This is a genomic window from Amorphus coralli DSM 19760, assembly GCF_000374525.1.
GTDB lineage: Bacteria > Pseudomonadota > Alphaproteobacteria > Rhizobiales > Amorphaceae > Amorphus > Amorphus coralli.
The window spans coordinates 343,864-401,267 of sequence record NZ_KB894572.1 but is presented as its reverse complement, the minus strand read 5'-3'; the positions used below and the strand labels follow the sequence as shown (position 1 = coordinate 401,267).

Annotated in this window: 50 protein-coding genes (2 of these 50 only partly in view); 22 read left to right on the top strand and 28 right to left on the bottom strand. The window is 67.8% G+C overall.

From position 1 onward, the window contains the following. Together C507_RS0109780 and C507_RS0109775 are read left to right on the top strand one after the other, a co-directional pair. On the top strand, positions 1-267 hold the end of the coding sequence (locus tag C507_RS0109780) for a branched-chain amino acid ABC transporter permease (RefSeq protein ID WP_018699511.1). 795 nt of this gene lie to the left of the window's left edge; the window shows 267 of its 1,062 coding nt (coding positions 796-1,062); its start codon lies beyond the left edge, outside the window; the stop codon is at positions 265-267. Next, positions 264-1,070 (top strand): alpha/beta fold hydrolase, encoded by an 807-nt coding sequence (locus C507_RS0109775; protein ID WP_051089737.1) that lies wholly within the window; start codon positions 264-266, stop codon positions 1,068-1,070. Before C507_RS0109780 ends, C507_RS0109775 begins: the two co-directional genes overlap by 4 nt. Positions 1,071-1,074: 4 nt before the next feature. On the opposite strand, the gene C507_RS0109770 is transcribed toward C507_RS0109775, so the two are convergent. Genes C507_RS0109770 through C507_RS0109750 form a run of 5 tightly spaced genes read right to left on the bottom strand, consistent with a single transcriptional unit; the run spans position 1,075 to position 4,748 of the window. Then, positions 1,075-1,440, bottom strand: coding sequence for a hotdog family protein (locus C507_RS0109770; RefSeq protein ID WP_018699509.1), 366 nt, complete (start codon positions 1,438-1,440; stop codon positions 1,075-1,077). Continuing rightward, positions 1,437-1,820, bottom strand: coding sequence for a MaoC family dehydratase (locus tag C507_RS0109765; protein ID WP_018699508.1), 384 nt, complete (start codon positions 1,818-1,820; stop codon positions 1,437-1,439). The genes C507_RS0109770 and C507_RS0109765 overlap by 4 nt, the downstream gene beginning before the upstream one ends. Further along, on the bottom strand, positions 1,817-3,334 hold the full coding sequence (locus tag C507_RS0109760) for an AMP-binding protein (RefSeq protein ID WP_018699507.1): 1,518 nt from the start codon (positions 3,332-3,334) through the stop codon (positions 1,817-1,819). Before C507_RS0109760 ends, C507_RS0109765 begins: the two co-directional genes overlap by 4 nt. Before the next feature lie 27 nt (positions 3,335-3,361). Next, positions 3,362-4,153 (bottom strand): enoyl-CoA hydratase/isomerase family protein, encoded by a 792-nt coding sequence (locus tag C507_RS0109755; protein WP_018699506.1) that lies wholly within the window; start codon positions 4,151-4,153, stop codon positions 3,362-3,364. A 1-nt stretch (position 4,154) separates the two neighbouring features. After that, positions 4,155-4,748, bottom strand: coding sequence for a TetR/AcrR family transcriptional regulator (locus C507_RS0109750; RefSeq protein WP_018699505.1), 594 nt, complete (start codon positions 4,746-4,748; stop codon positions 4,155-4,157). A gap of 210 nt (positions 4,749-4,958) precedes the next feature. Between C507_RS0109750 and C507_RS22365 the strand changes: the two genes are divergently transcribed. Then, positions 4,959-6,335, top strand: coding sequence for a serine/threonine-protein kinase (locus C507_RS22365; RefSeq protein WP_018699504.1), 1,377 nt, complete (start codon positions 4,959-4,961; stop codon positions 6,333-6,335). Between the two features lie 17 nt (positions 6,336-6,352). Here the strand turns inward: C507_RS22365 and C507_RS0109740 are convergent, their stop codons facing one another. The 17 genes from C507_RS0109740 to C507_RS0109660 all read right to left on the bottom strand — a co-directional run bounded on the left by C507_RS0109740 (position 6,353) and on the right by C507_RS0109660 (position 26,860). Next, the gene (locus tag C507_RS0109740; protein ID WP_018699503.1) at positions 6,353-7,150 is read right to left on the bottom strand and encodes a MinD/ParA family ATP-binding protein; all 798 of its coding nucleotides are present in this window, start codon (positions 7,148-7,150) and stop codon (positions 6,353-6,355) included. A gap of 92 nt (positions 7,151-7,242) precedes the next feature. Next, positions 7,243-7,653 carry a hypothetical protein gene (locus C507_RS20940; RefSeq protein ID WP_018699502.1) on the bottom strand — a complete coding sequence of 137 codons (411 nt, stop codon included), beginning with the start codon at positions 7,651-7,653 and terminating at the stop codon, positions 7,243-7,245. Between the two features lie 97 nt (positions 7,654-7,750). Beyond that, a complete protein-coding gene (locus C507_RS20935; protein WP_018699501.1) occupies positions 7,751-8,662 on the bottom strand; it encodes a serine/threonine-protein kinase in 912 nt (303 codons plus the stop codon). Between the two features lie 122 nt (positions 8,663-8,784). Beyond that, positions 8,785-9,504 (bottom strand): PP2C family protein-serine/threonine phosphatase, encoded by a 720-nt coding sequence (locus C507_RS0109725; RefSeq protein ID WP_018699500.1) that lies wholly within the window; start codon positions 9,502-9,504, stop codon positions 8,785-8,787. After that, on the bottom strand, positions 9,488-10,201 hold the full coding sequence (tagF, locus tag C507_RS22360) for a type VI secretion system-associated protein TagF (protein WP_018699499.1): 714 nt from the start codon (positions 10,199-10,201) through the stop codon (positions 9,488-9,490). The genes C507_RS0109725 and tagF overlap by 17 nt, the downstream gene beginning before the upstream one ends. Next, entirely contained in the window at positions 10,198-13,884 is a 3,687-nt protein-coding gene (gene tssM / locus C507_RS0109715) for a type VI secretion system membrane subunit TssM (protein ID WP_018699498.1), read from the bottom strand. Before tssM ends, tagF begins: the two co-directional genes overlap by 4 nt. A 3-nt stretch (positions 13,885-13,887) precedes the next feature. Next, entirely contained in the window at positions 13,888-14,832 is a 945-nt protein-coding gene (gene icmH / locus C507_RS20925; protein WP_018699497.1) for a type IVB secretion system protein IcmH/DotU, read from the bottom strand. A gap of 71 nt (positions 14,833-14,903) precedes the next feature. After that, positions 14,904-16,235, bottom strand: coding sequence for a type VI secretion system baseplate subunit TssK (gene tssK, locus C507_RS0109705; protein WP_083923442.1), 1,332 nt, complete (start codon positions 16,233-16,235; stop codon positions 14,904-14,906). A 59-nt stretch (positions 16,236-16,294) separates the two neighbouring features. Next, positions 16,295-16,807: a type VI secretion system lipoprotein TssJ gene (gene tssJ / locus C507_RS20920; RefSeq protein ID WP_018699495.1), complete on the bottom strand. Its 513-nt coding sequence runs from the start codon at positions 16,805-16,807 to the stop codon at positions 16,295-16,297. Further along, positions 16,804-18,801: a type VI secretion system-associated FHA domain protein TagH gene (tagH, locus tag C507_RS0109695; RefSeq protein ID WP_018699494.1), complete on the bottom strand. Its 1,998-nt coding sequence runs from the start codon at positions 18,799-18,801 to the stop codon at positions 16,804-16,806. Before tagH ends, tssJ begins: the two co-directional genes overlap by 4 nt. Next, positions 18,798-19,826 (bottom strand): type VI secretion system baseplate subunit TssG, encoded by a 1,029-nt coding sequence (tssG, locus tag C507_RS20915; protein WP_018699493.1) that lies wholly within the window; start codon positions 19,824-19,826, stop codon positions 18,798-18,800. The genes tagH and tssG overlap by 4 nt, the downstream gene beginning before the upstream one ends. Further along, entirely contained in the window at positions 19,823-21,580 is a 1,758-nt protein-coding gene (gene tssF, locus C507_RS0109685; RefSeq protein WP_018699492.1) for a type VI secretion system baseplate subunit TssF, read from the bottom strand. Before tssF ends, tssG begins: the two co-directional genes overlap by 4 nt. After that, on the bottom strand, positions 21,577-21,996 hold the full coding sequence (tssE, locus tag C507_RS0109680) for a type VI secretion system baseplate subunit TssE (protein ID WP_026318981.1): 420 nt from the start codon (positions 21,994-21,996) through the stop codon (positions 21,577-21,579). The genes tssF and tssE overlap by 4 nt, the downstream gene beginning before the upstream one ends. 125 nt (positions 21,997-22,121) lie before the next feature. After that, the gene (gene tssC, locus C507_RS0109675; RefSeq protein WP_018699490.1) at positions 22,122-23,609 is read right to left on the bottom strand and encodes a type VI secretion system contractile sheath large subunit; all 1,488 of its coding nucleotides are present in this window, start codon (positions 23,607-23,609) and stop codon (positions 22,122-22,124) included. A gap of 131 nt (positions 23,610-23,740) precedes the next feature. After that, a complete protein-coding gene (gene tssB / locus C507_RS0109670; protein ID WP_018699489.1) occupies positions 23,741-24,274 on the bottom strand; it encodes a type VI secretion system contractile sheath small subunit in 534 nt (177 codons plus the stop codon). A gap of 78 nt (positions 24,275-24,352) precedes the next feature. Continuing rightward, entirely contained in the window at positions 24,353-26,086 is a 1,734-nt protein-coding gene (locus tag C507_RS0109665) for a TssA family type VI secretion system protein (RefSeq protein WP_083923439.1), read from the bottom strand. Positions 26,087-26,236: 150 nt separating this feature from the next. After that, a complete protein-coding gene (locus C507_RS0109660) occupies positions 26,237-26,860 on the bottom strand; it encodes a hypothetical protein (protein WP_018699487.1) in 624 nt (207 codons plus the stop codon). 323 nt (positions 26,861-27,183) lie between these two features. On the opposite strand from C507_RS0109660, the gene C507_RS22355 reads away from it, so the two are divergent. From C507_RS22355 to C507_RS0109595, 13 genes are all read left to right on the top strand, one after another. After that, complete coding sequence (locus C507_RS22355) at positions 27,184-30,336, top strand: DUF2169 family type VI secretion system accessory protein (RefSeq protein WP_018699486.1); 3,153 nt, start codon at positions 27,184-27,186, stop codon at positions 30,334-30,336. Positions 30,337-30,379: 43 nt separating this feature from the next. Further along, positions 30,380-31,189 (top strand): hypothetical protein, encoded by an 810-nt coding sequence (locus C507_RS0109650; RefSeq protein WP_018699485.1) that lies wholly within the window; start codon positions 30,380-30,382, stop codon positions 31,187-31,189. A 41-nt stretch (positions 31,190-31,230) separates the two neighbouring features. After that, positions 31,231-32,145 (top strand): hypothetical protein, encoded by a 915-nt coding sequence (locus tag C507_RS0109645; protein WP_018699484.1) that lies wholly within the window; start codon positions 31,231-31,233, stop codon positions 32,143-32,145. A 66-nt stretch (positions 32,146-32,211) separates the two neighbouring features. Further along, positions 32,212-33,063 (top strand): hypothetical protein, encoded by an 852-nt coding sequence (locus C507_RS0109640; RefSeq protein WP_018699483.1) that lies wholly within the window; start codon positions 32,212-32,214, stop codon positions 33,061-33,063. Between the two features lie 129 nt (positions 33,064-33,192). Beyond that, positions 33,193-33,915 carry a copper chaperone PCu(A)C gene (locus tag C507_RS0109635; protein ID WP_018699482.1) on the top strand — a complete coding sequence of 241 codons (723 nt, stop codon included), beginning with the start codon at positions 33,193-33,195 and terminating at the stop codon, positions 33,913-33,915. Positions 33,916-34,075: 160 nt separating this feature from the next. Beyond that, on the top strand, positions 34,076-37,228 hold the full coding sequence (locus tag C507_RS0109630) for a DUF2169 family type VI secretion system accessory protein (RefSeq protein ID WP_018699481.1): 3,153 nt from the start codon (positions 34,076-34,078) through the stop codon (positions 37,226-37,228). Beyond that, on the top strand, positions 37,176-38,285 hold the full coding sequence (locus tag C507_RS0109625) for a pentapeptide repeat-containing protein (protein WP_083923437.1): 1,110 nt from the start codon (positions 37,176-37,178) through the stop codon (positions 38,283-38,285). The genes C507_RS0109630 and C507_RS0109625 overlap by 53 nt, the downstream gene beginning before the upstream one ends. 29 nt (positions 38,286-38,314) lie before the next feature. Next, a complete protein-coding gene (locus C507_RS0109620) occupies positions 38,315-38,701 on the top strand; it encodes a hypothetical protein (protein ID WP_018699479.1) in 387 nt (128 codons plus the stop codon). A 54-nt stretch (positions 38,702-38,755) separates the two neighbouring features. Beyond that, positions 38,756-39,583, top strand: a complete 828-nt coding sequence (locus C507_RS0109615; RefSeq protein WP_018699478.1) for a hypothetical protein — start codon at positions 38,756-38,758, stop codon at positions 39,581-39,583. Between the two features lie 37 nt (positions 39,584-39,620). Continuing rightward, a complete protein-coding gene (locus C507_RS0109610) occupies positions 39,621-40,484 on the top strand; it encodes a hypothetical protein (protein WP_018699477.1) in 864 nt (287 codons plus the stop codon). 40 nt (positions 40,485-40,524) lie between these two features. Next, on the top strand, positions 40,525-41,385 hold the full coding sequence (locus tag C507_RS0109605) for a hypothetical protein (RefSeq protein WP_018699476.1): 861 nt from the start codon (positions 40,525-40,527) through the stop codon (positions 41,383-41,385). A gap of 32 nt (positions 41,386-41,417) precedes the next feature. After that, complete coding sequence (locus C507_RS22350) at positions 41,418-42,098, top strand: DUF3540 domain-containing protein (RefSeq protein ID WP_018699475.1); 681 nt, start codon at positions 41,418-41,420, stop codon at positions 42,096-42,098. 51 nt (positions 42,099-42,149) lie between these two features. Further along, complete coding sequence (locus C507_RS0109595; protein WP_018699474.1) at positions 42,150-44,027, top strand: tetratricopeptide repeat protein; 1,878 nt, start codon at positions 42,150-42,152, stop codon at positions 44,025-44,027. Between the two features lie 42 nt (positions 44,028-44,069). Here C507_RS0109595 and C507_RS0109590 read toward each other — a convergent pair whose 3' ends face one another. Further along, the gene (locus C507_RS0109590; RefSeq protein WP_018699473.1) at positions 44,070-44,432 is read right to left on the bottom strand and encodes a hypothetical protein; all 363 of its coding nucleotides are present in this window, start codon (positions 44,430-44,432) and stop codon (positions 44,070-44,072) included. 167 nt (positions 44,433-44,599) lie between these two features. Beyond that, positions 44,600-46,153: a type VI secretion system Vgr family protein gene (locus tag C507_RS0109585; protein ID WP_018699472.1), complete on the bottom strand. Its 1,554-nt coding sequence runs from the start codon at positions 46,151-46,153 to the stop codon at positions 44,600-44,602. Positions 46,154-46,414: 261 nt separating this feature from the next. Between C507_RS0109585 and C507_RS0109580 the strand changes: the two genes are divergently transcribed. Together C507_RS0109580 and tssH are read left to right on the top strand one after the other, a co-directional pair. After that, entirely contained in the window at positions 46,415-46,951 is a 537-nt protein-coding gene (locus C507_RS0109580) for an Hcp family type VI secretion system effector (RefSeq protein WP_018699471.1), read from the top strand. Positions 46,952-47,081: 130 nt separating this feature from the next. Beyond that, positions 47,082-49,979 carry a type VI secretion system ATPase TssH gene (tssH, locus tag C507_RS0109575; RefSeq protein WP_018699470.1) on the top strand — a complete coding sequence of 966 codons (2,898 nt, stop codon included), beginning with the start codon at positions 47,082-47,084 and terminating at the stop codon, positions 49,977-49,979. A 113-nt stretch (positions 49,980-50,092) separates the two neighbouring features. On the opposite strand, the gene C507_RS0109570 is transcribed toward tssH, so the two are convergent. The 3 genes from C507_RS0109570 to C507_RS0109560 all read right to left on the bottom strand — a co-directional run bounded on the left by C507_RS0109570 (position 50,093) and on the right by C507_RS0109560 (position 52,859). Next, positions 50,093-51,121 (bottom strand): ABC transporter substrate-binding protein, encoded by a 1,029-nt coding sequence (locus C507_RS0109570; protein ID WP_018699469.1) that lies wholly within the window; start codon positions 51,119-51,121, stop codon positions 50,093-50,095. A gap of 77 nt (positions 51,122-51,198) precedes the next feature. Beyond that, positions 51,199-52,065: an ABC transporter permease gene (locus tag C507_RS0109565; RefSeq protein WP_018699468.1), complete on the bottom strand. Its 867-nt coding sequence runs from the start codon at positions 52,063-52,065 to the stop codon at positions 51,199-51,201. After that, the gene (locus C507_RS0109560) at positions 52,062-52,859 is read right to left on the bottom strand and encodes an ABC transporter ATP-binding protein (RefSeq protein ID WP_051089735.1); all 798 of its coding nucleotides are present in this window, start codon (positions 52,857-52,859) and stop codon (positions 52,062-52,064) included. Before C507_RS0109560 ends, C507_RS0109565 begins: the two co-directional genes overlap by 4 nt. 469 nt (positions 52,860-53,328) lie before the next feature. On the opposite strand from C507_RS0109560, the gene arfB reads away from it, so the two are divergent. Then, positions 53,329-53,751: an alternative ribosome rescue aminoacyl-tRNA hydrolase ArfB gene (gene arfB / locus C507_RS0109555; protein WP_018699466.1), complete on the top strand. Its 423-nt coding sequence runs from the start codon at positions 53,329-53,331 to the stop codon at positions 53,749-53,751. A gap of 38 nt (positions 53,752-53,789) precedes the next feature. Here the strand turns inward: arfB and C507_RS0109550 are convergent, their stop codons facing one another. Next, on the bottom strand, positions 53,790-55,421 hold the full coding sequence (locus C507_RS0109550) for an alkaline phosphatase family protein (RefSeq protein ID WP_018699465.1): 1,632 nt from the start codon (positions 55,419-55,421) through the stop codon (positions 53,790-53,792). Between the two features lie 115 nt (positions 55,422-55,536). Between C507_RS0109550 and C507_RS22345 the strand changes: the two genes are divergently transcribed. The 3 genes in view from C507_RS22345 to C507_RS0109535 are tightly spaced (at most 23 nt apart) and all read left to right on the top strand, a layout consistent with a single transcriptional unit that may run on beyond the window. Next, complete coding sequence (locus tag C507_RS22345) at positions 55,537-56,091, top strand: MarR family winged helix-turn-helix transcriptional regulator (RefSeq protein WP_018699464.1); 555 nt, start codon at positions 55,537-55,539, stop codon at positions 56,089-56,091. 23 nt (positions 56,092-56,114) lie between these two features. Next, on the top strand, positions 56,115-57,059 hold the full coding sequence (locus tag C507_RS0109540; protein ID WP_018699463.1) for a Bug family tripartite tricarboxylate transporter substrate binding protein: 945 nt from the start codon (positions 56,115-56,117) through the stop codon (positions 57,057-57,059). A gap of 13 nt (positions 57,060-57,072) precedes the next feature. Further along, positions 57,073-57,404, top strand: the 5' portion of a protein-coding gene (locus C507_RS0109535; protein ID WP_018699462.1) for a tripartite tricarboxylate transporter TctB family protein. It continues 187 nt past the right edge of the window; the window shows 332 of its 519 coding nt (coding positions 1-332); it begins with the start codon at positions 57,073-57,075; its stop codon lies beyond the right edge, outside the window.

Here is a 57,404-nt window from a genome sequence, read left to right as displayed (position 1 = left end):
ATCATGATCGACATCCTGCTGATGGTTGTGATCGGCGGCATGGGCACCATGTACGGGGCCGTGATCGGCGCGACCCTCTTCATCCTAGCGCAGACCTACCTGCAGAACCTGATGGGGGCGGCGTCCGACGCAACATCCGCGATCCCGTTGCTGCCGGATCTTCTCGATCCCGGCCGCTGGCTCCTCTGGCTCGGCGTGCTCTTCATCCTCTCCGTCTACTTCTTCCCCACCGGCATCGTCGGACGCCTGCGCGGGCGCGCCGCGTGAGCGCAGCCTACGGCATGCTGCACGTGCGCGAGGCCGGATCGGGCCGACCGGTCGTGTTCCTGCACGGCTGGAGCTGCCATGGCGGCTTCTTCGACCGGCAGATGGCCGCGCTTGCCGACGGCTTCCACTGCCTCGCTCCCGACCTGCCGGGCCATGGCGAAACCGGCCGCACCGGCCCGGACCTCACCATCGAGGCAGCGGCGGACGCGTGCGCCGGACTGATGCGCTCCCGCGATCTCTCCAACGCCATCGTGGTCGGCTGGTCGATGGGCGCTCACGTCGCCTTCTCGATGATCGAGCGCCATGGCGCGGACCGCATCGGCGGCCTCGTCGTCCTCGACATGACGGCGAAGATCCTCAACGACGAGACCTGGGACTGCGGCATCTTTGGTGGCTTCGATGCCGGCAAGAACGGTCTCGCCCTGCGGCTGATGGCGATGGACTGGCCGACCTATGCCGGCACGCTGACCCAGAACATGTTCGCCGACGGCGTGGCGCCGAAGGACGGCGAGACGGCCGCGCTCCTCGCCGACGTCCGCGCCAACGATCCGGCCATGATGGCCGCCATGTGGGCCTCGCTCGCCGAGCAGGACTTCCGGTCGCTGCTGCCGAACCTCGCCGTGCCGACGCTGCTGGCCCATGGCGCGAAAAGCCGGATCTACGCGCCCGAGGTGGCTGAGCGCCTCGCCGGCATGATCCCGGACGCCCGCATCGAGACATTCGAGAACTCCGGCCACTCGCCGAATCTGGAAGAGCCCGAGCGCTTCGCGGCCGTGCTGCGGGCGTTTTCCGCGACCGTTTAAGCGCTCACATACCGACGTCCTTCACCAGCACCAGCGCCCGGCCGCGGCAGATCTCCTCGCCGCTCTCCGTCCGGCAGACGGTGGCCAGATCGACCAGGTGCTTGTCGGCCCGTACCCGCGTCACCTCCACCGACGCCGTGAGCGTCTCGTCGAACGGGGCCGGCTTCAGGAAGGTCATCTCCTGCTTCAGGTAGTTGGTGCCGAAGCCCGGCAGCTTCACCCCCAGGAGATAGGAAAACAGCGCCCCGATCAGCGGCTCCGGCACCGCCTCGATGGCAAGCCCCGCCTCGCCCAAAAGCCTTGCAAAGGTCTCCGCGTCGGCGCGGCCATAGGCCCGGCTCGTCTCCGCCGTCTCACCGATCTCGATCATGCCGTCCTCCCGAGCGTGCAGGCACCCTGCAGCACGATCTCCCCGTCCGCTTCCCGGCTCACAGCAACGGCGAGCGTGCCGCCCTCCTCCGGCGCGATCCGGATCACCAGCGGCTCGTCGGCGAAGGCGGGGTTGGGAAACATCAGCGTCTGCCCGGCATGGTCGGCCCCAGGCCAGCGCGCGCGCACCAGCGCCCAGACCCGGCTGTAGATCAGCATGCCGTGCGAGACGGTGCGGCCGAAGCGGGTGCGGGCGGAAAAGGTTGGGTTCACGTGGATCGGGTTGTCATCGCCGGACAGCTCGGCGAACAGGTCGAACTCCGCCTGGCTCGGCGTCCAGCGCGCCTCCACGGCGCCTGCGGTCGTGGTGGGGGCGCTCATGCCCGCTCCTTCCTGAGGACGTGCTTCTGGACCTTGCCGGCGGCGGTGCGCGGGAAGTCGTCGACGATGCTGACGTGTTTCGGAACCTTGTAGGCGGCGAGGCGCTCGCGGCACCAGGCGCGCAGCGCATCCGGATCGATGGAGCAGCCGGGCCGGGGCAGCAGGAAGGCGTGGCCGACCTCGCCCCAGGTCTCGTCGTCGACGCCGACGACGATGGCCTCGAGCACCGCTTCGTGGGCCAACAGCACCCGCTCCACCTCGGCCGGATAGACGTTCTCGCCGCCGGAGATGTACATGTCCTTGATCCGGTCGACGATGAAAACGTAGCCGTCGTCGTCGCGCCGCGCGACATCGCCGGTCCGAAGCCAGCCGTCCTCGGTGAAGGCGGCCCGCGTCGCCGCGTCGTTCTCGAAGTAGCCGGGCGTGACATTGGGACCGCGCACCTGCAACTCGCCTTCCCCCTCGCCCTCGATTGCCGTCTCGTCGGGACCGACGATGCGGACCTCCGACAGGATCTGCGCCTTTCCCACCGAGCCGATCTTGGCGGCGGCATGCGCCGGATCCATGAGGAACAGCGTCGGGCCGGTCTCTGTCATGCCCATGCCGTTGCAGACGGCAACGCCCCGGTCGGCGAAGCGCCGGATCAGGGCTGCCGACAGGGGCGCCCCACCACATCCCCAGAAGCGCACGCCGTCGAAGGAGAGCGTCTCGAAGCGCTCCGACAGCGAGATCGCCTGGTAGATGGCCGGCACCCCGAAGAAGTGGGTCAACGCGCCGGCGTCGATGAGATCGAGCACCGCGTCCGGCTCGAATTTCGGCAGCACGTGGCTCATCCCGCCGGAAAGGAACAGCGGCAGGGTCGGCAGGTTGATCCCGGCGGTGTGGAACAGCGGCAGGAAATTGATGGAGATATCGGCGGCGGCGAGGTCGGAGGGCTGGCTGTAGTTGATGGCGTTCGCCCACGCCATGCCGAAGGTGTAGATCACCGCCTTCGGCTCGCCTGTGGTGCCCGACGTGAACAGGAGATACCAGACGTCGCTCGAACGCCGGCGGCCGGGGCCGTACGGACGCCCCGATGCCGAGGCCTGCAGGGCGGCCATGGCGTGGTCGGCTTCCATGCCCTTGTCCATCGCAACGCGCGCCAGCCCCTGGTCCGCGGCCACCGCATTCGCCGTGTCGGCATTGGCGGCATCGTGAAACAGCAGCCGCGCGCCGGAGCGCGCGAGGATCGGACCGATCTCCGCCGGCGGCTGGCGCCAATTGAGCGGCACAAGCACCAGCTCCGCCTTCATGCAGGCGAACAGGAGCACGAAGAAATCCGCCCGGTTGTGGCACAGAACGGCGATCCGCTCGCCCGCCGTCAGCCCGAGACCGGCCAGCGCCTCGGCCAGCCGGTTGGCCCGGCAGTCGACGCCGGCGAAGCTCATCGCACCGCCATTGGCGGCATCGAGGAAGGCGAAGCGATCGGGCGTCAGCTCCGCGCGCTTGGCCGAAAAGTCGGTAACGAAGTCCAAGGGCTCCTCCCCCTCAGTCTGCCCTGATCATGGCGTTCCGGCGGCCGCTCTCCGGCGGCTTGTGAAGGTCCGCATGCGCTCGATCGTCTCCGGCCGGCCGACCAGGGCGCGGAACGCGCGCTCCTCGGCTTCGAGCCGTTTCGCCACGCCGGCAAGCCGCGCCTCGTCCCACACCAGGCGGCGGGTGGCGGCCAGCGTCTCGGCGGATTTCGACGCGAGCGCGTCGAGCCAGCCGTCGATGACTGGATCGATCCCGTCGCTTGCCACCGCCGTCGTCGCAAGTCCCAGGCGGACGGCCTCTGCCGCGTCGATGCGCCGGTTCAGCGCCTGGATCGCCATCGCCGCCGCCGCACCGACCCGGTCCGGCAGGAGCGCCGTCCAGCCGCCGTCGGGCGCAAACCCGACCTCGGAATAATAGGGCTGGATGAACGCCTCCGGCGCCATCGCCACCAGGTCGGCGGCGAGCACCAGCCCGACCGAGCCGCCCGTCACCGGCCCGTGCAGACGCGCGATTACCGGGGCCGGGAAAGCCAGCAGCGCGAGAATCGCGGTATTGAGCGTGCCGACGGTGCGCGCCGCGTAGGCGTCGAGCGTCTCGGCGCGGTCGGCATGATCCAGGAACGCGCCGACATCGCCGCCGGTGGAGAAGCTTCGCCCGGCGCCGGCCAGCACCAGCGCCCGCGCCCCTTCAACCCGCGCGGCGCCGATACCGGCCACCAGGTCATCAAGAAGATCCGGCACCAGCGCGTTGTGACGCCCCTGCCGGTCGAGGGTCAGCGTTGCGACCCGGTCCCGCCAGGAAAGCCGGACGTGGTCCATCTCAGCCCCGCCCCAGCCCGTTGACGATAAGGTCGTGCGCGGCCTCCACCACCTCGTCGATGGGCCGCTTGTCGCCCCAGACCACCGCCCGCTCGCCGAGCGACTTGGCCATGCCCATCAGCGCCCAGGCGCGCACCTCGGTATCGCCGGGCCGGATCTCGCCGGCCGCCTCGGCCGCCTCGAGACCGTCGCGGTAGGCGTCGGCGAAAGTCTGGAAGTAGGTCCGGTAGGCGTCGGGATCGACGAACAGCGCCTCCTGCACGATCCGGTAGAGTTCCGGATGCGCCGAGACGAAGGTGAGAAAGGTGCGCAGGCCCTCGCGCTCCGCCGCCACCCGGTTCGGGCTTGCCTCGATGGCGTCGCTGAGCGCGCCGCGCAACCGCCGGCCCATCTCCAGCACGAGGGCGCGGAAAATCTCCTCCTTGCCCTTGAAGTAGATATAGAATGTGCCCTGGGCGACGCCCGCCAGCCGTGTGATCTCGGCGATCGAGGCCTCATTGTAGCCGGCCGTGCCGATGACGGACTCGGCCGCCTCGAGGATGGCGCGCCGGGTGGCTTCACCGCGCGCGGTCTTGGGTTTCGGCCTGGCCACCATGGTCGCTCACGCTGCCCACATGAAACATGAATCAGCCGTCATGTTAGCCGCATCGTTGCCGCTCTGGCAAGGCGTCACGCCGCCATGCCACACCCGGAGCAGCCGCCTGGCGCAAATCGCGCACGGCCAATGGGCCTGCGCTGCTGGACATGGCGGGCGCGGAGACACATGATCACCGCGGACAGGGTGCGAACGGAACGTGGGTCGGACATGAGTGAGGCCGGACAGGGAGCGCATCGCGCGCAGCTCGACGCCTTCCTCGCGGGCCGGCTGCCCTTTGCGCGGCTGGTCAAGGATCTGCGCACCGCAGTCGCCAGCGGCACCGACGACACCACCTCCATCGGGGCGGTGCTGGGGGAGTACCAGGCCGTCGGCCGGCTGCCCAACGATCTCGTGGCGATGATCATGGACGAGGTGGCGGCGCGGCCGCGCGCGGTCGAGCCCCTTCCCGGCGATGACGAGCCGGGCGATGACGACACGGTCCGGCGCGACCAGATCGGCCGCGACACGTCCTACGAGCGCTCGGCCATCGACGACCGGGTCGACGACGTGGTGCTTCAGGCGCTGGTGGAGGAGTACAAGGCGCTGCGCGGCGATGCGCCCGCCGACCGTCAGGACGACGCCGACCTCGATCATTTCATGTCGGCCTTCGTCGGCGCCCGCATGCGCAAGACCGCTTATCAGGCGGAAACGGGGACGCGCCCGGTGGGCGGCCGCAAGACGAGCTTCACCGGAACCGCCGGGGGCCGGGCCGGTGTCGGCAGCCTGCTCAAGGACCGATTCGTATTGGACCGCGATATCGGCGGCGGCGCCATGGGCACCGTCTTCGCCGCCGTCGACCGGCGGCGGCTGGAAGCCGGCGACGGCCACCCCTACGTGGCGGTGAAGGTGCTCGACCGCACCTTCGGACAGGATTCCCGCGCCTTTCGCACCCTTGAAGCCGAGGCCCGCAAGGTGCAGGCGCTCGCCCACCCGAACATCGTCCAGGTCTACGATTTCGACCGCGACGGCTCCGACGCCTTCATCGTCATGGAGATGCTGCGCGGGCGCGCCCTCGACGAGATCCTCGACGCCCGCCCGACGGTCATGACCCAGGCGGAGATGCACACCATCCTGGATGGCATCCTCACCGCCCTGGCCTTCGCCCACGACCGCGGCATCCTGCACTGCGACGTGAAGCCGTCGAACATCTTCGTCACGTCCGACGGGGTCTCGAAGCTTCTCGACTTCGGCATCGCCTCGGCCTCGACGCTGCCGATCTTCGATGTCGACCAGCTCGCCTCCTTCACCGCCCGCTACGCGGCGCCGGAGGTCATGGAACGCCAGTTGCGCTCCGCCGCCGGCGATGTCTTTTCCATCGCCTGCGTCGCCTACGAGATGCTCGCCGGCGATCACCCGTTCGGCGAGGGCACCGCCATCGACATGCGCGACCGGGGGGCCCGCCCGGCCCCGATCCCGGACGTCGACCGGCGGGTCATGAATGCGATTCTCAAGGCGCTCGCCTTCGACCCCGCGGAGCGGGTTGCCTCGATTGAGGACTTCGCCGACAGGCTGCAGGGCAACCGCAAGGGCTGGTTCCGGCGTTAGAACGGTGGCTTTGCGGCCTACGCCTCTTCGCCTTCCTCGATCCGGTCGAGGATTTTCTGAATGCCCTGGCTGAACCCGCTGTCGGGGTGGCGCTCGCTGGCCAGCCCGTTGCTGCCGAGCAGGATCAGGTCCTCCGACAGCGGCAGAACGGCCGCCACCGGCGACTTGTAGGTGGCCAGCATCCGGTCGGAGACCGCCGAAAAGTCCAGCGACGACATCGCCTTGTTCACCACCAGGAAGAGCTGCGGCACTTCCAGTCGGCGCGCCAGCTCCAGCGCCACCGCGGTGCCCTGATAGTCCTGCACGTCCGGGCGCAGCACCAGGAGCAGGCAGTCGGATATGGCGATGGAGAGCAGCGTCTCCTCGTTCACGCCCGGATGGGTGTCGATGAGCAGGTAGTCGAGGTCGAGCGCCCCGCAGATGTCGCGAAAGCCGTCGTTCAGCGCGTTGACGTCGTAGCCCTCGCGCAGGATGCGGGCGATCTCGCCGGTCCTCAGGCTGGACGGCACCAGCATCACGGTTCCGGTGATCGGCGGCCGGCCGCTGCCTTCCGCCTCCTCGTTGACGGCTGCGGTCACGTCGACAGCGGTTTCCTCGACCCGGCAGCGGCCCCAGAGATAGTCGTTCAGCGTGTGGCGCAGGGTGCGCGGATCGACGTCGAACAGGGCGTGGATGCCCGGCGACTGGATGTCGGTGTCGACGATGCAGACCCGCTTGCCGCGCCGGGCCAGGCCTGCCGCCACGTTCGCCGTTATGTTGGATTTGCCGGTCCCACCCCGGTAGGAGTGGATCGAGATCGTCCGTGTCTCAGCCAAGTGGCCCGTCCCTCGCTTGCTCGCGACCCTTTCGCGCTCCGGCGTGCCCGGACGCGCAGGTTAGCCTATCACCGCCCGCGCTGCTGCAACCCTCACTCGCCGGAATGGCGCGCCCGCATGGTTCGCGCCCGGCGCTGCAGATCCTTGAAGTAGTCGCTCTCCACGATCGCCTCGACCTCCTGCTCCTTCTTCTCGCGATCGACATGGATCCGCAATTCGCTGACCTGCGCCTTCAGCGAACCGTTTTCCTTTTCGAGCCGCTGCCGGGCATCCTCCAGCCGCCGCCGTGCCTCGGTCAGTTCGTCGATCACGCCGGAGAGGTGAAACTCGCGTGCCTCGATGCGCACCACCATCATGCCGAACGCCTCGGCCAGGCCGTGCAGCTCCCCCGCCGCGTCGTCGGCCGCCAGTTCGGCGATCTCCTCGAACACGTCGTAGTCGCCCTGGGCGACCTTCTGCGAGAGGGCGCGGAGACGATCGAGGCTGGCTCCGAGGTTGGTCATGACGCCTTCTGCCGGTTGGAGGACGGGCCGGGCAAGTATGCCGGAGCTGGTCGCACTTTGCATGACCCCTTCGCTGCCGCACAGCCCTGCCGGCCGGCTAGCCGCGCCAGCGTTGCCACCAGCTTTCCACGGTGAACCCGTCCACGAATTCGCGCACTTCCGGGGTGCGCTCGCCGCGCTCGAAGGCGAGCGCCTGGCTCAGCGCGCGCCACTGGCGCTTGCCCAGCCCGTCCGGACGCTCCGGCTCGCGGCCGTTGCTGATGGCCCAGCGCACGGAGTTTTGCTCGTAGGGATGCTTGCCGGCCGCCAGCATGTAGGCGACCACCGCCAGCGAATAGACGTCGTCGGATGGGGCCGGCACCATGCCGAGGAGCATCTCCAGCGAGGCGTAGGCCGGCGTCAGCGCGCCCACGTGCCCGAAATAGGCGATGGTCGGCCGGTCGTCCTCCTCGCTCAGGTCCACCGCCTCGTGGGCATAGGAGAATCCGAAATCCAGAAGCTTGGCGGCACCGGAGGTGGTGACGAAGATGTTGCCGGGTTTCACGTCGGAGTGGACCACGCCGCGCTCGTGGGCGTAGTCGAGGGCGGCGCCGATATCGGCCACGATGCGGTTGCGGGTCACCCGCGACACCGGGTCCGCGGCTCCGCGCTTGCGCAGCATCCGGCTCAGGGTCTGCCCTTCCAGCTGCTCCATGATGATGAAGGAGCGGCCCGCGTCCTCGTCCCAGTCGTAGACGCGGGTGATGGCCGGGTGCACGAATTCCTGCATGCGCCGCGCCTCGCGGTGCATCAGCTCGCGCATCTCCGCGCTGATGGACGGATCCTCGTTGAGGATCTTGATCGCCACCAGCGGCACCTGCGAGGCGGCTCGCACGCGGAAATGGTCCAGCGCGCTGTAGACGGTGCTCATCCCGCCACGGCCAAGCACCGAGACGAGTTCGTAGCGACCGCGCAGCATCGAGCCGAGGGGCAGAGGCAGCGGCCGGCCTTGCGGTTCACCGGAACTCATGCGTCAGCCGGCACCGGGTCCGCCCCGGTCCTCTCCGGCTCGCCCATGGCACGCCAAGCGGCAGCCGGCTTGCGCCGTGCTCGCCTCGTTCCGTGCCCTGTCCGTTGCAACGCCATCGCCTTTCACCCGGCGTGCCCCTCATCCACCCGCACGAGGACCGCCGTGATGTCGTCGCGCGAGCCGCTCTTGACGGCCGCCTCCACCAGCGCATCGGTCGCGCCGTCGAAGCCCTCCGCGAGGCAGGCGAGGATGTCGTCGGGGCTGAGATAGTCGCTAACGCCGTCGGAGCACAACAGGTAGATGTCGCCCTCCTCCACCTCGAGCACCACCCGGTCGAGCTGCAGGACCCCGCCCGAGCCGATGGCCCGGGTGACGACATTGGTGCGTCGCTGATCGCCGGAGGCCGCCGCGCCGTGATCCCGGGTCGTCTGGAACAGGTGACCGTCGCGCAGGAGATAGCAGCGGGAATCCCCGGCCCAGAGACAGACGGCATAGTCTGCATCCAGGACCAGCGCGACCACCGTCGCGCCGATGATGGCGGCGAGCCCCCCCTTTGCCGCCTCGTTGCGCAGCGCCGTGTTGATGCGGGTGAGGCTGCGCTCCACCGTTTCCACCCGCTCCTCCAGCGGACCGGTCCCCACCATGCGGTCGAGGATGCGGACCACCGACAGGCTGGCGAGCTGGCCGTCCAGATGACCGCCCATTCCGTCGGCGACACAGAACAGCCCGCGTTCCGGCAGGGTCAGGCAGGCATCCTCGTTGACGTCGTGGCGCAGGCCGCAGCGGCTCGACGCGGCGACGCGGAAGGCCGGCCCGGACCAGGCGTCAGTGGCTCCAGCCATGATGCTTCCAGCGTCCGTCGAGAAAGGAGCCGAACATCGCGGCAGCGGGCAGGCCGCGGGTCTTCACCGCTTCCGGCGATCGGCCAGGCCAGCCATAGTGCCACCAGACGCTGGAGTTGGACGGCCGCTGCGCCGGCGCGTATCCGGTATATCCGGATCGGCGCAGCTCGTTCACCGGCGGAAACAGCGGGTTGGTCTGCAGCGTGCCGAGTTCGCCGCCATAGGCGTTGCGGAAGACCGAGGGTTCGTCGCCCAGCGTGTCCAGAGCGTCCAGCCCCTTCCCGATGCGGTCGATGAGGCCGAGGGCCTCGTCGACGGTCTGGTGCCCCTCGATCAGGGCCAGCGCGCCCTCCTCCAGCTCGCGGAGCGGCACCTGGAGATGCTGGGCCAGAGTCTGGCACGGAAGCAGCTGCTCGACGGGCACGGCGAGCGTCAGCGGATAGTAGCGACCGGTGGAGTCCACCGACGTCGCCAGCACGCCGGTCCACCCGACCTCCGACACCACCCCCGGATCCACCGCGAAACACCACAGCGGGCTCGACAGGTAGGCCTTGGACCACGCCTCGCCGAGCGACTCCTTGGCCGCCGAAAGACTTTCCTGGAGCCACCGATCCCAGGGCTCGACGAAGGTGTTCGGCAAGCGCTTCCGGCAGAAGTCCGCAGCCGACGGCAGCTTGCCGTAAATGCCGCCGGTCATAGCTGGCCCGGGCACTGGAAGCCCTGGATGAGGCCGGGTGCGAGCGGATTGACCACCGAGCTTGCCTGCACCGTGTAGTCGGCGCGCGCGCCGTCCTTGTTGGAGACGGAGAAGGTGTACTGGTCGGAGGCGCCCGACCGCCTCATGCCGGTTGTATAGAGCAGGCGGAACAGCGCCCACGCTCCAGTCCGCTGCTCCTTGACCGTCCCGCCCTCGACCAGGGTGATGATCACCGACGACGTACTGGCATCGCCCAGGGTCGGCCAGCTCAGATCCGTGGTGCGCGGCGGGCCGTGGCGGTAGGTGATCGACGTCTTGTCGAGGGTGAACACCGAGCGCAGCGCGTCCGGCGACAGGAAGGACGGGGTAATGGAGAACTTCACGCCGAGCGTTGCGCCGCCGCCAAAGAAGGCCGCGCGGATCTGCGCCGCTCGCTGGAACATGGCCAGCGTCTGATCGGAGAAGCCCATCGTCTGGCCGTCGAAGCTCGCGGCCACCAGCTGGCTGCCCTGCTGCTTGACGAACGGCTTCACGTAGGTCGTGTAGAACTGGTCGATGGTCCCTCCCTGCCGGAACATCTCGGTGAAGTCGGCCAGCGTCACCTCGTTGCTCGAATTGGAGATCGGGAAGCGGTCGTCGAGCAGCGAGCTGCAGGCCGGGATCACCTGCTGCTGCCAGTTGGTGTTGACGTTCTGGTAGGCGAGTCCGATCAGCACGCGCCAGGACTGGACCGAAATGTCGGACATGATCGAGCCGTAGGGCGACGGCAGCGTTGCCGACTGGCTGCGTAACTGGCTGAGCGCGTCATGGGACTGGTCCGTCGCCCGCTTGGAGACATATTGCAGCGCCGCGGCACCGGCGTCCGGCGCGGCCGCGATGGAATCGATGGTGCCGAAGACCGAGCCGATGAGCTGCTGGAGCTGCGGCAGCGTGGTGGTCCCTGCAGGCGCCGCGGATGCGCCTGCGGCTCCGCCGGGGCTGGCCGACGAATTGCCAAGCAGCGCCACGACGGACGCGAACGGCCGGGCGATCTGGTCGCCTGGCCAGGCCATGTCGCCGAAGGCCTGCTGGGCGGCTGCGCCCGCCGCCTTGCCCGCCGCACCCTTGACCGCCGCGGTCACCGGGTTGCCGGAGCCGCCCGAGCTTCCGCCCGAGCCACCGGCGGCACCGCCGCCCCCCGATCCGTCGCCGCCGCCCGACCCGCCGCTGTCGCCGCTGGAATCGCCGGTCGACGAACTGCCGGGGATGGGAAGCTGGGTGTTGGTCTGGACCGCCTTGGCCAGTTCGATGAGCGGCGTGTCGGGCGCCGCCAGCACCTTCATCACCTGCTGCGCCCGCTGCACGGAATCGAAGTCTACCACGGTGACCTGGTCGATGGCGTTCTGCCAGATCGAGATGTAGTTGCTCACATACTGGTTCACCAGCGACTGCATCACCGACTGGTAGGTCGGATTCTGCGCCTGCCGACCGGCGATCCAGTCCTGGTTCAGCGAGTCCTTCACGATGTTCGGCGCCTGCATCAGGAAGAACTTGTAGAAGCCGTCCTTGGTGTAGAGGCCTGGGATCTGCAGGATCGGTTGCTTCGACTGGATCTTCGCCGGATCGGTGGTGAGCGCGACGGTGCCGATGATGCTGGTCAGCATGACCGGCTGCAGCGAGCTGTCGGCGTTCGCCTTGCGCACCAGCGCGGCATAGATCTCGTCGGTCTGCGGAACCGTGGCGAGCCGCCGTTGGGCGGCGCTGATGATGCCCTGGTTGACGCTGACCGGCTGCGGCATCTCCGCAACCAGCGCGGTGAACTGATTGATCAGCATCTGCTGCCGGTCGGGCTGCAGCGGGTAGAGACGCTGCGCTTCCGTCTTCAGCGTGTCGAGCATGAAGTCCGGGTCGAACTTCGAGGAGTCGCTGAGCATGATGTAGGCCTTCAGCGACTGGCGCAGGGCCGGCATGTCGCTCGGGTTCTCGCTCTGGGTCAGCAGCGCGAGACGGCCCGCCAGCCGATCGGAGACCACCGGAAGCAGATATTTGGCCAGGACCGTCTGGTAGAGCCGATCCGTCGCCGGTCCGAGCGAGGCGTTCGCGTCCAGCCCGAAACCGCCGACGATCGGCAGGGCGCCGGGTTCTCGCGCTTCCTCTTCCAGACGGGAAACGGAGTCGATCGCGGGCAGGATCTGCTCGAATGTCGGGTTGGCGCCCACCCCCTTGATGGCCACCTCGGTGGTCTTCAGCTCCTGACTGACCGCCGCGATCTGGTCATTGCTGTGGTCGACGACCTTCGCCCACAGCCCGGCGAACACGATGAACAGCAGGATCGCGGCGGCGTAGCCGAAGCCGTAGCGCAGCGCCAGCGAGGTCTCCAGCCGCCGGTTGGTGCCGATCAGATCGGCTTCCTGGAAGACGATGTCGGTCAGCAGCCGATGGATGAAGAACGCCTTGCCCCGGCCCGAGTATGGCACGACCTGGCCGGGCGCCAGTCCGAAGCGGCGGCTGAAGGCGCCGAGCAGCCGGTCGATCGGCGTGCCTTCCTGGGTCCCGCTGGTCAGGTAGACGCCGCGCAGGAGCGGCGTCTTCTCGTAGCGGCTGGTGCGAAAGACGTCCCGGACGAAGCCGGTCAGCAGCCCCTGGAAGGCCGCCAGTTCCCGCGGGAACAGGAAGATGCGGCCACGACGCTCGGTGTCGCGCTCGGCATGCAGCACGTCGGGCGCCATGGCTTCGACCCGCGCGAACAACTCGCCGAGCCGGTGATCGACCTCCAGCGGCACCTGCGTCGGCGAGGTTTCCGCCGGCAGCGTGACGCCGAAGATCTGCTCGCGCTCGTCCTCGCGCATGTCGTCGAAGAATTCGGAGAAGCCGGAGATCAGGTCCGCCTTGGTCACCACGAGGTAGACCGGGACGCTGACCTCGAACGCCTTCACCAGCTCCTGCAGGCGCCGTCGCAGCGTATCGGCGAACATGCGGCGCTCGGTGTCGCTGCGGTTCAGGAGATCGGCGGCGCTGACCAGCAGAAGCGCACCGTTGATCGGTCGGCGGCGCCGGTGGGTGCGCAGGATGTCGAGAAAGCCCAGCCACGCGGCCCGATCGGTGTCGCGGTTGACGTCCTGGGTGGTGTAGCGGCCGGCCGTATCGATCAGCACGGCCTTGTCGGTGAACCACCAGTCGCAGTGACGGGTGCCGCCGAAGCCCTGCACCGCCTCGGAGCCGAACCGGTCGGAGAGCGGGAATTCCAGTCCGGAGTTGCTCAGGATGGTGGTCTTGCCGGTCCCCGGAGCGCCGACCAGCACGTACCAGGGCAGTTCGTAGAGGAAACTCGCGCCCCGCTTGCCGCTGATGGTGGAGCCCTTCAGCACCTCCAGCGCGTGCTGGAACCGCTCGCGGATGATCTCCAGCTCGTCGTCGCGGTCGGAGCTTGCCAGCGTGGCCAGCTCGTCGGACTCGATCAGGTTCTTGATCAGCCGCGAGTTCGCCCGGCGGATCAGCAGGAAGCGGACCAGCCCGACGAACAGCAGGAACACCACGAGGCCCAGGATCACGCCGATCCGCGCCGAGGCGGATGCCAGCGGATGCCCGCCCATGAGCGAGAATTCGGGGCCGAAGAACCAGATCACCAGCGCCAGCGCCGCGAGGGCGAACAGGAAGATCAGCGTCCGGACCCGGAACAGTTCGCGTATCAGAGCACCCAGCATCGTCTACCTCACCGAACTCTGCAGGGTACTGATCATGTCGAGCGCCGGACCGAGATCCTCTTGGAGCCTGATCTGGAAGAAAATGTAGAGCAGCACGAGAAGCGCGCCGCTCGCGGTGAACGCCATCCACAGCGGGATGAAGGTGCGGATCGAGCGCTTCTTCCGCTTGGCCTGGACCGTTGCGGCGAGGTGATCGGGCGGCGCCGGCAGGTATTCGCGCAGTTGCCGGCCCAGCCGGGTCCGCACGCTATCCAGCTGATCGCGGCCGCCCTCGATGACCCGGTAGCGGCCCTCGAACCCAAGCAGCAGGCAGGCGTCGATCAGGCGCAGAACGGCGATATATTTCTTCGGCTGGTCGAGAATGCGCTCCAGAAGCTGGAACACCTTCTCGCCGCCCCAGGTCTCGCCGTGATACTCGCTGAGAAGGCTCTGCTTGCTCCAGGTGGAGCGGCTGCCCCAGGGCGTCGTCAGCACGATCTCGTCGAGCAGCGAGCACAGCACATAGCGCCCGGCCGTGATTTCGCCGGCCGAGGCGCCGGCCTTGGCCGAGCGTTCCTCGAAGCGGGAGATCTCGTCGGAGATCCGTCGCCGCAACGCGTCGATATCGGCGAACTCCACCGCGTTGCGCAGCTCCGCGGCGAGCACCAGGAGCGGCTCCGCGCAGATCAGCAGGATGTCGTCGCCACGCTGCGGCTGGCGCCGCAGAAGCGTGTCGTAGGTTGCAGTTTCCGCCCCGCTCTCCGCCCCGGCAGGAACCTGCGCCTCGCGTTCGCGCGGCACGGCGACGGTCGGATCGTCGTCGTGCGCCTGGTCGCTGCGCAGCGTCGCGTCGTCCTCGTCGTCGTCAACCAGATCCTTCAGGCTGGTGCGCGCGCGCGGGCTCACCTTGGAGCGGCCCTGGCCACCCTGCTGAAAGACTGTCGGATCGTCGTCGCTCGTGTCTGTCATCGCCTCGGCTGCCCTGCGGTTCGCGCCCTGCGGACCGCGCTGCCGTCCCCCGGTGAAGTCGCGTCCGGTCCCTACGTCGTCCTGACGGCCCAGAACTCCATGTACAGGTCCGGATAGTCGCCGCTCACGTGAAAGGCGAACGCGGCGGAATTTTTCAGTCGCCCCCACAGCTCGGCCGTCTGGTCGAGCTCGAAATAGAAGCCGTTGCGCAGCACCGGCAGCTCCCGCGGCACCACGTTCACCTGGCGCATCCCGATGCCGGGCAACTGCAGGTTCACCAGGTCGCGGATCTGCTCGACCGGTCCCACCTTGGTGCGCACCGGGAACTCCCGGCTCATGTTCTCGCCGGGCACGCTCGCCGTCGCCACCAGGATCAGGCGGCAGCCGGTGAACACCGAACGGTCGGCGATCTGGCCGATCCAGATGCCGTAATTCTTCTGCTCCAGCGGGATGCGGATAGCCTTGCGCTCGGTGACGCTTGCAAGAAGCTGCTGGATGCGCGCGAGCAGCGGCGGGAACACCGCCTCCGGCGTCTCGTGCACGTAGGCCGGAAGATCCTCCGCCCGCCGCTCCTGGCCCAGGAAGGCGCTGAGCTCCGCCAGGACGGCGATCATCGCCCTGTAGAGCGCTTCGGGATGCGTGCCCGGCATCTGCGAGAGATGCTGGAACAGCACTTCGTGCCGGTTGATGACGCTGAGCAGGATCAGGTCCATCAGCCCGGCGGTGTCGGCGTCGCTCTGGGTCGGTCCGGCGCGTTCCGCCAGGAAGGAGGCGCGCTGGCTGAGCAGGCGGTGCGTCTCGCGGGCGGCGTCGAGCAACGCGGGGAACGCGTGCATGTCAAGGCACGGACCGATGAAGGAGGCGTCGAGCTGAACCGCGCCGCCCGGCTCCACCGAGTGGATGCGCGCCACTGCCAGCTCGCAGCAGTCCTCCACCGGGTCGGACCCGACGGTGACCCGCAGGTTCGGTTCGCCGACGGTGATGCGCACCGCCGGACGATCGGGCCCGGTGGCGTCATGCGCCTCGATCTCGCTGGCGCTGGTGCGCTCGAAGTCGGTGGAGCGGCCGAGCTCCACGCCGTCACCGGACCGCAACGGCAGCACGATCTTCACCGGCGCCCCGGCATCGCCCGAAGACACCGTCTTGGCCGGCGGCAGTGCCACATCTTCCGGAGCCCGCACGACGGTGCCGTCCGGCAGCACCGCGCGCAGCTTCGTCACCACGATGCGCCCCATGGCCAGCGCCTGATCGTCCACGGCGAACGACCTCAGGCCCCACCCGGCCGGCGACAGGCCCGAGGCGCGCTCGTCCACCAGCCGGTCGACCCACCGGTCGTGCTGCTGGAAGTGCTGCGGGGACATGAACATCCCCTCGAACCAAAGCGTCCTGCTCGTCAGTGACATCTAACCGTGTGCCTCGTCGTCTCGGACGGTGGATCCTGCAACCATGTCGCGATGCCTCATCAGAAGACCCCCAGCGCCTTCTTTTCCTTGGCGCTCAGCGTGACCGCAAGGCTGGTAAGCTCGATGGTGACGATGTTTTCCTTGTTCTTGACCAGCGGCGCGGACCCGCGCCACGTGGCGGAATCGATGTCCCGAAAACCCGCCAGCACGGCGATGTAGGACGTTTCGTCCGCCGTGGTCTTCTTGATCTTCTTCGTCGTGCCCGGCGCGATCTCGTATTCTTCCTTGTTCACCAGGTCGGCGCCGAGGGTCTTCGTGTCGTCGTCGTAGAGCTGGAAGAACTCCGAGCTGTTGAAGGTGGAGACCGACTTCAGCTCGTAGATGCGCACGACCACGGGCGACGACTCGTCGTCGGCGTTCGGGTTCAGCGACGTGTTGGCCGAGATGGTGATGTCCATCGACGTCGGCGCCTTCTTGAACAGCCCGCCGCCGCCGCAGCCCGCCACAAACACGACCAGCGCCAGCATGGCGACCAGCGACAGCGGCTTGCGGGCAATCAGCGTCTGCGTCATCGGCTTGGATCCTTTGCTCGCATGGTGGCGATGGTCTTGTCGTAGGCCTTGCGGAACTGGTCGGAGACGAGCGAACGCGCCGTCGCTTCCGGGTCCTGCGCAAGGCTTGCATGCAGTTCCTTATAGCGCTCCCATAACGCCTTTCCGTCACCCCGTCCGAAGAATCCGCCCGCGGCGTCTTCGGCCTGGATGCTGGCCGGGTCGAGCTGGGCCAGCAGGGTCGCGATCACGTTCTGCAGCGCGGCCATGGCCGCCAGCTCGTGCGCCTTCACGTCCAGGAAGCCCTCGGTCATCGCCTCGTCGGCGGCCAGGAACCCTTCCTCGCGCCCACCGATCGCCTTGGTCAGCGCCTCGTCGCCGGACTTCTGGAACTTGAACGGGTTGTTGTGCTCCGGCTGGACCCGGGTCCGATCGAGCCGGAACTCTTCCTTGAAGAGGCGCCGCGCCGCCAGCACGTCGGTCATCCCGATGGCCGCCGCGCGGGCCGCGCGCGCCAGCTCGCAGGCGGCCTCCGCGCGCTTCTCCGCCGGGACGATGGCGGGATCGAGCCCCGCTGCGCGCAGCACCGCGTCGAACGCAGCCGGAGCCGCACCCGCGCCCTCCGGTGCCGCCGCGGGGCTGGCCGGCGCGGGCGCCGCAGCGGGGGCTTCGGCGGTGTAGTGGGTCATCGCAGGGCGGTGGCTGGCGCGCTGGCTCAGCACCGACACCGGGTCGAGCGGGTTGGCCGCCGCCTTCCGGCTGGCGTCGCGGCGCGTCGCCGGCGTCACCAGGTCGGACAGGAGATTGTTGCCCGGCTCCCGGCGCGGGCGGCGCGCCTGGCCCGTCCCGGCGGGGGCAGCATCCGCTGACGACTTCGCCGCTGGCCCGCCTGCCGGAGCCGCGATGCCCCCCAGCAGCTCGTCGATCGACGGCAGCGGCTGTGCGGTCGGCGCGGCGCCTGAGGCAGGCGTGCTGGCCGGCGCGACGCGCGGACCCGGCGGCGGGGCGGCGTCGGCGCCCAGAAGATCCTCCCACGACAGGTCGTGCGGCAGAGCCGCTTCGGATGAAGCCGCGGGCTCGGCCTGCTCCGGCGTGGCCGGCAGATCGGTCTCCGCGCTCTCGGTCGGCGCAGGCACGCGGTGCCGCACTGAGCGGCGCGAGGGTTCAGACCCGGCGTCGTCCAGTTCGGAGGCCAGCGCATGGCTCAACGCGGACCCGATGTCCGCCGTGGCGGATTTCGGCACCTCTGTCGCCGGCGCCTGGACCGGGCGGGCCGGCTGGACCGGCGCGCGGACGGTCTGGGGCTGCGGTTCCGGCATCGGAGGCACATAGGTCCGCGCGTCCGACGGCGGGGAGGCGCTGCTTCCCATCCAGTCTTCGCCAACCGGCGCGCTGCCGTGTTCGCCTGCATCGGCGGAACCGAGATCGGCGAACGGGTCCCCCTTCCGGTTCGCCCCGGAGGATCCGAAGAAGGACCCCAGCGTGTCGTCCTTTGCCCGGGCCCGTGTGCCGGTGGTTTTCGGCGACGACTGCCGGGCCTTGGGCGGCTCCCGGCGCTGCGGCGCCATCGACAGCTCCTCGGAGCCGAACGTATCTCCGAGGAGGTCCAGCGGGTCGGTGCTCAGCCCGCGCGGCGCCGCATTGGGCGCGATCGACATGCGCGGCAGAGCCCGGTCCTCGTCGGACGGCATCGTGTCGGACAGCGCGGCGGCCACGACATAGTCGCCGAACCGCAGGCGGGTGCCTTCGGAGATCTCCGCGGAACGGCCGCGGCCGAGCGGCTCGACGCTTCCGTCGATATACAGCCCGTTGGTGCTGGTGTCGGTGACGTAGAAGCGGCCGTCGCGGAAGGAGATCGTCGCATGGCGGCCGGACACGGTGCGGGTGGCATCCTCGATCTGCCAGTCGCAGGCGGCGTTGCGGCCGATGATGCCGCCCTCACGCCCGAAGGTATGCGACAGCCCGCGCTGCACACCGGACACCTGTCCCGAGACGATGGAAAGCGTCAGTCTCATGCGGCCTGCCTCCGCGTCGACGGATCATTGCTGGCATTGGGGGCGCCGGCTGCCCCCGGCGGCTTGTGGGTTCCCGACACGAGCACCGGCGCAGGTGCGCCCTCGACGCTGCCGAGCCAGCTCGTCCAGCCCATCTGCGCCCGGCCCAGCCGCGAACCGGACGCCTGGTTCTCCTCCAGCACCAGCTCGATATCCCATTCCAGCGGATCCTTGAGGGTCAGCTGGATAAGCCGGGTCAGCCTGGCATGGTGCTCGCCCGACGGCAGGAATTGCTGGAAGAGCGGCATCGACAAGGGCCCCACCCTGACCCGGAACTTGCCCAGGCTGTCGCGCACCGACGCGCCCAGGATCATGTTGCGTCCCACCGTCATCGACCGGCCGAGCCGGCCGCGGTCGGCCTGCGAGACCCGGACTTCGCGGGTGACGAACTCCTGGACCTCGATCGGCACCTTGAAGTGATGGGTGAGGATGCCGGCCACCACGTCGGAGGAACGGCTGTACAGCGCCAGCAGCCCGAGCTGCGGCAGCAGCAGCGCCGTGTCGGGATCGGCCGCATGCTGGTCCTTCGCCGCCGGCGCGCCGTACAGGCTGAGAAGCCGGGCGGAAATCGGATCGCCCCCGCCGACCCGGTAGCGCAGATGATAGCGCCACCGCGCCCAGATCCGCCGGTAGAGCGAGATCAGGCGGTGGTTGAAGAAGTCGAGGAAATCCTCCAGCACCGAATCGCCGACATCGGAATGCAGGATGCGCTCCGTGTAGACCGGCGGCAGCGGCGAGGACGGCCCGTAGAGGCCGAGGAAGTTCACCCGGACCTCGATCTGCCCGGTGCCATCGGCGGAATGGCGGATTTCGGCGACCTCGCGCGCTGGAAAGCCGAGCGAACGGGCCGCGCGAAAGCGCAGCTTCTCATCCTCGGGCCGGCGGGCGATGCCACCGATCCCGTCGATGTCGAGCTGCGCCTGCAGCCGCGACACGGCATTGTTGAACCCGTAGGTCGAGAGCGCCGCGAGAGCGGCGTCGCTCACTGCGGACTCGCTTCCCCGATCCTGGGCGCCCATTCGTACACCGCGTTGCTGTCGATGCCGATCACCCGTAGCTGGTGATGGCTGTTGACGGCCGAGTAGGCCGCGAAGAAGACGTTCATCACCGACCCGAAGAGGAACAGCTCCCCTTCCCCGCCGATGACGTTTTCGCTGATCTTGAGAACGATCCGCCGGCTGCGCACCGGCCGGCCGTCCAGGAACAGGTCGAAAGGCTCCACCTCCACCGCCTGGATGGCGGCGAGCAGGTTGTCCAGCTGCTGGCGCTCGGCCACGTCGTAGGCGGCCCGGAAGTCGTAGGCATCGATGACGGCGCGCAGCGCCTCCACCGAGAGCAGCGATCCGAAATTGCGCGCCAGCGACGAGATCAGCCGCCACTGGATCCCGTCCGACAGCGGCGGCGCCACCTCATTGGTGACGGTGGACACGTTGCGGAACGACACGCTGCCCGGCGTGTCGGCCGTGGGCTGGGTGATCGATCCGATCGGCAGGAAGTGCGCCACCGCCCCGTTGGTCGCATCGATGCGCAGCGTGATCGTCTCCGCGCGCGGGCTGATGAACTCTTCGCGGCCGTTGATGAAGGCCACCACCAGGTCGATGCCGTTCGACAGCGTCGAGGGACGCGGAAAGGCGCGGTAGTAGAAGCGCCCGTCCTCCTTGTTGCCGTGGTCGTGGCGGAAGCTCTCGAACGGATAATAGGTGACGCGCCCGCTCTGGCCCTGCACGTAGCCGGAGACCTGGAAGATGCCGTGCACCGACTGGTCCGGCCGGGGGGCACGGATGCGGTACTCCGTCCGGCGCGGCTCCACCATGATCGGCATGGCGTCGGTTCGGAACAGGTTCACCGCCGGCGTGGCGTTGAGCTCCAGGTGTCGCGCCGCGACGCGGACCTGGTCCGGCAGCGGCCGGGAGAAGGAGAAGGTGAGCTGGATGCGCTGCTCGCCGGCCGACGGGAACTCCTCCGGCAGCCCGGCCGCCCAGTCGACGTCGACGAACAGGAACTTCGCCGGGAACAGCAGATATTCCTGCAGCACCCGGAATCCCCAGAACGTGTTGAGCGAAAACGGGATGACATCGTCGTCCCGGTCGAACCCGACCGGGCGCACCACGTCGGACGACAGCGTGGTCGCCGGGCTGTCCCCCACCTGCACGCGGACTTCGCGCAGGTAGCGCAGCATCCACAGGAGCAGCGTCCGCCCGACAATGGGCTCGCGCTCGCTGGAAAAATGCAGCCGCAGGGGCACCCTGCCGAGCTCCCCCGCCGGGATGGCATCGGTCAGGCGCAGGGTGGCCATCATCCGTGCCGAGGTCGTGCGGTTCTCCAATGCCACGTCCTCGACTTCCGCCGGGACGACGGAGACGGGGTAGCGGGTGGTGAACATGCATTCCGTCCCGCGCACAGCCTGGGAGGCGAGCGTGGTGTTGCGCGGCACCTCGACGCGCTCCGTGCCCGCGCCGGGCTTGGCGCGGAAGCTCATCATGGTCATCGGCGGAATGGGCTTGAGGAGCTGCGGGTTGACCAGCTGAAGCAGGTTCGTGGCAAGCTCCGGCAGTTCGTCGTCCAGCCGCTGGCGCAGCCGCCCGGTCAGGAAGGCGAAGGCCTCCAGCATCCGCTCAACGTCCGGGTCGTCGGATTCCCGCCCGAGGAAGGAAGCAAGCTTCGGGTTGGCCTTGGCGAACTGCTCGCCAAGCTCCCGAAGGTAGCTCAGTTCGTCCTCGTAATAGCGGTTGATGCTCATCTGCGAACCATGGCCCGGCCGTCATCGGCGAAGACGGTCTCGAAGGAGACCTTGCGGCGCTCGCCGTCCGACGACAGCTGCGCCTCGATGTGGAAGTTGAGCGCCAGCGGCTGGTCCGGGTTCGGGACGAAGCTGACGTCCACGTCCGTCAGGCGGGGCTCGAACATCTCGATCTGCTCGCGCACCGTCCGCGAGATCGCCGGCAACGCGTCGGGGTAGAGCCCGATGAAGGAGTTGAAATCGGGAACCCCGTAGTCCGGCCGGGTCTCACAGCAGCCCTCGCGGGCGTTCAGGACGCGCAACAGGTTTCCCATCACGCTCTCGACCACGGCCGAGGGGTCCGGTCTGCGGCGCGGCATTGCTCGTCCGCCTTCCACCGCATCCAACCGTTCCAGGAGAGAAAACTCGTAACGCATACTCGCAATCCGTGAGACGGAGACGCGCCCGGCCGGAGGGCCGGTGCGCCTCGTTCTTCGGCATGGTTCGCCGGACGCGCGTCGGGGTCACGGCGCGCGTCCGGGTATAAAGTGCGGGCAGCCCGTCAGGACTTGTCGAGCTTGCCGTGCAGCGACAGGGTGAAATCGGCGCCCATGTACTTGAAGTGCGGCTGGATCGCCATGTTCACCCGGTACCAGCCCGGCTCGCCCTCGACGTCCTCGACCACAATGTCCGCCTTCTTCAGCGGCCGCCGCGACCGCACGTCGGCCGACGGGTTCTCCTGGTCGGAGACATACTGGCGCAGCCAGGTCGACAGCTCCTGCTGCAGCTCGTTGCGATCCTTCCAGCTGCCGATATTCTCGCGCTGGAGCACCTTCACGTAGTGGGCGAGGCGCGAGACCACGAACATGTAGGGAAGCTGCGTGCCGAGCTTGTAGTTGAGCTCGGCGTCCTTGCCTTCCGACGTGGTGCCGAAATATTTCGGCTTCTGCACCGAGTTGGCGGAGAAGAAGGCGGCGTTGTCGCTGCCCTTGCGCATGGTGAGCGAGGCGAAGCCCTGCTCGGCCAGCTCGTACTCGCGCCGGTCGGAGACCAGGACCTCGGTCGGGATCTTGGTCTGCAGCTGCCCCATGGATTCGAAGTTGTGCAGCGGCAGATCCTCGACCGCGCCGCCCGACTGCGGACCGATGATGTTCGGGCACCAGCGGTACTTGGCGAAGGAGTCGGTCAGGCGGGTGGCGAAGGCAAACGCCGTGTTGCCCCAGAGATAGTTCTCCGTCTCGCCGTGTGGATCCTCCTCGAAGTCGAAGCTCTTCACCGGCACCGTCTCGCGGCCATACGGCAGACGCAGCAGGAAGCGCGGCAGCGTCAGGCCGAAATAGCGGGAGTCCTCCGATTCCCGGAAGCTCTTCCACTTGGCATATTTCGGACCTTCAAAGATCGACTCCAGATCCTTGAGGTTGGGCAGCTCCTCGAACTTGTCGACGCCGAACATCTGCGGCGAGACCGCGCCGATCACCGGGGCATGCGACATGGCGCCGACGCTGGCCGTGTACTGCATCAGCTTCACGTCCTGCGGCCCGGGGCCGAAGTCGTAATTGGTGATGACAGCGCCGAAGGGCTGGCCGCCGAACTGGCCGTACTCGGCCGTGTAGACGTGCTTGTAGAGGCCCGCCTTCACCGTTTCCGGCGCATCCTCGAAGTCGGTCAGCAGATCCTCTTTCGAGGCGTTCAGCATCTCGATGCGGATGTTCTGCCGGAAGTCGGTCCGGTCGACGACGAACTTGAGGCCGCGCCAGGCCGATTCCAGCTTCTGGAAGTTTTCCTCGTGCATGATGGCGTTGAGCTGCGACGACATCTTGCGGTCGATCTCGGCGATCATCTGGTCGACGGCCGAGTTGTTGACCTTCTCGTCGGCCCGGCTGGGCTTGACCAGCTCGGCGATCAGCGCCGCCACGCCCTGCTTGGCGACGTCGTAGCCGTCGTCCTCGGGCGCCATCCGGGTTTCCTGCAGGATCTGGTCGAGCAGGGACCCCTCGGTCGCTTCTTCGGTGGTCGCTGCCTGCGACTTCTCAAGTTCGGTGTCGGCCATGGCTCAAAGCCCTCGGTTACTTCGGTTCCGCCCAATCGGGCTATGGGTCGTCGCACGCCTGCGGCCCGGGGACCGCGGCGTACCAGGTCGGGGCGCCGGCCCCTGCATCCGGCCGGCGCAGCACCGCTCGATCAGGCCGAGGGCTCGCCCTCGTCGTCGCGCTTGGCTTCCGTCACCGCGGTCAGCTCGGAGAGGAGCTTCTCGCGCTGGTCGGAATCGTCGAGCATGCCCTGGATCATCTTCCGGAACGCCGGCACATTGCCGAGCGGCCCCTTCAGCGCCACCAGCGCCTCGCGCAGTTCCAGGAGCCGGTTCAGCTCCGGCACCTGGCGGGCGACATTTTCCGGCTCGAAGTCCTTGAGCGTCTCGAACTTCAGCGACACCGCCATCTGCTCCGGCTCGGCCCCTTCGGCCGGCTCCTCGAGCTTGTTGTCGACGTTGGCGTCCAGCGAGAGGTCATAGCTGCGCATGACATCGTTGAAGTTGTCCTTGTTGATATCGGACAGCTTGCGATCCTCGATCGGCGTCTCGTCCCCCTTGAGGGTGTAGTCGCCAAGCATCAGGAGCTTCAGCGGAAGCTCGACCTCTTCCCGCGCATTGCCGGTGGCCGGCTTGTAGCGGATGTTCACGCGCTCCTTCGGAGCAACCGACGATTCTTTGGACATGATCTGCTTCCCCTTCCACCCCGGACATCAGGGCCGAGCACCAGCTCGTCTGTTATCCTGCTTCAATTCCAGTCGAATTCATACTCCCACGCCGAATGCGCGGGCCGCATCGACCCGAACCAGGTCGACGCGCGCCTCGCTCTTTCGACGCGCAAGTTCCTCTTCCGCGAAGACCGAAGCCGCCGCCTCGCTCTGAAGCGCCTTCAGCCGCGTCTCCGCCGCCCTCGCGATGAGTTCCGGATCCCAGTCCGCCACGTCGACGGCACCGGCCCGCCCGATCAGATGATCGGAGAGCGCCACCGCCTCGGCGATCCGACCGGCCTCCAGGCACAGCGTCGCCTGGGCGAGTTGCCAGGAAAAGCGTTCGCGGCCCGAGCCGGCGCGCCGGCCTTCGCCGGCCAGCAACGCCATGGCTTCCGCGCCCTTGCCGCCGGCCAGCAGCGCCTTGGCGCGCACCGTCGCCTCCGCCGTCGGATCGCCCTCGCCTCCGCCGGAATTCATGCCGGATAGCCACGTGACGGTGTCGGCGTCAGCGAACGGCGTGCCGTTGGAAAAGCTCATCGAAGCGACCTCGGAAAAGCGCTTCATGAAGATGGCGGTCTGCCCCTCCACCGCGTCCGCGGCAGCCTGATGGTCCTCGCCCAGCTTGCGCAGCGCGCTGGCGCTCCAGCGGCTTGCCGTCAGCCAGAACGGGCTGTCGGACTGCATCTCTTCGGCCTGCTCCACCACCGCGGCGTAGGAGCCGGCGGCGAAGGATTGCTCGAGGAAGGCGATGCTGTCGGTATCGGGCGCCGGCAGCGCCGTGCGGCCATTGTCCACTTCGGGCAGTTCGGCCACGCGGCTCCAGATCGCGGTGCGCACCAGCGTGTAGGAGCGCGGATCGGACACGGAGGCCTGCCGCAGCATGCGCGCCACCGCCCGCATCGCGTCGGAAACCTGCGAGACGGCCCGGTTCACATCGCCAGAGGCGAGATCGACCGCCGGCACCGCGGCCGGTGCGGTCGCCGCCGGTGCCGGCGTAGCGGCGGGCGCGGGCGCCGGGGTGGCGGGCGAGGGCGTTGCGGAAGAAGCCGGGGCAGCACTTGCCGGCGCGTCGTCGCCCGGCGCGGCGGCCCCGTCGGAAGGCTCTCCCTCCCCGTCCGCCGCCGGATCGCTCGCCGAAGCCGCGGCGGCTTCCGCAGCGGCGGCCTGCGTCGCGGCCGCGTCCGCCGCGCGCTGGCGCTCGGCATCGGCGGCTTCCAGCCGTTCGCGGGCGGCACTGGCATGCCCGCGCAGGGCGCGCACCAGCACCGACATGGTGGTTTCCAGCACGAGCTTGTCGTCGAGGATCGCGGCAATGGAATCCGCGGCCTCGAAGGCCGTTGCCACGGCGAGATCGTCGGATGGTTTCGGCGCCTGGCCGTCGATCAGCGGACCGAGCCGCTCGGAAAGCCAGTCGAACACCCCCGCGCGGCCCCGGGTCCGGGCGGGCGGCGGCTGCAGCTCGTCCCAGTAGGTCCTGCACATCTCGTCGATGATCACCAGCCCGGTGGCAAGGCCCGCATAGCCCTCGGTCCGGAACAGCGCATAGGCCAGCCAGCAGGCCGGCAAAAGGTCCTTGCCCTCGTCGCGCAGGATGGACAGCGCACGGTCGCGCACCGCCGGCCAGTGCACGGCCGCCGGGCCTTCGGTCTCCAGCTTGCGGAACTCGTCCTCGAGCGCGGAGAACGCCTCGCCGTCACGCACCGGCGATCCTGCCGGTGCGTCCGAAGAGATCGCCTCGCCACCGATCGCGGCGCGTGGATCCTCAAAACGCTCGCGCCACTCAGACACGATATGCTCCCCACGTCCCGCGCTGCCGAACCGTGCCGGCAGCGGCCCCGTTGTCTCCCAATATCGTTAAATCCGAGAGACGTGACAAATTAGCGATATGTAACCTTGCCGATCCCGCTTTCGGTCGATTTTTCCATTGCGGAACAAGCATCAACGCAGGTCGGCGGGCGACAGGTCCGGCGCCGGCAGCCGCTTGCCCCCGGACGCTGTGGTGGCGCTTGCGGCCGGCTCCGCCGGCGGCAGCTTGTCGATGTCGATGCCGCAGCCCCGCGCGAAATTCCTCGTCGTCTTGGTGGAGTCCTTTGCCGACGCAGTATCGGTCCAGGCCACCCCGTAGCTCTTGGCGTCGATGCCGAGATGGATCGTCACCATTGCGTCGCGCATGTCGCGCAGCGCGGTGTAGATGCTCTCCAGGTCGCTGTCGTTGGTGTAGGCGACGCCCTTCTGGCCGAACTGGCGCGCCGTCACCGTCATCGTGTGCTTGGGGCCGCTGTCGGTGCTGGTCCACAGGGTCATCGGGATCGTGCCCAGCACCGACTCCCAGTTGCCCGGCTGGATATAGGCGAAGGACAGCTTGCCGCCGGGCGCGCACTCGGCCTGCAGGCTGTCGCCCCGGTCCGCCTCGCCCTTCAGCGTGTAGCTGCCGTTGCCGTCGGACGTGAGGGTCCAGTCGGCAGCAGCCGGGCCGGCGCCTACGAGCATGCCGGCGGCGATGGCGATCGCCGGCAGCCTGCGTCCGACGGAGACCCCCCTGGTTCCGGCGCGCATGGTCATTCGTCCTCCAAGCCTCGGCCGGCTCCAGCGCGTGCCCCTCCGCTGAACCGGCTCAAGACCCCTAGCACAGCGTGTTTGCCGTTTCGACGACACTCCGGGCGGTTTGGCTAACGAGCCGTTTTCCACACGCTTCCCTGCATGCACCACGGAGATGCTGAGCCGGCGTCATGGTCCTGTCGCGCAACTCGCCTTAAGTCACGCCCGGGGACGGCTGCGAACTGAACGACTGGGGCCATGCGAGGCGCGCCTTGGAAGGCGTGCGCGCGTCCCAGGCCGCCCGCCTGCGCGGCCGTCCGTTCACCCGCTCGTGGAGAACTGACCCGGTGCCTGGCATCATCAAGCCCATGCGGCTCGGCATTCTGACCAAATCGACGCCGCACGACGGCGGCGCCATCTTCACGGTGACCGCGCTCGGCCTCTTCGACCTGCTGGAGCCCGACTATCTCCTGATGGAGATGGGGCTCTGGCCGATGGCGGCCGAGCAGCTTCCCCCCGGCTCGATCCTCGACCTCGGCGCGCCCAAGCCGAACGGCGAGCTCATCGTCGGCGGCAGCGCCATTCCGCCGGACGGTCACCCCGTGGACCGGATGACGGTCTCCGTCTCCGTGGGACCCGTATCCAAGCGCCTGCTGGTGATTGGCAACCGGACCTGGGTGCGCGGCAATCACGGGCCGGTCTTCTCGGATCCGCTCAAGTTCAACACGATGCCGCTCACCCCCCAGCGCGCCTATGGCGGCGAGGGTGTGGCCGCGAATCCGCTCGGCCGCGGGGCCGGCGCCCGCCACCTGTTCGAGGCGGGGCACAAGGCGTCGCTCCCGAACCTGGAGGATCCGAACAATCCGATCCTGCATATCGAGGACGCGCCGCCGCCGGCGTGGTTCGGCCCCTACCCGCCGGACGCACCCTGGCGCAAGCGCTATCTCGGCACCTATGACCGCGCCTACATGAAGACCCACTTCCCGGGCTATCCGGCCGACTTCGACACCCGCTACTTTCTGACCGCGCCGGCCGACCAGCAGCTCGACGGGTTCTGGGCTGGCGACGAGGAAATCCGGGTCGCCGGCATGTCGTCGAGCCATCCGAAGGTGCGCTCGCGCCTGCCCGGCATCCGCGCCCGCGCCTTCGTCAACAAGACGTCCGAGCCCGCCGGGCTGCGCGAGCTCACGATGAAGCTCGACACGGTCTGGATCTTCGGCTCCGTCAACAAGGGCCTCGTTGCCTTCCGCGGCTCGATCCAGGTCGAGGACATCGAGGGCGACGACATCGCCGACGTGATGATTGCGTACGAGCGGATGAGCGATCCGCCGCGCCCCGCCGAGCACTATTCCGAGGTCTACGCGCTGCGCCGCGATCCGAAGACCAAGGCCCGGCATCTTCTGTCCGACTATCAGCTCTCGCCGGCGATCGACCCGGCGGTGAAGGCGGCGCGGCGCCAGCGCAAGCTGGAGTCCTTCGAGCGCCACATGAAGGCGTTTTCCGACGCCCAGGCCTTCCAGATCCGCAAGCAGCACGAGAGCCAGGGCTTGCCAGCAGCGCTGGTGCCGACCCTGCCGATGCCGAAGATCCCGCCCATCGCGGTGCCGACGAAAGAGGAGATGGAGCGGGGCGAAGCCGACTTCGCGGAGCTCCTCGACGATCTCGCCGAGCAGAAGAAGTTCGCCGATACCGTCATGGTGGAGATGGAAGAGCTCCGGAAGGACATGATCGCCAAGAGCGGCATGGCGAGCCTGGACGCCCTTCCCAGCCTCTACGACATCGCACCCGACACGAAGGCCGACCCGGCCTATGCCGGTGCCCTCGGCCAGATAGACATCCAGGAGCCCGACCGCGCCGGCGTGCTGTCGCAGCTCGACGCGTTGCTCGAGCAGATGCCGACCCTGGCGGAGCGTTCGCCGGAACAACAGGCCGAGGTGCACGCTGCCATGGCGTCCGCCAGGGACGTGGTTACCGGCGCGGTCTTCGACGATCCGGCCATGCACGCCGGCCCGCCGGAGGAACAGTTCGAGCGGGCCAGGGCCCGGGCGCTCGACCTGCCGGAAGCACGGCCCTTCTTCTCCGCCCGCAAGGAGATCCGCGAAGCCGCCGGCCGCATGGAGAGCGCCGGGCTTTCGGAGATGTTGACGGAGGCGCGCGCGATCATCGCCCCCGAGAAGCTCGCCGACCAGTTCGCCCGGATGGAGGCGGAAGGTCTGGACGCCGACCAGGTGGCCAGCGCCCGGGAAACGCTGGCCGCCTCGGAGGCCAGGCTCGCGGAGATGATGCCGATCCTGCGGACCGAAACCCCCGGCGAGGGGTTCGATGCGCTCCTCTCCGCGATTGCCGACCACGCGGGCACACGGGCCCCCACGGATCCCGACGCCATGGTGCGTGAGTTCGAGGCGATGTTCGACCTGATGGAACCGTCGGTGATCGACGGCAACCGCAAGGCGCGCCTGGTCAGCCTCGAACCGACCGAGCCGATGCCGGCGCTCGCCCCCGTGGCGGCCAAGCGGCTCGGCGCGCTCATCCTGAACGAGATCGGCAAGGATCATCTCGCCGGCCGCGATCTCGCGGGTGCCGATCTCGCCGGTGCCGACCTCTCCGGCGCCGACCTTTCCGGTACGATGCTGGAGGGCGCCAACCTTGCCGGCGCCAATCTCAGCGGCGTGAAGGCGCATGACGCGGCGTTCGCCGGTGCCGACCTGACCGGCGCGATCCTGGACCATGCCGAGCTCGTGGACGTCAATCTCGCGTCCGCGCGGCTCGACCGCGCGCGCTTCACCCACGCGCGTATCGAGCGGCCGAACCTGATGCTCGCCAGCCTCGACGGGGCCAGCTTCGAGAAGGCGGTGATGATCCGTTGGGTGGTGGCGAACCAGGGGTTCGAGGGTGTCCGGTTCGACGGCGCCGCGCTCACCGAATGCACCTTCATGCGGTGCAGCTTCGACCGGGCACGCTTCAAGAAGGCCCGCCTGACCAAGACGTCGTTCCTGGAAGGCAGCGCCGTCGGCGTGCGCTTCAAGCACGCCAAGCTGCACAAGGTGGGCTTCATCAAGCTGCCGCTCGACGACGCCGTGTTCGACAAGGCCAGCATCGCCGAGAGCGGCTTCATCGGCGACCCGTCGATGAAGCGGGCGCGGTTCCTCGGCGTCCATGCGGTCAAGTCGAGCTGGATGACGGCCGACCTGACCGGAAGCTGCTTTCTGCGCGCCGACCTGCGCGCCTGCAACTTCATGATGTCCAGCGTCCGGCACGCCGATTTCCGGCTGGCCTCGCTGCGCGATTCGCTGCTGATGCGCGCCGATTTCCGCGAGAGCGATTTTTTCGGCGCGGACCTCATGGGCGCCCAGCTGCGCAAAGCCGATTTCTCCCGCGCCTCGCTGCGCAGGGTCAACGCCTACGCCGCGGACTTCTCGCTGGCCAAGCTCGTCGGCACCGACCTGCACAAAGCGCATCTGGTCCAGACGCAGTTCCGCACTCCGGAAAGCGTCGCATGAGCGGCGCGGCACCCGGCCTGACCATCGTCACGAGAGGCGACCGATGACCGACCCGAGCTACATCGCTTCCGCCAAGGACGACAGCGGCGACACGCAGGGCTATCTGCGGCTCGGCGCCTACGTCGCCACCGAGGATGGCGACATCGAGAAGTCCCTGACGGCCGGCGACGGCATGTATCTGATGACCAGCGCCCGGTTCACCACCGACGTTTCCGGACCGATCTACATCGAGGCCGGCGACGGCATGTCGGTCAAGGGTGACAAGTCGATCACCATCACCGATGCCGGCGAAACCAGCCTGCGGGCGATGACCGTCGGCATCGCGGCAAAGAAATCGCCCGAGACGGATGACCAGAACATCACGCTGGCGTCCGACGGCGCCCTGACGCTCGACGCGGACGCGGGCATCGAGATCACCTGCGAGCGGTTCGTCTTCGTGGTGAATCAGAACCTCAAGATCAGCAGAGAGGCCAAAGGCCAGTCGGCCTATGCCAGCCAGACCATCTTCACGATGGGCGGCAAGACCGGTGTCTACTGGCTCAACAACACCGACATTTCCGGAGCGCTGCGCTGGGAGCCACGAATCTTCGACCACAAGTTTGCACTGATCGACAGCTCGGCGGTGATCGTGAAAGGCACCGGCGAAGTCTACAAGCTGGAGAATTTCGGGCTTCGGGCCTTCCTCGTCGGCCTGTTCCTGCCGTTCAAGGGGGCCGAGGCCAAGGCCGTCGTCGCCGAGAACAACGACGACGTCGTCGCCGTCGACGACGCACCGCTGTCCAGCGAGCAGAATGGCGCGGAAAGCGAGGTCGGTCTCTTCCAGGTCGGCAGTTCCGACATCTTTTCCAATTGACGCCCGGCACCGCCCAAGTTCAGCACACAAGGAGCGCCCGCATGCCGACCCTGCGAAAGTGGACGTCCGACGCCGGCGAGACCACGGCCTATCTGCGCCTCGGCGCCTATGTCGCCACTGAGGAAACCCTCGAGCCGAAGCAGTATTCCGGCGATTTCAGCGACTCCGACGGCCTGATGATGGCCACGACGGGCGACCTCTATCTCGACGCCGATCAGGCCATCAACGTCGAGATCAAGGGCGACCTCGCCGTCAAGATCGGCACCTTCTCGTCAGACACCGACAAGGACCTGAGGATCGACGTCCTGGAAGGATCTGCCACCGAGCACACGAGCTACAATCGATACGGCTCCTACACCTACACGACCTACAGCGGCGAATCCGGCACCTTCAAGGGCGACAGCGTCGCCTTCAACGCCGTCACCGACGCCAGCACCGCCAAGACCGCAGAGTCAGGCGAGTTGATGCTGCACGCCTCCGACAAGATCATCATCAACTCCGGCGGGATGAGCAAGTTCGTGGCCGGCGGCGACGTCAAGGTCACCAACAAGAGCGAATCCACCTACGGCTCCAACAAGCTGCAGTTCAATCTCGGCTTCGTGAACTCCATCGTCTTCGGCATGCAGGCCAAGATCGTCGCCGGGCTCTACATGTCCGCCATGGTCGGCCTGCGCACCCAGATCCGGCCGCTCGACTGGAAGATCTCCGGCAACGATTTCGCCTACTGCTTCGGCAAGAACGAGATGGTGCTGTTCAAGCAGGACAACGAAGGCTTCGGCGCCTTCCTGATCGGCTGCTTTTCCATCGCCGGATCCATCTTCCAGAAGAAGAGCTTCGCCAGGCAGACGCAGAAGACGCTGGGCAACGAATCCAAGGGATCCAAGCTCGGCATGAAGCTCGCCGGCATCAAGTCGAACACCGTCGCCTCCAACACCGGCATCGCCAACAACATGTGACCCGCCCGCCGCCGGGGCCTCCGCCGGGGAGGTCTCGCCGGGCCAGCCAGCCGAAAGACGCGACGCATGACCAAGAAGACGCTCCGCATCAACGTGCCGGCCGAGGCCGGTCATCCCTCCGCCTACCTGCGCCTGGGTTCCTACGTGTCGGGCGAAGACCCGTTTCCGTCCAGCTTCACGGGCGACAAGGCGTCAGCCGACGGTATCCTGATGACCACCGCCGGGACGTGTTCCGTCGTCGCCGGGAGCGACGGCTATGTCGAGGTCGACGAGAGCGTCGCCATCAACGTGACCAGCGGCGCCTTCGCCACCGAGGCCGCCGGCGCGCTGAGCGTCACCGCCAAGAGCCTTTATCTCGAGTCCGGAAGCCTGCTTGAGGAGAACTCGGCGGTGCCCTCCGTGACGGCCGGGCAGGCGAAGCTCTCCACGACCAACCAGTTCCACGCCGAATCCTCGACCGCGAACGTGACGCTTTCCTGCCCGGCGGCGGGGCTGAAGAAGAACATCGCCACCGGCTTCGAGGAGATCTGGGGCAATCAGGAGAAATCCAACGGCAGCTCCAACAGCATCATCCTCGGCTCGCTGGTGGACATCCCGATCGGCGTCTACCCGTCCTTCTCCTCGTGGCGCATGAAGATCCGCGGTCAGGAGACCAAGAACGCCGTCAGCGCCTCGACCATGGCCCTCGCCAAGACCGGTGCTGTCGTCACCAAGCTCGACAACAAGTCGCTCGGGACCACCGCCGCGCTCATCGCCACCGGCGGCATCTTCGGCCACGTCAAGAAGGCAGTGGCCTCGTTCGAGGCCTCGATGGCAGAGCTCGGCAACATTTCCATCGAGATCACCGACGAGGAGATCCACCAGGATCTGTTCGGCGTCGGCAATTGGGCCAACGTCGCCGACATCCGCTCCTTCTAGGCCTTGGCCGGGCCGGCCCGTCACAGGGCCCTTCAAGCCCACGCCGCTGCCGTGTAGAAGAAGACAGGCCCGGGCGCAGGTCGACTGCAGGTCCGGCCGCGCGTCCTGGTCGCGCATGTGGGGGATAGTATGATCCGGGTCCTGTCGACCCTTTCTGCGGTGTGTCTCGCGGCACTTGTCGTCTCCGGATGCGGCGGCAAGAGCGCGGACAGCTTCAAGCCGGTCTCCATCGAGGTCGACCGGCCGATCATCTATCCCGAGAGCAAGGGGTCCAAGACCGCCATCGCGCTGATGCGGATCCGCAACAAGGGCGGCACCGCCGACCGCCTGCTGCGGGCCAGCGCCAAGAAGTCCGGCCCGGTGCAGCTGAAGCGCACCATCATGGTCGAGGGCAACCCGATCGAGCGCACCGTGCAGAGCATCGACGTGCCGGCCGGCGGCAACATCGAGCTCAAGACCACCGGCTACTATCTCCAGTTCAACCGCGTCGGGGTGGAACTGAAGGACAAAGGCACCTTCCCCGTCGAGTTGGAGTTCATGATCGCCGGCAAGGTGCCGCTGACCGTCTCCACCCAGGCCACCGGCCCGGCCCTGCCCAAGCCTGCACCGAGGGACGCCGACGGCAACCTGGAGGCCACCGGCGGCCCGATCTCCATCCAGGGGCTGGAGAGCGGCGCCTACGGCACCAAGGACGCCGGCCCGCCACCGAAAAAGGGCTCCGGATCGACCGGCGGCTCGTCCTCCCAGGGGTCAGGCTCGGCCGCTTCGTCCGCCCCGGGCGGGTCGGGCGGATCGGGATCCTCGTCCGGCTCGTCGTCCAACCTGTCCAATTCTTCATCCTCATCCAGTTGAAATCAGCGCATGGCGATGACGAAATGGCGTAGACCGCCGCCACGATGGCCGACACCGGATGCTTCGGCCTCCGGCGGGCAGGGGCTGGCGCCTGCATGGTCCCGCGGTCGCCCCGGCGCGAGCGGGTCGCCGTGCGCGTCTCTTGGAGGGAGCTGAGCGGATGCCCGGGATCATCAAGCCGATGCGGCTCGGCATCCTGACGAAAGCGACGCCCTACGAGGGCGGCGCGATCTTCACGGTGACCGCGCTCGGCCTGTTCGATCTCCTGGAGCCCGACTATCTCCTCGTGGAGACCGGCCTCTGGTCCACCGCGGCCGATCAGCTGCCGCCCGGCTCGGTGCTCGATCTCGGCGCGCCCAAGCCCAACGGCGAGCTGATCGTCGCCGGCAGCGCCATCCCGCCCGGCGGCAACCCGGTGGACAAGCTTCTGGTCGAGGCTTCCGTCGGGCCGCTGTCGAAGCGCGTCGCCGCCATCGGCAACCGGGTCTGGGAGCGCGGCGAGCACGGGCCGGTCTTCTCCGACCCGGAGCCCTTCACCCACATGCCGCTGATCCCGCAGCTCGCCTTCGGCGGCGAAGGCGTCACCGCCAACCCGGTGGGCCGGGGCTATGGCGCCCGCGGCCTCTACGATGCGGGCTACAAGGCGCCGCTGCCCAACCTGGAGGATCCACGCCACCCGATCCTCGAGATCGGCGACACGCCCGCGCCCGCCTGGTTCGGTCCCTACCCGCCCGATGCGCCCTGGCGGCGCCAGTATATGGGCACCTACGACCGCGCCTACATGAAGACCCACTTCCCCGGCTATCCGGCGGACTTCGACACCCGCTACTTCCTCACCGCTCCCGCCGACCAGCAGCTCGACGGCTTCTGGAACGGCGACGAGGAGATCCGGGTCGCCGGCATGTCGTCGAGCCATCCGACGATCGACTCGCGCCTGCCCGGCATTCGGGCCCGCGCCTTCGTGCAGCGCACCTCCGAGCCCGCCGGCTTCCACGAGCTGCACATGAAGCTCGACACCGTCTGGCTGTTCGGCTCGGTGAACAAGGGGCTGGTCGCCTTCCGGGGCTCCACCATGGTGGAGGACATCGAGGGCGACGACATCGCCTACGTCATGATCGCCTACGAGCGCATGGACGATCCGCCACGCGACATTTCGCACTATCAGGAGGTCTACCGGCTCCGGCGCGACCCGGACGAGAAGATCAAGTATCTGCTCGCCGACTACCAGCTTTCGCCGGAGATCGATCCGGCCATCCGGGAGGCGCGGCGCGCCCGCAAGCTCGATGCCTTCGACGCGCACGTGGCCCGCTTCAAGGCGGCTCAGGACTTCAGCCTGCGCAAGCAGTTCGAGGCCAACGACATGCCGGAGGCGCTGCTGCCGACCGTCGAGATGCCGAAGATCCCGCCGGTCGCGGTCCCCACCAAGGAGGAGATCGAGCGCGGCGAGGCCGATTTCGCTGAGCTCCTCGACGGCCTCGCCGAGCAGAAGAAATTCGCCGACACCGCCCTGGTCGAGCTGGAAGCCCTGCGCCAGAAGCAGGTCGCGGAGAGCGGCATCAAGCCGCCCGAGGGCCTGCCGACGCTCGCGGATCTGGCCCCCGACATCAAGGCCGATCCGGCCTATGCCGGCATCGTCGAGGACATGGAGATCCCCACCGTCGATGCCGCCGCCATCGGCGCCCGGCTCGACGAGTTCGTCGCCGGAATGCCGACGCTGGCCGAGCGATCGGCCGAGGCCCGCGACAAGGTGGCCGACACCATGGCCCAGGCCAAGGGTCTGCTGGCCGGCGGCTCGCTCGACGCCGCGGCCATGCCCGGCGCCTCCGACGAGGAACAGTTCGTCCGCGCCCGCGCCGTCGCCCTCGACCTGCCGGAGGCGAAGCCCTTCCACGATGCCCGCCAGCAGATCGCCGAAGCCGCGCGCACGATGGATGCGGCCGGCATCCACGAACTGATGCAGCAGACCAGCGACCTCGTCGAACCGGAGAGGCTGGGCGTCGCCCTGGCGCGCATGGAGCAGGCCGGCGTGGAGCCGGAGGCTGCCGCGGCGGGCCGCGAGGCGTTCGCCCGGGCGGAATCCTCCATTGGCAAGGTCCTCCCCTCCGTCGCTGCGGAGGAAGCGGGCGCCGGATTTGAATCGCTGCTGGCGTCCATCACGGACCATGCGCGCAAGAACGGCCCCTCCGATCCGGACGAGATCCTTCGGCGGATCCAGGCCTTCTTCGACGTGATGGAGCCGATGGTCATCGACGGCCGCCGCAAGACCCGCCGGGTCCTGCCGAAGCCCATCGACCCCATGCCGAGGCTCGGGCCGGTTGCCGCCAAACGGCTCGGCGCGCTGATTCTTAACGAGATCGGCGTCGCCAACCTCGCCGGCCGCGACCTTGCCGGCGCGGACCTGGCCGGGGCCGATCTCGCCAACGCCGACCTCACCGGCACGCTTCTGGAGAACGCCAACCTCGATGGTGCCAACCTGACCGGCGTGACCGCCCAGGGCACCGTCTTCACCGGTGCCAGCCTGAGGGGCACCTGTCTCGCCGAGGCGGACATCAAGGACGCGAACTTCAACGCGGCAGTCCTCGACGGCGCCGACTTCACCGGCGCCCGCATCGAGAAGCCGGGCCTGGTGGGCACCTCCATGGCCGGCATCGTGCTCGCCCGGGCGGAGATGGTGCGCTGGTCACCCGCCAACATGGACCTCTCCCGGGTCTCCCTCGACGGCGCGTCGATTGCCTCGACCACCTTCATCCGATGCACCTTCGATCACGCCAGCTTCCGCCAGGCGCGCCTCTTCAAGTGCGTGTTCATCGAAGGCTCCGCCGAGGCCGCGCGCTTCGACGGATCGTCCTTCGAGAAGGCCGGCTTCATCAAGGTCGCGCTGGACCGCGTCCGCTTCGACGAAGCCTCGCTGGTTTCCTCCGGCTTCATCGGCAATCCATCCATGCGGCAGGCCAGCTTTGCCGGCGTGAAGTGCCTCAAGTCGAGCTGGATGGGCGCCGATCTTCAGGAAAGCTGCTTCCTCAAGGCCACCCTGAAGGACTGCAACCTGATGATGGCCGACGCTCGACGCTGCGACTTCCGGCTCGCCACGCTGGCCAACACGCTGATGCTGCGCGCCGACTTCCGCGAAAGCGACTTTTTCGGCGCCGCCCTCGTCGGTGCCCAGTTGCGCAAGGCCGACCTCTCCTTCGCCAGCCTGCGCCGCGCCAACGCCTATTCCGCCGACTTTTCGCTCGCCAAGCTCATCGGGACGGATCTCCATGACGCCCACCTCGTCCAGACCGCCTTTCGCGCGCCAGAAACTGTCACTTGAGGAGATGCGCGAATATCTCGCGCATGGCCTCCAGATCGTCACCAAGGACCTGAGCGGCACCGACTTCGCCGGCCAGGATCTGAGCGACGCCCGCTTCGTCGACTGCGACCTCACGGAGGCCGATTTTCGCGAGGCGAAGCTCGACAGCGCCTCCTTCACCATGTGCGACCTGCCCAGGGCCCGCTTCGAGGGCACGACGCTGTCGCGTTTCTCGCTGGTCAGTTGCGACGCCAGCGAGAGCTTCTTCGCCGGCGCTTCGCTGACCGACTGCCAGACGGCAGCGACGACGTTGATGCGGGCGGATTTCTCGGAAACCACGATGCTGCGCTGCGCCTTCGCGCGCTCGCCGCTCACCGGCGCCAGCTTCGAGGCGGCGCAGCTCGAAACCGTGGCGATGCTCCAGTCCGATCTCACCGAGGTGATCTTCAAGACCGCGTCGCTCACCATGGTGTTCCTGACGGAAGCGGACCTGCGCACCGCCGATCTCAGCCATGCCAAGCTCCAGCAGATGCTGATCATCGACGGCGACCTGCGCGGCCACTCCTTCGCCGGCCAGACGCTGGAGAACTGCACCATCATGCAGGCCAACCTGGACGGCGTCGATTTCCGGGGCGCCAACCTCGACTACTCGATCTTCATGGACTCCAGCCTGAGGCAAGCGAAGCTTTCCAGCATCCGGGGGTCCAAGACGATCTTCAACAACGCCGACCTCCGCGAAGCGGACTTCACCGGCAGCCGGCTGGACCTGGCGAACTTCTCGGGCGCCAAGATGCACCACGCCAGCTTCATCGACTGCCAGATGCCGATCGCGCAGTTCGAGGGGGCCGACATGCGGGCCGCCGCTTTCGACGGCGCCGACTTGTCCAATGCCAACCTGGCCAACGCCCGGGTGGAGGGCGCCTCGCTGCGCCGGGTTAAATTTCAGCAAACTTCGTTGCACATGGTCGACCTCGACAGCACATTCGTCACGGGCTCGACGGGAACGACCAAGGGCACCGACCCGCACCGGGCGGTTGCCGAGCGTTACAATCCGCACAAGGTTCGGCTTGCCGAGTAGTCGGCGAACGGATCCACAGGGGGCTAGCCATGATCTTCACCTGCGCGACCAGCCCGACGGGCATGAACATCAACGCGTCCGTCGATCTTCTCGGCATCATCGTCACGCCGACCGTCAACACCGGTTCGGACGCCACCGACGTACCGACCCAGGTCACCAACTTCGTCTGCTGCATGCCGGCCAAGAACGAGCTGGGCACGACCACCGTCAGCGTGGGCGACGTCGGCCCCGGGGTCACCAACGGCCAGATGCTCATGATGAACCGGCACGCGACCTTCAAGGCCACCTACTTCCTCGATTTCATGCCGGCCAACTCGATGCTCAACGTCAGCCTGCCCAACGGCACGCCGCCGAGCGGCATCGGCGCCGAGCTGTCCCCCAGCCAGGTCAAGCAGATGCTTCTGATGCCCCTGTGAGGCATCGAACCGAGTAGGCGTGGCGCCGGTTGCGCCGCAGCACGGGAGCGGATCATGAGCGACGACACGGACCAAACGGTCTCAGCCTTCAGGGTCACCGTCCCGGAAACCGACGGCACGATGCTCGCCGCGCTGCGTCTGGGCACCTACCTGGCGGAAGAGGACGACTGGATCGACACGTCGATCAGCCTCAGCGACGGCTTCTACCTGATGACCGACGCCAAGACGACGACCAACGTCGACGGCGACAGCTTCCTCTATTCCGGCAAGGCAACCTCGATCACCGGCGATAAGTCGATTTCGATCCTGGATGCCGGCGAGACCAGCTTTCGCGCCCACACGGTCTCCTTCGGCGCCAATACCTCGCCGTCGACGGTCAACGCCTCCGTCAATCTCGAGGCGACCAATATGGTCACCCTCCAGTCCGAGACCGACGTCACCATCAACTGCGAAAATCTCGTCTACGTTGTCGAGGAGAGCTTCAACAACAAGACCGCGTCGAACAGCTACAGCATCTCCCAGGGAGAGGTCGGCGTTGCGGTCGGCGCCAGCGTTTCCGCCACCTTGATGGCGTCCTTCGACATTGAATCCGTCGGCTTCGTCGGGTCGGTCTTCTCGCAGTCGCTGGCGATCTTCTCCATCTCGTCCAGCGCCGCGGAGCTGAGCGGGCAGTCGTTCAAGATGGCCAATCACGGGCTCAAGGCGTTTCTGTGCGGCATCTTCCTGCCGCTGACGGCGGCCGACGCGCGGGCCGTCGGGGTCGACAATCAGGGCTCGCAGGTTTCCGCCCGCGATTCCGGCATCGATTCCAGCGAGAGCGGCGCCCAGAGCGACATCAACTCGGTTTCGGTGAGCGCGAACAGCCTGTCGAGCACCATCTGAGCGGCCGGCAGGCAGGCCTTCGAAGGACAAGACGATCATGAGCACCTGGAGCGTCACCACAAACGACACGAGCGGCAACGTCCTGGCCCACCTGCGGCTGGGCAGCTACCAGGGTTCGGAGTCCGCCCTGAAGCCCAAGCAGTATCCGTCGGGAGAGGATTTCGCGTCGTCGGACGGCATCTTCCTGACCACAACGGGCAATCTCTACCTCAACGCCGATGGCGACATCGACGTGGAGTTCAAGGACAACGCCGACATCGTTATCGGTGATTTTTCCTCGCAGTCGGACGTCGACCTGAAGATCGATGCGACAGGATCCACCGGCTACATCCGGGCGAGAGGCAAGAACGTCGTCCTGAACGCGGTCGATGACGAGACCCTGGCGCAGGCACCCGAGAGCGAGCAGCTGATGCTGTACGCCACGAACGGCATCACCAGCACTTCGACCGGCGATGCCCGCTTCCAGGCCGATGGCGACGTCTACGTGAAGAACGACACGGAGAGCAATACGAGCACCCAGAGCAAGACGCTCACCATGGGGACAACAGAGTCCGTGTGCCAGCTGTGCTCCAACGACCTGACCGCGGGGTTCTCCGTCCTCATCAAGGCCAGCTTCTCGACCACGCTGACCTTCTACAGCTCCTCCACCGTGGGGTTCGGAACCGGCTATGCCGTCATGAAGAACGCGATCGCCATGGCCTCGCAGGAGAACAAGGGCATGAAGGCCTACCTGAAGAACATCAGCGGCTTGTTCGGGGTGGTCTGCCAGGAAGAGACCTTCACCGAGGTCAAGCAGGAAGCGCTGGCGAATGGCGCGTCCGTCTGCGGTAGCAAGCTCCGCATTCTCGAGACCAAGTCCAAGGCCGTGCGTTCCAGCATTGGCGTCAGCTCAACTATGTGAGCCAGGCCCCCCCTCGGCCTCAAAGCGACAGGAGATCACGATGGGAAACAGCTATCGTGTCATCGTTCCGGGAGACGACGCCAAGGCGTCCGCTCTGCGCCTCGGCTACTACATGTCGGGCGACGAGGGGTTTCCGCCCAACTACACCGACGCGGGCGATGTCACCGAAACCACCGGCATCCTGATGACCACCAAGGGCCAGTATGCCCTGGTGTCCGGAAAACCGACCTTCGCGCAGTTCGGCAAGGATGTCGGCTGGCAGGTGGCCGGCTCCTCCGATGGCTGGGACCTGACCGCCGCCGACGATCTCACCATCACCGCCAAGAGTCTCTACCTGCAGTCCGACCGGTCGGTAACGGCAACGGAAGCCGCCCCCGGCCAGGCGGTCGGCGCGATCGTCATCGAGACCGACGCGGACTTCAAGATGCGCTCGCACGACAACAACGTGCAGATCCTCTGCGAGAAGGGCGGCTACAAGGCGACGATGACCAGTGGCTGGCAGGAGATCTGGGGCAACCAGGTCTCGCTGTCGAACGTGTCCACCTCGATTAAGCTGCTGGAGGCGGTGTCGATCAAAGCCGGCGCGACCCTCGGCGTGACCATGTACTATTGCGCGGTGCGGGTCGCCGACAGCTCGCTGGCGTTCAACTCTTCCTCTGCCGTCATGTTCAGCGCGGGCGCGACGGGAACGGAGCTGACCATGGACGACATCAAGGCGGGCGTGTCGGCGATCGGCACCAAGATCAGCCTCGCCGCCAGCGCCGTGAAGGCGGCCGCGGTCAATGCCGTGACGATCGACTTTGGCGACCTGTCGATCGACATCAGCCAGGAAGATATCGATTCCGATCTGTTCGGAGCGAGCAGTTACATCAACGCCGCCCCGCAGATCGTCACCGAGTAGCCAACCCGCCTGCACCCCGGAGAATGACGACGATGGACAAGATGGACGCCAGGCAGGGCACGACGCTGATCGCCGAGGTCAGCGAGGCGACGGCCGTCGACCGGGCCGCCGCCTCCCAGGCCGAGCTCGCCCATGGCGCGGTGGAGGAGGTGCACGCCTCCCGCTTCCGCCTCGACACCGATCGCGGGCCGATCCTGGCGCGCCGGGCCGTCAGCTGTCTGGTGGAACCACAGGCGGGCGACCGGGTGCTCTACCTCGTGGAGGAGGACGGAAAGGGCACCATCCTGCACATCCTCTCGCGCGCCGAGGGCCAGCCGTCGGACGTGGCCGTCTCCAACCCGGACGGGGCGCTGCGCCTGCGCGGCGAGGCCGTGAGCATCGAGACGCCCGGCGCCGTCACGGTGTCGGCCTCCAGCGTCGCGGTTGCCTCCGAGAAGGCGGACCTCATGGCCAACACCCTCACGATGAGCGGCGAGACGCTCCGTCAGGTCTACGGCCGCATCCAGACAAATGCCCGCTCCGCCGAGACCATGGCCGAGCGGATCGTCACCAAGACCCTCGACCGCGTCGACATCGTCGACAACACCGACAACCGCCATGTCGGCACCCTGTCGGTGAAGGTCTCCGGCGTTCTCACCCAGTCCTCCTACACCACGGTTCTCGTCGCCGAGGAGGACCTGCGCATGGACGGCAAGCGCGTCACCGTCGGCTAGGCGCCGGCCGACCGGTCCCACCCCCCTCCTCCCGCATCGGAAACGAACCCCATGGTGCCCACCGTCAAGGAGCGGCTCGCCGCCGCCAACCGTCATATCGAGGCGAACCTCCCGGAGGCGGCAGAGGAGGTGTTCCGCGACGTTCTCCAGGTGGAGCCGCAGAACAGCGCCGCCATGGCCGGGCTCGGTGCCGTCCTCTTGCAGCGCGGGCTGATGGACGAAGCCTTCGAGGCGCTCGGCCGCGCCACCAGCCTCGACCCGAAGAACGCCGAGCCCTACCGCAACCTCGCCGTGGCCTACCGGCTCCGCAACGAGAACGAGAACGCGCTGGTCTGCCTGGAGGCGGCGCTGTCCATCGAGCCGGACCGGATCGAGACGCTCGTCACCACCGGCGAGACGCTGGTCGCCGTCGGCCGCCGTGACGAGAGCATCGCCATGGTGGAGAAGGCCCACCGGCTCGATCCGCAGTCCGTGCCCGCCCTGATCGCGCTCGGCGGGCTGCACACGCTCGGCAACGACTTCGCCAAGGCCATTGCCTGCTACCAGCGCGCCCTTGCGATCGCTCCCGAGACGGCTGAGGCCCATGCCAACCTCGCCGTCCTCTACGCCACCACCGGTCGCCCGAAGGAAGCCCTCGACCACGCCGAGCGCGCCGTCCTCGCCGAGCCGCTCAATCCGATATTCGTGGCGACGCTGGCCGGTGCGCTGGAGGAGATCGGCGAGATCGACCGGGCGGTCGCCATGGTCCGCCGCATGCTGGTGCTGCACCCCCAGGTCATCCCGCTTCACTGCCGCCTCGCCTCGCTGCAGCTCTCCGGCGGCGCCATCGACGAGGCCCTGGCCGGCATTGCCCGCCTGCTGCGCGAGCAGCGCAGCGAGCCGGCGCTTCTGGAAACCATGACCCAGCTTCTCTACCGGGCCGGCCGGCCGCAGCAGGCGCTGGCCGCGGCGCGCGAACTCATGAACGTGATCCCCGACGCCGCCATCGCCCGGCGCGTCGAGCACCACTCACTGTTTCTGCTCGGGCGCCACGACGAGGTGTGGCCCGCCCGCGCCGCTGCGGCCACGGATGGCGGCGAGCCCGCCCGCCTCGAAGGCGCCCGCATCCTTGCCCGCCTCGACGAGGCCGTGCCGGTGCTGGATGCCCTGCCGCTGTTGCGCGCCGTGCCGATCCTCCGGGCGCGTGGCGCCGACGTCCGCCTGCTGGCGCCGGCCTTCCTGGCGCCGCTCGGGTCATGCCTTCCCGACGCCGGCGCGACTGCCCCGAACGAGGCCAGCGCCGAGGAGAACCAGGCCTGGCTGGAGGCATCGGAGAAGATTTCGCTGACCTCCCTGCCCGACCGGTTCGCGCTCGGCGACGATGTCCTGATGAGCGGCGAGCCCTTCCTGGTGGCACCGGCCGACAAGGCCGCCATGTGGCGCGAGGCGCTGGCGGCGATGCCGCGGCCCCTGGTCGGCTTCACCTGGGCGCCGCACAAGCCAGGCCCCCGCATCGAGGACATCCGGCGGCTTCTCGCCACTACCGGCGGCACCGCCGTCTCGCTGGTTTGGGATCAGAACCGGCCGCAGCTCTCGCTCATGCCGGAGGCCATCGACGCCGGCCTGCACATCAAGGGGCTCGACGACCTCGTGGCCGCCACGTCCGCCCTGGATGCCGTGGTGGGCATCGACGGGCTGCCGCTGCACGTTGCCGGCGGGCTTGGCCTGCCCGGTGTCGCGGTGGTGCCCCAGGCGCAGCTCTGGTACTGGCGCCTCGGCGACGACGGACACGGCCTCTGGTACCCGTCCATCCGGGTTGTCGAGCGGGCGCCCGGCACGCCCTGGGAAAGCGCCGAACCGCTCGTGGCCGACGCCTTGGCGGCCGCGCTGGAGGGCGCCGATGCCCGGGACGTGGAGTCCGCCCCCGCCGAGCCCCTCGACGCCGTGTAGGCGTCCGGCCCGGGCCGACCCTGCCGGCCCGTCAGGCGCGCCTCAGCGGCTCACTTCGCCGGTGGTCCGGAACCGGATGTCGAGCTCCAGGAACGCCTGGGTCTCGGCGTCCACCAGCGCATGGCCGGCAAATGCGCGGGCCGCGTCGCGCCGGGCCGCGTTGCCGCCGAGCTCGTAGCGCACCGTGGGCCGGCCATACCATTCATCGCCCTGCGACAGCTGCGCCACGGACCGCACCACGACGGGCGTCCCGTCCGGCAGCGTGCTGCGATCCTCGCCGAGCTGGATCGGCTCGGTGGACTGCGAACCGAAATGGGTGGGAAGCCTGTACCGGATCGCGTCGAGCACGGCGGCGGTGAAGGCGTCGGTCTCGTCTTCGGGCGGATGCCAGATCGGCTGAACCATCGTTCGGACGTCTCTCTGTGAGCGTTGCACCGCGACAATAGCCGGTTCGTCATGCGGAAACGCGACAACGTGGGGTCCTGCTGCGGCTCCACCCTCGCAGGGACGGCGGAGCCACTCCAGAGCCTGGTTTCGAGGCGGCGGACGCGGATCGCTCCGCGCCCCGCCGATCAGCCGTCGATCATCTCGATCGTGATACCCGAACTCGTCCGGATACGGTTGGTCTTGTTCTGGTTCAGCGCGTCGCTGAGGTTGTCCAGAACCGACTTGTTCTCCGAATTGACCACCGTTCCGACAATCACGGGTCGGTCCGGATCGCCCTCGATGAAGCCGATCATGACCTCCGTGCCCTTGTAGAGCGGGAACTGCAGTCCGGTTTCGCTGCCGCCACCGAACGGCTGAGACTGACGCACGTCCGCGCTTGCCTTGCCGGCCGGCAGCCGGGTCTCGTCGCTTTCCTCCTCGATGAACCGGATATGGTAGGTTCCGTTGGAGTTGAGCTTCGCCTCGACGCTGTTCTGGTCGTTGTCGATGGTGGCGTTGAGGAGGCCGGCCACACGCGGCTTGGGCGTCACCCGGCGCGGCCGGAACGTCACCGCGTCGGACGCCAGCGCTACGCACACGAGCCGGTTCACGAACGGCTCCTCCTGCTCCACCCACACATTGTCCATCCCGCGCGAGAACCCGACCGTCGACGCCACGACCAGATAGCGCTGGTTGAAGTGCGACAACTTGCGCTCGTCGGTGTCGAGCTCGAACAGCATGCCGGGGCGCAGACGGGTGGAGTTGGACTCCATCTCGTACAGCGCCTGCCAGGTCAGCGCCTCCTCGGCCCGGACCTGGGCGTAGCGCTTGCCGTCCGAGGTCTCCTGGAAGTGGTCGTCATAGCTCACCGAGGCGCCGAACCCGTCGCTGTCGACGGCATGGTCGAGCACGTATTTCGAGGCCTGGCTCGCCTTGTCGTAGTTGTAGTCGCGGACGTAGGCCTTCTTCTCGGCATAGTCGGCGCGCTTGCGGACCAGGCGCACATGCTCGGTCTGCGGCGCGTGGGCCAGGTGTTCCGGCACGTAGTCGATCTTGCCGGAAATCTTCTTGAAGACCTGGTTCTTGTCGCCGAGCTGCACCGTCTCCTTCGACTGGTCGTTGGAGACGAAGAAGAAGATGCCTTCCTGCTCCAGCAGGCGCATGAAGAAGTTGAGATCGCTTTCGTGATACTGAAGCACGAAGTTGCGCTTGGTGGAGACCAGGTCGGACGGCACGTCACTGTCGATCTTCTGCTCGTCGGAAAACGAGCCGGCCGTCGTGGTGTTCTTCTTGTAGGTCGCCGGATCCAGAAGCTGGGCAGCCAGCTCGTGCATCTTGATCGCCGATGTCGTCCCCGAAACCTGGCGCTGGCCGGTCAGGGCCAGTTTCGACAGGCGCGGCCGGATCACCAGCTCGGTGATGTAGGCGCGCTGCAACGACAGGCCGAGAACCCGATGCACATGCACGTAGCCGTGGACGTAAGAAGGCTCCTTCTTGTCCAGAAGGCCCTCGATCTGAAACTTGAAGGTCGCTTGTTTGCCGGCAAGTGACTGGCTCGTCGTGTCCGTGCTCGTCATGAAACGGATCACGTACTCGTAAGGCGCTGATATCTCTTCCTGGCCATGAAAAGAAACGATCTCGAGATCATCGAGCGTTTCACCTTTCACCGTCAGTTCCATGTCGACGACGGCGTACTGCATCGCCCCCTCCTCGTTTACGGCACGGCGCCAACCCGCACAGGTTGCGCCCGGATTTCGTCGCGAATACTTTAAACATGAAAGACTTCCAACACGCCCTTCATGCCAGTTTCGACAGATGGATATGTAATCCAGATCGGACCGCCCGCCGCATCATTGCGAAAATTTAAGTTTCCCAAACGCTGACGGCACGTTGTCACACTCGAACGCCTATACTAAGTGACGATCACCTGCTGGCGATCTTGGTTGGAATGGAGAATTGAAATGCAACAGAATTTCTTCATGACTATGAAGGGCTCCTCCAAGGGGGACGTGACGGGCAAGGCCAACACGGCCGATAGCGATGGAACGCATGCCATCGACGCCTACAAGGAAAAGGCGACCGTCCTGTACTACAAGGAAGAAGCGCAGATCGAGCGCGGCACGTCGGGTCAGATCACGGGTACGCCCGTCTACATCCCGGTCGAGGTTGCCGTGCTGGGTGGTTCCGCCTTCGAGTCCTCCGTCCGCGATCTCTTCGACACGGGCGAGCAGCTCGACGAAGTGGTGATCGAGCGCTACCGCCCGAAGAAGGAAGGTGGCAAGGAGAACCACTACAAGCACACCTACCAGAAGGGCGTCGTCACCGGCTTCAAGTCGCTGTTCGGCTCCAGCCCGGACGAGCTGATGCACGGTACGACCCCGGGCATGCAGCGCGAAGTCCAGGAAGTGCTCCTGGTCCAGTTCACGTTCGAAAAGGCCGACCACGAGGCCCTGACCTCCTCGGTCCAGGCCAGCGTGAACAAGAACACCGGCAGCTGATAGCCGATTCTGTGACCAGCTAGCTCCGCACAATCAGCCGCCCGCGCGACCCTCGCGCGGGCGGTTTTTTTTCGTGTTAGGTCATCGATGGGTGGCTTAAGCTTCGTTACCTGCCCGGGGGAGACATGGAATGCAGCTCGACCTGAAGGCGCTCTTCGCGCGCCTCAATCCCTACACCAAGCGTAGCCTCGAGACGGCCTCCGGCCTCTGCGTGTCGGGCGCACACTACGAAGTCACGATCGATCACCTGCTGCTGGTGATGATCGACGACGAGAACCGCGACGTGCAGGCGATCCTGCGCGGCTTCGACATCGACCCCGCGACGCTCCGGCGGGCCCTGCAGCGCTCGGTGGAGCAGCTCAGGAGCGGCAATTCCGGCCGCCCGGTCTTCTCGCCGCTGCTCATTGAGTGGCTCACCGATGGCTGGCTCGTCTCCTCCGTCGAGCTCAATCTCGGCGAAATCCGCTCCGGCGCGCTCCTCGTCGCGCTGCTGCAGACCCCCGGTCGCTATGGCGGCGCCGACTGGTTCCCCCTGATCGAGCCGATCTCGGCACGCGAGGCCAAGCGCCGCTTCGCCGAGCTGACCGACGGTTCGGAGGAGGAGGCCGGCAGCCTCACCACCCAGGCCTCTTCCGGGCGTGGCGGTGACGGCGCCACCGCCGGCGGCGGCAAGCCCGGCTTCTCCGAAGACAGCGCGCTTGCCCGCTTCGCGGTCAACTTCACCGACCAGGCCCGCGCCGGGCGCATCGACCCGGTCTTCTGCCGCGATCGCGAGATCCAGCAGATGATCGACATCCTCGGACGGCGTCGGAAGAACAACCCGATCTGCGTCGGCGAGCCCGGCGTCGGCAAGACCGCCGTCGTGGAAGGCCTCGCCCTTAAGATCGCCAACGGCGACGTGCCTGCCTTCCTGAAGGACGTGGAGCTCATCGGCCTCGACCTCGGCATGCTGCAGGCCGGCGCCGGGGTGAAGGGCGAGTTCGAGAACCGGCTCAAGAACATCATCGACGAGGTGAAGGCGTCGGCGAAGCCGATCGTGCTGTTCATCGACGAGGCGCACATGATGATCGGCGCCGGCGGATCGGCCGGTGGCTCCGATGCGGCCAATCTCCTGAAGCCGGCCCTCGCCCGCGGTGAGCTCAAGACCGTCGCTGCCACGACGTGGAGCGAGTACAAGAAATATTTCGAGAAGGACGCCGCGCTCGCCCGCCGCTTCCAGTTGGTCAAGCTAGACGAGCCGACCCCGGATCAGGCGGTCACCATCATCCGCGGCCTGCGCGGCCTCTACGAGAAGAGCCACGGCGTCTATGTCCGCGACGATGCCGTTGTGGCCGCCGCCAAGCTCTCCGCGCGTTACCTATCCGGCCGCCAGCTGCCCGACAAGGCGGTCGACGTGCTCGACACGGCGTCGGCCCGCGTCAAGCTCTCCATTTCCTCCAAGCCCGCCCGCCTGGACGGGACCGAGCGGCGCATCGAGGAGCTGGAGCGGGCGCTCTCCGCCGTGGAGCGCGACGAGGCATCCTATATCGGCACCGAGGCCGACCTGATCCCCGAGCTTGAGGCCGACATCGCCCGCCTCAAGGACGAGGCGGCATCCCTGAACGAGCGCTGGGAGAAGGAGCGCGGCCTCATCGAGGACATCCTCGCCCTGCGCGAGGCGCTCGGCATCGGCGGCTCGGTGGAGGAGGCCGAGGCCAAGCTCATGGAAGAGGCCAAGACCGGAGAGGCCGGCGACGGAGAGGCGGCCGCCGGGGCCGCCCCCGAGGCGCCGTCCGACCAGGAGCTGTCGGCCGACGACAAGCGCGAGAAGATCGAGAGCCTCAAGGCCCGCATCGCCGAGCTCGCCGAGGTCCAGGGCCACGACCCGCTCCTGACCTACGAGGTCTCGCCGGACGTGGTCGGCCAGGTCATCGCCGACTGGACCGGCATCCCGGTCGGCCGGATGGTGCGCGACGAATCCGCCGCGATCCTCGCGCTCTCCGACCGCCTCAAGGAGCGCATCATCGGCCAGGACCAGGCGGTCCAGGCAATCGACGAGGGCGTGCGCGCCGCCAAGGCCGGGCTCAACAGCCCGACCCAGCCGATGGGCGTCTTCCTGTTCGTCGGCCCCTCAGGCGTCGGCAAGACGGAGCTCGCCACCGCCGTTGCCGACACGCTGTTCGGCGGCGACCGCTTCCTCACCTCCATCAACATGTCCGAGTTCCAGGAGAAGCACACGCTCTCCAAGCTGGTGGGTTCGCCTCCCGGCTACGTGGGGTACGGCGAGGGCGGCATCCTGACGGAAGCCGTGCGCCAGCGTCCCTACTCCGTCGTGCTGCTCGACGAGGTGGAGAAGGCCGACCTGGAGGTGATGAACCTCTTCTACCAGGTCTTCGACAAGGGCACCCTGTCGGACGGCGAGGGCCGGATCATCGACTTCAAGAACACCATCGTGATCCTGACCTCCAACCTGGCCACCGACACCCTCACCCAAATGGGCCTGTCGGACGACAAGCCGTCGGTGGACACGCTGGTCGAGGCGATCCGGCCGGAGCTGTCGCGCCACTTCAAGCCGGCGCTTCTGGCCCGCATGCAGATCGTGCCGTTCTATCCGCTGGTGGGCTCGCCGCTCGCCGGCATCGTCCGGCTCAAGCTCAACAAGCTGGTGCGCCAGCTGCGCGAGAGCCAGAAGATCGAGATGGCCTACTCCGATGCGGTGGTGAACCTGATCGCGGCGCGCTGCACCGAGGTGGAGACCGGCGCCCGCAACATCGACCACATCATCAACCGCACCCTGCGGCCGGCGATCGCGACGGAAATCCTCAACCGGATGACCGACGAGGAAAGCCTCGACCTCATGACGGTGGATGTGGACGAGGACTCCGGCTTCGTCATCTCCTTCGGGGTGCCCGTCGCCGCGGCGGTGGATGCCGGCGCGCCCCCGGTCGGCGCCGACTTCCTCGATGCACCGGAGGCCCCCGATGCGGACGCCGGTGACGGAACCGGCGCCGGCGAACCCGACGACGGCCTGCCCGGCGCCGCCCAGTAGGCCATCGCCGCACCGCGCACGCGCCACCGCGTGGCCCGACATGCAACGACCCGCCGGGGGATGCCCCGGCGGGTCGCGTCGTTTTAGGCGTCGCGTCCTCTCGGGCGGGCCGCCTACATGTTGGCGTCGGCCCAGGCCTTCACGTCGGCGTCCACCTCGGCCTTGTCGAAGTCGTTGGCCGGCGCGATGAAGCGGTCGTCCAGGAACTCCGATGTCTCGATCACCGCATCGAGCTGGCCGGAGGCGACCATCTCCTCCTGCACGCCGGTCCAGATCTCGCCCCTGAGCGCGCCATACTGGTCGCCGTCCGGCGAATGCAGGTCGATGGCGTTCTCCAGGAACAGCATGCCCAGATCCTCGCGCACCCAGTTCTCCGGAGCGACCTTCTTGGTCATCGCCGCCACCGCCTTCGGGTCCGACTGGCCGGCATAGGCGCCCTTGGCCCAGGCGCGGAGGAAGCCGGTCATCACCTCCTCCATCTCCTCGATCTTGTCGGAGCGCATGGCGTAGGAGTTTGCGGGCGCCTCGCTCATCTCCGGCGGCAGGAGGTTCTTCACCTCCACCCCCTGCGAGCGAATCGCCACCAGGTCGGAGACCGCGCCGACGACGCCGGACACCCGCCCGTTCTGCAGCGAGGTGGCCAGCAGCGGCGCGCTCTCGCCGAGCACCGCCACCGTCACGTCGCCTTCCGACAGGCCCGCGTGGCCGAGCGCGGAGATCAGCAGCGGCCGGTCGCTCTCGCCGACGATGCCGATGGTGGTTCCCTTCAGATCGGCAAGGCTCTCCGCGTCGCTGGCCTCGGGCACGAAGATGCCCTCGATGGCGCCGTGCATGACCTCGTAGACCACGTCGAAATCGAGCCCGCGCTGGTGCGCGTTCAGGACCTCGGTCGGGTCGAGGCTCGCCACGTCGGCGTTGCCGTTGTCGAGGAAGGCGGTGGCCGGCAGGTCGCCGCCGGGGATCAGCTCCACCGCGATCCCCTCGTCCTTGAAGTAGCCGAGCTCCTCGCCGGCGATCAGCGGATACCAGGCGGTGTGCCGGGGCAGCGGCGTCAGCACCTTGATGGTGGTGATCTCCTGCGCGGCGAGCGTTCCGGCGGAAAACACCAGCGGAAGCGCAAACAGTAGCGTGCGTGCGTTCATGTCGGTTCGTCCTCCCATCGTCCCGGCACCGGCGGCGGCCCGGGGGTGTCGTCCGCCCTCTTTGCGGGGCGGATCCTTCAGGCGCGCCGGGTGTAGCGCGCGGCCTTGCGGCGGCTCTTCTCCGCCAGCCTCTTGTCGTGGCGCCAGAACACCAGCCGGCTGTCCAGCACCTCCATGGCGAAGAACAGGATCAGCCCCATCACCGTCAGCATCAGCAGGCAGGCGAAGGCCTCCGGCAGCAACAATTGGAAACTGAACCGCTGGATCAGCACGCCCATGCCGACGCTCGCCGAGACGAACTCGCCAACGATGGCGCCGATCAGCGCCAGCGAGATGCCGGTCTTGCAGCCCGCCATGATCACCGGCATGGCGCCCGGCAGCATCAGCTCGCGGAAGATCTGGCGCTTGCTCGCCCGCATGGAGCGGAACATCTCGTGGGCGTCGGCGTCGGTCTGCAGCAGCCCGGTCAGCGTGTTGATGAAGATCGGAAAGAAGCAGATGATCATGGCGATCGCGATCTTCGGTTGCATGCCGAAGCCCAGCCAGGCCACGATGATCGGCGCGATCGCGATGCGCGGCGTCACCTGCAGCGCCACCATGTAGGGCGACGCCAGCCGGCGGAACGGCGGCGACAGCGCGCAGGCGATCGCCGCCCCGCCGCCCAGCACCACCCCGATCAGGAAGCCGGCCAGCGCCTCGAACATGGTGACGAAGAAGTGCGGCCAGATGAGCGCGCTGGAGATGGCGAGCTTGTACCAGGCGATCACCACGGCGACCGGGCTCGGCAACAGCAGCTTGCTGACCCAGCCGAACTGGACGCTTGCCTCCCACAGCGCGATGACGGCGATGAACACCGCGGCGTGCTGGACCGCATGGCTCACCCAGCGCCGATCGGAGGCCTCGCCCGCGGCGGGCATACCCATGGTCACGGCCTGATCGCTCATGAGCGGCTCCCCAGGATGTCGCGGATCTTCAGCACCAGCGCGTTGAACTCCGGCGTGGCGGTGAGCTCGATGGCGCGCGGGCGGGCGAACGGCACGTCGATCTCCGCCGCCAGCCGGCCCGGCCGCGGCGTCATCACCAGCACCTTGTCGGACAGGAACACCGCCTCGGCGATGTTGTGGGTGACGAACATGATGGTCGCGTGGATCTCGCGCTGGATGCGCAGCAGCTCCAGGTTCAGCCGCTCGCGGGTGAACTCGTCGAGGGCGCCGAACGGCTCGTCGAGGAGCAGCAGGTCGGCGCCGGCGTTGAGCAGCCGCGCCAGCGCAACGCGCTGCTGCATGCCGCCGGACAGGTGCTGGGGATAGGCGAATTCGAAATCGGTCAGCCCCGTCAGGCGCAGGAGCCCGATGGCCCGCTCGCGGTCCTCCTTGGTGGGCCGCCGCTCGATCAGCGTCGGCAGGAGCACGTTGTCCAGGGCCGTCTTCCACGGCAACAGCGTCGGGCGCTGGAACATCATGGCGATGTCGGCGCGCGGCGCCGTCACTTCCGTGCCGTACGCCGTCAGCGAGCCGCCGGTGCGCTCGATCAACCCGGCCACGAGGCGCAGAAGGGTGGACTTTCCGCAGCCCGACGGCCCGAGCACGGAAACGAACTCGCCCTTGTGCACGTCGAAGCTGGCGCCCTCCAGCGCCACCACGCCCCCGTCGAAGGTCTTCTCCACCCCGTCGGCGCGCACCACGACGTCCCGCGGCACCGCTTTTGGTCCGGACTGCTCAATCGCAACTGACGACATTCCACCCCTTCCGGTGTCGGGGCGGCGGAAGGCCTTGGCCGGACGTCGGCCGCCCTCCCCGCCTGTTTCCTCCGATCGCCCGGCGTGTCCGCCCGCTCAGGGACGCCCGCCGGAGCACTTTTCTGGTCGCTTCCGGTTGCGCCGCCTCCCAACGGCGCGCCCGCTTGTCTCGGCGCGTCGGTGCGCGCCCGTTGCTTTTTCGTCCGCGCGGCCTGGCCGGCGCGACGCTCTCGCCCGCCCCGGCCCGGGCCCGTCTCGTGGGCTCCCGAACCGTCTATGCGAACGATTGCATAACCGAAGCGTGGCACGTCTTATCCGCGGGCACAATAGGGTCGTCACGCGTCGAGGTTGCCCCGCCCGTCGCCTCGCTTGACGGCGGCCGTGCAGGTGATAGCCCTTTCGGCGACCCGGGCGGGCGCCGCTCCGGTCCCGTTCATGTCAGGCTTTTGGCCATCATCCGGAGGGAGCGATGATCGCGATCACCGACCGCATCTCCATCGATCCCGCGGAGATCGAGGAGACCTTCGTCCGCTCCGCCGGACCGGGCGGGCAGAACGTCAACAAGGTGTCGAGCGCGGTGCAGCTGCGCTTCGACATCCGCCATTCGCCGTCACTGCCGGATTATGTGCGGCGCAAGGCGGAGCGCCTGGCCGGCAGCCGCCTCACCAAGGACGGCGTCATCGTCATCCAGGCGGTGCGCCACCGCACCCAGGAGCTCAACCGCGCCGATGCCCAAAAGCGGCTCGTGGAGCTTCTGCGCGAGGCCGCCTACCGGGAGCCGGTCCGGGTCAAGACCAAGCCGTCCAAGGCCGCGAAACGGCGCCGGGTCGACGCCAAGACCAAGCGCGGCGCGGTCAAGAAACTCCGGTCCGGCAAGATCGGGCCGGACTAACAGCCCGCAACGAGCCCCTGCTGCCCCTAGGTCATGACCTAGAGGGCGTCGCCGGGGGCCTGGTCGCGCCGGGCGCGCGCGACCTCGTCTTCGTCCCAGTAGCCGATGAGGATGCCGGAGCGCAGCTCGCCGCCCGCCCGGTTGGCAATCGCCTCGTCGGAGACGGTGATGCGGCCGTGCAGCCGCCGGCTCCAGGCAAACAGCGCCTCTTCCAGCCGCGTCCGCTCATCTGCGAAAGCCGGATCGTCGCCGAGATCACGGAACTCCTCCGGATCGCTCTCCAGGTCGAACAGCATCGGCCGGAAGCCTTCCGCGAACACGTATTTCCAGCGCCCGTCGAAGGCCATGAACATGCGGGAATCGCGCACGGTCTGGCCGTGGTCGGTGCGGGCCTTGCGCATGGCGTAGTCGCACTCGCTGATGGCGATGCCGCGCCAGTCACCGCCGGCCTCGCCGTGCAGGATCGGCATCAGCGACCGCCCTTCCAGCACGTGCGGCTTCGCCGCTCCACCGGAATAGTCCAGGAAGGTGGGGGCCAGGTCGATCGCCTCCACCAGCGCGTCGGAGACGCTGCCGCGGGTGGCGTCGGCAGCGGCCGAGGGATCCACCACGATCAGCGGGATCTTCACCGACTGCTCGTGAAACAGCTCCTTCTCGCCGAGCCAGTGATCGCCGAGATAGTCGCCGTGGTCGGCGGTGAAGACGACCAGCGTGTCCTCCGCCAGCCCCTCCTCCTCCAGGAAGGCCATCAGCCTGCCCACATGGTCGTCGATCTGGGTGATCAGGCCCATGTAGGCGGGGATGACGTGCTCGCGCACCGCGTCGCGCGAGAAGGCCAGGCTCACCCGCTCGGTCATGTAGGAGGCGAACACCGGGTGCGGATCCTGCCGCTCGCGGTCGGAACGCACCGGCGGCACCACGTCCGTCTTGCCGTACATGTCGTGATAGGGCGCCGGCGCGATATAGGGCCAGTGCGGCTTGATGTAGGACAGGTGCAGACACCAGGGCCGCCCGTCGGCCTTGGCCTCGCGCATGAAGTCGATGGCCCGGTCGGTCATGTAGGGCGTTTCGGAATCCGGCTCCTCGATGCGCGCCGGCTTGTCCGCGTGGGAGAGCAGCCAGCCCGACAGGATCTCGCCGTCGGGATCCTCGGCCGAGTTCGCCCATTCCTCCCAGAGATTTTCGCCCTCGTAGCCCTTGTCGCGCAGATAGGTGTCATAGCGCGGATCGGGATCGTAGGGCCCGTCGGGATGCAGGCCGTCGTCGCGCTCATAGGGCTCGAAGCCGCATTCGGACAGGCGCACGCCGATCTCCGTTTCCGGGTCGATGCCGAGGCGCATCATGCCGTCGAGGTCGGCCTTCATGTGGGTCTTGCCGACCAGCACCGTGCGCACCCCTTCGGCGCGCAGGTGATCGCCCAGCGTCGGCTCGCCCGCGCGCAGCGGAATGCCGTTCCAGGTGGAGCCGTGCGAGTGGACGTAGCGCCCGGTGTAGAAGCTCATCCGCGACGGGCCGCAGATCGGCGACTGGACGTAGGCGTTGGTGAACCGCACCCCGCGCGCCGCCAGCCGGTCGATGTTGGGGGTCCGGATGGACGGGTGACCGGCGCAGCCAAGATAATCGAAGCGAAGCTGGTCGCACATGATCCAGAGCACGTTGCGGCGCGACATGGGCCCTCCCCTTGAGAAACGGTTCTTGCGGTCATTTTGTTGACAACGACAACAAGTTCGTCAAGCATCGTCGCAACGAACGAGCCGCCGAAGCGGTCGATGGGAGGATATCGAGGTGCGCGCCGTCGCCCAAACCGGCCAGTCTCACGATGCGCTGCGCCATCCGCCGATCCGGGACATGCGCGACCTGGTCGCCTTCCGCCTGTCCGTACTCGCGGCGGCGAGCGACCGCGTCGGTCAGAACTGGCTCAAGGCGGAGTTCGGGCTCAGCATCCGGGAATGGCGCGTGCTCGGCATGGTGGGTGCCACCGAGCCGGCCCGTTTCGGCGATGTCGGTCACGATCTGCAGCTCGACAAGGGACAGCTCAGCCGGCTGGCGAAGGCATTGGTCGATCGCGGTCTGGTGGAGAGCCGCGTCGATGCCGACGACCAGCGCGCCGTCCGTCTCGTCCTGACAGCATCGGGCCGCGACGTTCACGATCGCGCCCTGAAGCGGGCGCTGCAGCGTAACGAGTTGGTGCTGTCGGCGCTGACGCCCGGCGAGGCGGCCACGCTGGTGGAGCTTCTCGACAAGCTGCAGCCGCACATGGAGCACCGCGCGGACACCGAGATCGAGGCCGGCCACCCGCCGGCTTCGACCGGCAAGAACCGGCCCCGGAAGCGGGCCTGAACACACCAGAGGAGGAAACCGAGATGAAGGCGAAGACCCTGATCGGAGCGTTCGCGGCGCTCGCGATGATGACCGGCTCGGCGATGGCCGAGTGGCCGGAAAAGCCGATCCAGATCCTGATCCCGTGGCCGGCCCCGAACGATCCGTCGACGCTGGTGGCCAATGCCATCGCGCCGGTGATGTCGGAGGATCTCGGCGTGCCGGTGAAAGTGGTCAACAAGCCCGGCGGCGGCGCCGTGCTGGCCACCGCCGAGTTGGCCCGCTCCCGGCCCGACGGCTACACCGTCGGCCTGATTTCCATCGGCCCGATGATCACCCAGGTGATCCGCGGCAAGACCCCCTACAAGAACCAGGACCTGCAGCCGATCGGGCTGGTCTGGGCAAGCCCGTTCACCCTCGCAGCGCGCGCCGACGCGCCCTACTCCAACCTCGACGAGCTGGCGGAATACGCCCAGGACAACGAAGTCCGCCTGGCTCACTGGGGTCTCGGGGCTGTGCCGACCCTGATCGCCATGAAGGCGGCCGAAGTCGGCGGCTTCGAGTGGAAGGAAACTGCCTACGGCAAGCTCAATCCGCTGCTGGTGGATCAGGGCGACGCCGACGTCATCACCTTCTCCACGCCCGGCCTGACCGACTACGTGGAATCGGGAAAGATGAAGCTTCTCGCCGCCATGCTGCCGGACCGTGTCCCCGCCTATCCCGACGTGCCCACCGTGGCCGAGCAGGGCTACGGCGACGCCTACGCCATCTGGTTCGGCGCCTTCGTGCCGAAGGGCACCGACGCGGAGATCGTCGCCAAGCTCTCCGATGCCCTCTTCTCCGCCATGGAGAACCCGGAGGTGCAGACGGTGATCGAGAATGTCGGCGTGGTGCCGATGCAGACCGGCCCGGAAGAGGCCCGCGAGCGCATGGACCGCGAGCTCGACGAGTTCGGCGGGATCATGAAGACCCTCGGCATCATCCAGTAGACGGCCCCGCGCGATGAGTCAGACCGCCGACCCGGACGCCACGGAGGGGCGCAGCCGCCCCTCCCGCACCTCCGACCTCGTGGCCGGCGTGCTCGGTCTCGCCGCAGCGGCCCTGCTCGTCGCCGCGCCGCAACTGGTCGACCGATCCGGGCCCGACCCGTTCTACAAGGGACCGCTCATCTTCCCGCTGATTGCCCTGGCGATCACCGTCGCCGGGGCCCTGCCGGCCCTCGTCCGCCTCGCCACCGCGGCCGGACGGAGCTGGTTCATCGACGGCAACGGCGTGCCGCTGCGTGCCATCGCGCTCTTCGCCCTCGCCTGCTTCTACGCCCCGGCGATCGCCTG

What these genes read in the sequence shown, in the direction of transcription:
- C507_RS0109770 (WP_018699509.1), bottom strand. Translation starts at nt 1,440, where the DNA reads ATGATCGAGATCGGTGAGACGGCGGAGACGAGCCGGGCCTATGGCCGC.
- C507_RS0109765 (WP_018699508.1), bottom strand. Translation starts at nt 1,820, where the DNA reads ATGAGCGCCCCCACCACGACCGCAGGCGCCGTGGAGGCGCGCTGGACG.
- C507_RS0109755 (WP_018699506.1), bottom strand. Translation starts at nt 4,153, where the DNA reads ATGGACCACGTCCGGCTTTCCTGGCGGGACCGGGTCGCAACGCTGACC.
- C507_RS0109750 (WP_018699505.1), bottom strand. Translation starts at nt 4,748, where the DNA reads ATGGTGGCCAGGCCGAAACCCAAGACCGCGCGCGGTGAAGCCACCCGG.
- C507_RS22365 (WP_018699504.1), top strand. Translation starts at nt 4,959, where the DNA reads ATGAGTGAGGCCGGACAGGGAGCGCATCGCGCGCAGCTCGACGCCTTC.
- C507_RS20940 (WP_018699502.1), bottom strand. Translation starts at nt 7,653, where the DNA reads ATGACCAACCTCGGAGCCAGCCTCGATCGTCTCCGCGCCCTCTCGCAG.
- C507_RS20935 (WP_018699501.1), bottom strand. Translation starts at nt 8,662, where the DNA reads ATGAGTTCCGGTGAACCGCAAGGCCGGCCGCTGCCTCTGCCCCTCGGC.
- C507_RS0109725 (WP_018699500.1), bottom strand. Translation starts at nt 9,504, where the DNA reads ATGGCTGGAGCCACTGACGCCTGGTCCGGGCCGGCCTTCCGCGTCGCC.
- tagF (WP_018699499.1), bottom strand. Translation starts at nt 10,201, where the DNA reads ATGACCGGCGGCATTTACGGCAAGCTGCCGTCGGCTGCGGACTTCTGC.
- tssM (WP_018699498.1), bottom strand. Translation starts at nt 13,884, where the DNA reads ATGCTGGGTGCTCTGATACGCGAACTGTTCCGGGTCCGGACGCTGATC.
- icmH (WP_018699497.1), bottom strand. Translation starts at nt 14,832, where the DNA reads ATGACAGACACGAGCGACGACGATCCGACAGTCTTTCAGCAGGGTGGC.
- tssK (WP_083923442.1), bottom strand. Translation starts at nt 16,235, where the DNA reads ATGTCACTGACGAGCAGGACGCTTTGGTTCGAGGGGATGTTCATGTCC.
- tssJ (WP_018699495.1), bottom strand. Translation starts at nt 16,807, where the DNA reads ATGACGCAGACGCTGATTGCCCGCAAGCCGCTGTCGCTGGTCGCCATG.
- tagH (WP_018699494.1), bottom strand. Translation starts at nt 18,801, where the DNA reads ATGAGACTGACGCTTTCCATCGTCTCGGGACAGGTGTCCGGTGTGCAG.
- tssF (WP_018699492.1), bottom strand. Translation starts at nt 21,580, where the DNA reads ATGAGCATCAACCGCTATTACGAGGACGAACTGAGCTACCTTCGGGAG.
- tssE (WP_026318981.1), bottom strand. Translation starts at nt 21,996, where the DNA reads ATGCGTTACGAGTTTTCTCTCCTGGAACGGTTGGATGCGGTGGAAGGC.
- tssC (WP_018699490.1), bottom strand. Translation starts at nt 23,609, where the DNA reads ATGGCCGACACCGAACTTGAGAAGTCGCAGGCAGCGACCACCGAAGAA.
- tssB (WP_018699489.1), bottom strand. Translation starts at nt 24,274, where the DNA reads ATGTCCAAAGAATCGTCGGTTGCTCCGAAGGAGCGCGTGAACATCCGC.
- C507_RS0109660 (WP_018699487.1), bottom strand. Translation starts at nt 26,860, where the DNA reads ATGACCATGCGCGCCGGAACCAGGGGGGTCTCCGTCGGACGCAGGCTG.
- C507_RS0109650 (WP_018699485.1), top strand. Translation starts at nt 30,380, where the DNA reads ATGACCGACCCGAGCTACATCGCTTCCGCCAAGGACGACAGCGGCGAC.
- C507_RS0109645 (WP_018699484.1), top strand. Translation starts at nt 31,231, where the DNA reads ATGCCGACCCTGCGAAAGTGGACGTCCGACGCCGGCGAGACCACGGCC.
- C507_RS0109640 (WP_018699483.1), top strand. Translation starts at nt 32,212, where the DNA reads ATGACCAAGAAGACGCTCCGCATCAACGTGCCGGCCGAGGCCGGTCAT.
- C507_RS0109635 (WP_018699482.1), top strand. Translation starts at nt 33,193, where the DNA reads ATGATCCGGGTCCTGTCGACCCTTTCTGCGGTGTGTCTCGCGGCACTT.
- C507_RS0109630 (WP_018699481.1), top strand. Translation starts at nt 34,076, where the DNA reads ATGCCCGGGATCATCAAGCCGATGCGGCTCGGCATCCTGACGAAAGCG.
- C507_RS0109625 (WP_083923437.1), top strand. Translation starts at nt 37,176, where the DNA reads ATGACGCCCACCTCGTCCAGACCGCCTTTCGCGCGCCAGAAACTGTCA.
- C507_RS0109620 (WP_018699479.1), top strand. Translation starts at nt 38,315, where the DNA reads ATGATCTTCACCTGCGCGACCAGCCCGACGGGCATGAACATCAACGCG.
- C507_RS0109615 (WP_018699478.1), top strand. Translation starts at nt 38,756, where the DNA reads ATGAGCGACGACACGGACCAAACGGTCTCAGCCTTCAGGGTCACCGTC.
- C507_RS0109610 (WP_018699477.1), top strand. Translation starts at nt 39,621, where the DNA reads ATGAGCACCTGGAGCGTCACCACAAACGACACGAGCGGCAACGTCCTG.
- C507_RS0109605 (WP_018699476.1), top strand. Translation starts at nt 40,525, where the DNA reads ATGGGAAACAGCTATCGTGTCATCGTTCCGGGAGACGACGCCAAGGCG.
- C507_RS22350 (WP_018699475.1), top strand. Translation starts at nt 41,418, where the DNA reads ATGGACAAGATGGACGCCAGGCAGGGCACGACGCTGATCGCCGAGGTC.
- C507_RS0109595 (WP_018699474.1), top strand. Translation starts at nt 42,150, where the DNA reads ATGGTGCCCACCGTCAAGGAGCGGCTCGCCGCCGCCAACCGTCATATC.
- C507_RS0109590 (WP_018699473.1), bottom strand. Translation starts at nt 44,432, where the DNA reads ATGGTTCAGCCGATCTGGCATCCGCCCGAAGACGAGACCGACGCCTTC.
- C507_RS0109585 (WP_018699472.1), bottom strand. Translation starts at nt 46,153, where the DNA reads ATGCAGTACGCCGTCGTCGACATGGAACTGACGGTGAAAGGTGAAACG.
- C507_RS0109580 (WP_018699471.1), top strand. Translation starts at nt 46,415, where the DNA reads ATGCAACAGAATTTCTTCATGACTATGAAGGGCTCCTCCAAGGGGGAC.
- tssH (WP_018699470.1), top strand. Translation starts at nt 47,082, where the DNA reads ATGCAGCTCGACCTGAAGGCGCTCTTCGCGCGCCTCAATCCCTACACC.
- C507_RS0109570 (WP_018699469.1), bottom strand. Translation starts at nt 51,121, where the DNA reads ATGAACGCACGCACGCTACTGTTTGCGCTTCCGCTGGTGTTTTCCGCC.
- C507_RS0109565 (WP_018699468.1), bottom strand. Translation starts at nt 52,065, where the DNA reads ATGAGCGATCAGGCCGTGACCATGGGTATGCCCGCCGCGGGCGAGGCC.
- C507_RS0109560 (WP_051089735.1), bottom strand. Translation starts at nt 52,859, where the DNA reads ATGTCGTCAGTTGCGATTGAGCAGTCCGGACCAAAAGCGGTGCCGCGG.
- arfB (WP_018699466.1), top strand. Translation starts at nt 53,329, where the DNA reads ATGATCGCGATCACCGACCGCATCTCCATCGATCCCGCGGAGATCGAG.
- C507_RS0109550 (WP_018699465.1), bottom strand. Translation starts at nt 55,421, where the DNA reads ATGTCGCGCCGCAACGTGCTCTGGATCATGTGCGACCAGCTTCGCTTC.
- C507_RS0109540 (WP_018699463.1), top strand. Translation starts at nt 56,115, where the DNA reads ATGAAGGCGAAGACCCTGATCGGAGCGTTCGCGGCGCTCGCGATGATG.